Below are 50,995 nucleotides of genomic sequence, written 5' to 3'. Positions count from 1 at the left end.
ACCTGTTTGATAACTATCCTATCACCCAATGGTTTTAAAGCCATTTTAAGTACCTCCTCTATCTAAATTTATTATGTAATACTATTGTTAGCACTCATTGGTGTCGAGTGCTAATTACATTTAATATATTATAAAATGCTCCGCTAATAATCAAATGCCTTATACGGGTGAAAATAGCCGTATAAGACTAAAAATATGATATAGCTCATGATATCTCCTTATATCTCGAATTATCAGCTATTTTCTCTTATATAGTAAAAAAGGTACTGCTGGGCTATACCGGCCAATCGGCCAAAACGCTGATACGCCCACTTTTTTATATCCTTAAGCGAGGCGTTGGGCAGATAAAGCTGCTCCACAACGCGTTTTATCCATACGTCTACGGGAAAAGCCTCTCCTTTGCCCATGCCGAAAAGTAAAACGCAATCGGCCACTTTAGGCCCCACACCCGGCAATTTCATAAGAGCGCGATGCGCCTCATCGTATTCCATCCCCTCGATAGCCTTGAGATCAATTTCACCGGCGGCTATGATCCTTGCAGTTTCCACTATATACGGAGCCCTGTAGCCGCAACGGCACTCGTATATATTATCCGGCGTATGCACAGCAAGTTCATTTGGAGACGGAAAATCATAATAAAGGCTCCCTTTATACTCCAGGGGTTTTCCATACCTCATCGACAATTGTTCTATTATGCCTTTTATACGCGGAATGCGGTTATTAGCCGATATAATAAATGATATTAGACATTCCCACGGATCCTGGCGCAACAGTCTCATACCATAACCGAATCCCATTGCCTTGTCCAGAATAGGATCACCGGCTAAGCTATGCTTTATGCCTTCATAATCGGTATCCAGATCAAAATATCGGCGCCACACTCGCTCAAATTCTTCCATTGTGCACGGATGAAGCACCACGTTTTGCCCATGCTGGCATATTTCCAACACATGCCCCATGGCTACGCCTATATAGCTTCCCTCGCCCGAAGCATTCCAACGAAAGCACTGGCCGGATTCAAATATATGTTCAAGATAAAAGTGCCGGACATTGTCCAGCACTATAGTATCATCATCAGCTCGGGTTACGGTCACTTCTTGCCCCCCAGATATTCATGTATGGCTGCCGCGGCTTTTTTGCCGGCTCCCATGGCCAATATAACTGTGGCGGCACCGGTTACGGCATCGCCGCCGGCATATACCCCAGGGCGGCTTGTGGCACCGGTTGCCTCATCGGCTATTATGCCTCCCCACGGCTGTATATCCAGCCCATGTGTGGTAGACGCTATCAAAGGATTGGGCGTTGTGCCAAGAGCCATTATGACGGCATCCACTTCCATGATGAATTCCGATCCCTTTACCGGCATCGGACGTCGGCGGCCGGATGCATCGGGTTCACCCAATTCCATCTTTATGCATTCCATACCTGTGACCCTGCCGTTTTCGCCTATTATACGAATAGGGTTGGTCAAAAGATCGAATATGATACCTTCCTCTTTGGCATGATGGACCTCTTCCGCACGGGCCGGCATCTCGGCCTCAGAACGTCTATACACTATATGGACCTCATCGGCGCCCAAACGCAATGCGCAACGGGCGGCATCCATGGCCACATTGCCACCGCCTACCACAGCTACCTTGTGCGCTTTCTTTATAGGGGTATCTGCTTTAGGAAAGAGGTATGCCTTCATCAGGTTTACGCGCGTAAGGTATTCATTGGCGGAATATACGCCGTTTAAGCTTTCTCCGGGTATATCCATAAATTTGGGTAATCCCGCTCCTGTACCTATAAATACCGCCTGGTAGCCGTCGTCGAACAGATCGTCTATAGTAAGCGTATTGCCCGCTATAACATTGGTCACAAAATTCACTCCCAAGCGCTTCAGGGATTCTATCTCTTGCTTGACCAGAGCCTTGGGCAGACGAAATTCCGGTATGCCATAGACCAATACGCCACCGAGTTCATGGAAACTTTCAAATACAGTAACGTCATAACCCAGTTTAGCCAGATCGGCTGCTGCCGTAAGCCCAGCCGGGCCGCTGCCTATGACAGCCACTTTTTTGTCTGTTTTGATTGGCTGCTCGGGAGCCGGTATACCTCTCTCCATCTGATAGTCGGCCGCGAATCTCTCCAATCGACCTATAGCCACGCTTTGGCCTTTACGATTCAGGACGCATTGGGCCTCGCACTGTTCTTCCTGGGGACATACCCTGCCACATACGGCCGGAAGATTGTTGGTCTCCTTTATCTTTTGAGCGGCATCTTCGAAACGTCCTTCAGTAATCAATTTTATAAATTGGGGTATCTGAACATGAACCGGACAGCCGTCGACGCAAAGCGGGCGCTTGCATTGTATGCACCGCTGTGCCTCCTTCATAGCCTCATCCGGTGAATATCCCAGCGCCACCTCATCAAAGTTGCGGCGCCTCTGCGCCGGGTCTTGCTCGCGCATAGGCGTGCGTTCGAGTTTTAATGGCATTGGCACTGTCCTCCTTCTTCCAACGTAAGCAATGCCAGTCTCTCCTCATCTTTATAAAAAGCCTGGCGCCTCATGGCCTCATCGAAATCCACAAGGTGACCGTCAAAGTCTGGCCCATCGACACAGGCGTGTTTCACCTCATCGCCCACTTTGACGCGACAAGCCCCGCACATCCCGGTACCATCCATCATAATAGGATTCATGCTGACTATGGTGGGTATATCATATTGTTTGGTAATGCCGGATACTACCTTCATCATAATGAGCGGCCCTATAGCTATGACTCTATCATAGGTTTGCCCGTCCTCTTCCACAAGCTTTTTTAATACATCGCTGACAAAGCCATGGTATCCGACCGATCCGTCATCGGTAGCTATATAAATATTGCGGCAAAATGGCTTTATTTCTTCAGTCAGTATAAGATAATCCTTGCTCTTGGCTCCAAGAATAACATCCACATCTATCCCCATTTCATGCATTCTGCGCACCTGAGGATACAAAGGAGCAGCCCCTACTCCTCCGCCTATAGCCAGCACGGTTTTTAAACCGTCGAATTCGGAAGGTTTCCCAAGAGGTCCTGCAAAATCCTGTATATACTGCCCTTCCTCCAAAGCCGCCAGCAATTTTGTGGTTTTACCTATTTCCTGAAATACTATAGTAATAGTACCCTTATCCCTATCATAATCCGCTATGGTTAGCGGTATGCGCTCGCCCATATCGTATACGCGCAGTATTATGAATTGGCCGGGCTGCGCTTTCCGCGCTACAAGCGGAGCCTCCACCTCCATAAGGTACACCGACGGTGCGAGTTTTTCCTTCCTCAATATTTTATACACTGCAATCTCCTTCCCAATATACTATATAGCCACGCTGCGGGCCGAAATATTGACCTGCAGCACATTTAAACCGGTCAGGTATTCCACATCTTTGTTTATGCGTCTTTGGGTCTCTTGCAATATCGCACGCATATCGAAACCATATTCCATGGCCACGTCTACATTGATGATCACGCCCTCGCCATTTATATCCACTGCGGCATTGAGTACATTCTTTATACCCGGTATATTCGTGCAATTGTATACCGCTATATCGGCTACGGCTTTATCCGATATGGTATATCGTCCTCTATAGCTATATGTTGGCCTGACGATGGTTTTTTCGGTTATATGCGGCCGTCTGCCTCTGAATATAAGGCTCTTGACGCTATCGATAAAATAACCCGAAAAGTCCTTTTTTACCTCAAAAGTCGGAACCGGTATAACGTGCTTTCCTTCTTCCGTGCGTATTCTCCTCGCCGTATATATCTCCGTAGGCGATGATATATCGCCTATATATATCATTTCCTGTATAGACGGCAATTCAAGGTTGTGCTCTATTCGTTTCACCATTTCCTCCGATGTACCCAGTATCAATATGCCGTTCGGTTTGTAGGCGTCTATAGCGGCCTTAACCTCCGCGGCATGTTCCGGGTCCATAAATACCGCCCGCCTCACAGCCGCTATCTTAGTAGGCTCCTTTTTAGCCGACGAACCAGCTATTATTTTATTGCTCTGTATGAGCAAACCGTCATCTATAATATAATCTATATTTTTTTGCCCCGCCACACTGACCGCTTTATAGCTCTTTCCGGTACCACTAGGGCCTATCAGCGCATATACCTTCATTAATTGTGCCTCCATTTTATTTTAACACCAACATGCATGTCATTACAATAGTACCCGACAAATCCATAAAATCAACGGTCAGCATCTCTATGCTTACCCACATTGGCCATTGTCTCAGCGTAATATTTCAATTTATTATAGACCATGGCGTTTATAGTACCATCGGGATAGCTGCCGTCAGCTTGCTTTTGGCCGGCCGGTATGCCAGTGAGCAGTTCTATGCCCTCGTCTATGCTGCTTATGGCATATATGTGAAACAGGCCGTTTTTTACCGCCTCTATAATATCATCTTTGAGCGTAAGATTTTTGACGTTCTGCGCAGGTATAATAACGCCCTGTCGTCCAGTCAGCCCTCTTTTACGGCAAATATCGAAGAAGCCTTCTATCTTCATTGAGATACCGCCCACCGGTTGTATCTCGCCTTTTTGATTTACAGAGCCCGTAACCGCCAACCCCTGATATATAGGCACTCCGGCCAAACTTGATAATATGGCATATAACTCGGTGCTAGAGGCGCTGTCGCCGTCAATGCCGCTGTACAACTGCTCGAAACACAGGTTGGCCGTAAGCGCCAACGGTATATCCTGCGCATATTTTTCGCCTATATAACCGCTTAATATGAGCACGCCCTTGCTGTGCGACGTACCGCTCATCTCAATCTCGCGCTCTATATTTACTATACCGCTTTCTCCCATATACGTGGTAGCCGTTATACGCGAAGGCTTGCCGAATTCATAATCGCTTACATTTAATATGGACAAACCGTTTATCTGCCCTATTCTCCAGCCATCCACATCGATCATTATGGTACCGTCAACCATTGCCTCATCGATCCGCTCGTCATAGCGGTTTGATCTGTACTCTTTTTGTTCTATGGCCTTATCCACATACCGCGCATCCACTATATTGCTACCATCTATTTCCGCCCATGTGCCAGCTTCTGCTAATATTTCTACGATATCGTTGAACCGTGTGGACAATTTGGTTTGATCCTCCACCAATCGCGAGGCATATTCTATTACTCTTGCCACGCCGCTTCGATCAAACGGTTTTATTTTCTCCCTGCTGCAAAAGGAACTGATGAATTGTGCCAGTTTATACTCGTTCTCGGGAGTGCGGTCCATCTCGTCATCGAAATCAGCCTTTATTTTAAACAGTTTGGCAAAATCCTCGTCGAACTCATAAAGCGTTTCATATATATAATTGCTGCCTATCAAAATGACTTTTACGTCTATCGGTATAGGCTGCGGCTTTATAGAAACAGCCGGCGAAAGCGAACCCCTGTCATTGCTCTCTATAGTCAGCGCCCGCATTTTAAGCACACGCTTAAGCGCCTCCCATGCCTCCCAATTAGCGAGCAAATCTTTGGCCTGCAGTATTATATAACCTCCATTGGCCTTGAGCAATGATCCCGCCTTTATCATGGAGAAATCGGTGCTGAATGAACCGAATTCATTCTCATACTCTATCTGGCCTATAAGGTTGCCCTGCGTAGGATTAAATTCCACTACAACAGGAGCTCCCATAGAGTCGGTATTATCTACCAGCACATTTACCTTGTATTTATCCGTATCGAGGCCGCTGCGTTTGTTGTATAAAAATCCTAGCGGCAAAGCTTCATCATCGCCGTCATCTTGCTCCTTAAAGTCATCTATATTGAGCAATATGTCATTCTTCACAGCCTCGAGGTAGCTTACAACCTTTGGATAATCCGCATACTTTTGCTTAAAACCGTCTATGTGCATCCCCACCGCCAACAAAGCTATGCGGTTGTCCAATTCGCTCGTTTTAGCTCTGGCTTCTTTTTCCAGATTCCTTACCTTGCGCATTATCTCCATGGCCTTCACCTGGATTTGACTGGATTTTTCATTGAGTCGGCGTTTTGTCTCCTCGTCCAGCTTATTATAATCATCCTCTTCTACGACATTGCCGTCTATTATAGGTGCAAAATATATGCTTGAACCGGAAGTTTTAACCTGAAAATCCTGCTCGGCTGCCTGCTGATCGAGTTGCATGAGCAATTCGTTTTTTTGGTCCTGAAGCTGCTTAAATATGGAATTGCTCTCTTTTTCGTATTCATCACCAGAAAAGAGCTTGGGGATCTCCTCTTCCAATATATTGATCAATTCTTCCATATCGTTGCGAAACATCCTGCCCATACCGGCCGGAAGATTCAATGCCAATGGTTTCTCGGGATCATCGAAATTATATACATAGCACCAATCATCCGGCACATCTTGTTGGCTCGCTATTTTCTCCGCATACCATTGAGCATAACTCGTTTTTCCTGTTCCGCTAAGACCGCTCATATATATATTATAGCCGCGGATTTTTATTTTAAGGCCGAATTCCATGGCTTTAACAGCCCTATCCTGCCCTATTATGCCATCCAGCGGCTCTATTTCTTCAGTAGTATCAAAGTTAAAGGCATTTGGATCACATTCTTTTTTCAACTGTCTGTACGTCAATTCTTCCATCAGTTCAACCCTCCTTCAAAAAAGTTATATGCTAGAATTATACCACAACTATAAGAGCGGTGTATATCGATTGTTATTTTTTTTATATTTATCGCTCAAGTAAGCCTTAATAGCTTGGCTAAGCCTTTTTATGCCTATATCTATTTGTTCCTCATCGGTTGATGCAAAGCTTATCTTTAAATACCTCGACTTATCGGCCCGGGGGTAAAATGCCGAACCCGGCGCAAATATAACGCCGGCATCCACGGCATATCCGTATAACTTGCGGTCACAACAGCCTTCAGGCAGTAAAAGCCATATATGCAGGCCGCCGGACGGCACATAATACTTTATCTGTTTAGGCATATATCGATCAAGGGCTTGCAGCATATGCTCGTAACGTCTTTTATATTCGCCGTATATAATATTTATATGCTCGTACCACAGGCCCCGATTTAGATAAAGTTCCAACACGCGCTGCATAAGGCCTGACGTGGATATATCCGATGCGTGTTTCGCATCCAATACCCTATGATAAATATCATCGCGGCGTGGTAGCACCATAAAACCGAGGCGCAGCCCAGGCATAAGAATTTTAGAAAAGCTTTTTATATATATGACGCGCTGATCATCATCCATCGACTTTAGCAGCGGCTGCTTATTTCCGGAGAAGTTAAGCTCGCTCAAGTAATCATCCTCTACTATAAGAATATCATAGCGCCGTGCTATATTCAGGAGCTGTTTGCGTTTCTGCAGAGAATACGATACACCTGTAGGATTATGAAAATCGGTCATCACATATATAAGGCGCGGGTTGTCCTCCCTGACACGTCTTTCCAATATCCTGATGTCCAGTCCGTCCTCATTCATAGGTACTTCGGCTATACGCACGTTGCGCGAACGAAACGCAGCTATGGCACCTGTATAACTTGGACTTTCCATAACAACAGTATCGCCAAAGTCCAACAACGCTTTGGACAATATATCTATGCCCTGCTGAGCCCCCGAAATAACCTGTATATCATCCTGATGCGCTTCTATATCGACAGTAGCAGCGTATTCAACCAGAGCGGCACGCAACGGTGGATATCCACGGCTATCCTGATACTCGAATGCCATGCCCCCATCGCGCTCCAGCACTTCATTTATCAGCGCCTTGAAATGTTCCACAGGAAACAATTGGGGTGATGGTGTAAAGTTGGCAAAGTCGATTACATCATGGCTCGGCAGCGTATATTCATGCATAGATGCTATAGCGGTATCGGACGATACATAGGTACCGCTGCCGGTTTTTGAAAAAACCATGCCGTCGGTTTCAAGCCTTTTATATGCTTTCACTACGGTAACTGAATTTACGCCGAGCATACCCGCCAACTCCCGTATAGGCGGCAGTTTATGCCCCGGCTGAAGTTTACCGTCCTTTATCATATATTTTAACTGCTCATATAATTGCATGTACAAAGGCTTGCCGCATGACCGTTCGAGTTCTATATCTCCTATAAAATCCGGCATATCACCCCACCCTTTTCTATAAAATATGTTAAACTGCGATTTGAAATAGGACACACTGGAAGTCAGCCGTCGGATGTCAGAGGTCGGATAAGCTGCTCCTTCGAGAAATAGTGGTTAAAGCCGGAAGCAGGCCTTAGAATGTTTCGTTGTACGCTCTGCAAGCGAAGCGAACGTCAGGCGTAGGCTGGGCATGGACGCCCAGCCAGCCAGCACTGAGCATGGATGCGAATTGCTGGCGTTAGCCTGACGAAACGGAGCGAGCAGTTAAGCGTACTAGAAACATTCTCGAGACTGCGAAGGCTTTATACCACTATGTATCGCTGGAAATGCCCGAAGCGAGCTATAGTTTCACTGCACTCGACACATATGATCTGGAGACTAATCAGTTACCAATCTTGGATCTATTTCAAATCGCACATGCCAAAATCCAATATTGACATATGCATGACTTTGTGTCATAATAACACTAAAAATCATACATAATGCAATACAATTGTATCGATACATTATACTACACTATTATGATTTTGTAAAGTCAAAGAAAGGATGATATAAAACCTATGGATAAAGAACGCTATGAATTAAACAAAAACCTCGCCCAAATGCTGAAAGGCGGCGTAATAATGGATGTCACCAACGCCGAGCAGGCACAAATAGCCGAGAAGGCCGGCGCAGTAGCCGTCATGGCTTTGGAAAGGGTACCGGCTGATATACGCAAACAGGGTGGTGTAGCGCGTATGTCCGACCCGAAGATAATAAAGGAGATAAAGCGCGCGGTGAGCATTCCCGTGATGGCTAAGGCCAGAATAGGGCATTTCGTAGAGGCACAGATACTTGAGGCGCTGGGTATCGATTATATCGACGAAAGCGAGGTGTTGACCCCCGCCGATGAGATGTATCATATCAACAAATGGGATTTCAAGATACCTTTCGTATGCGGTGCGCGCAATCTCGGCGAAGCCTTAAGGCGTATCGGCGAAGGGGCCTCCATGATAAGGACTAAGGGCGAAGCCGGCACAGGCAATGTGGTAGAAGCCGTACGCCATATGCGCACGGTCATGGACGAGATAAGAAAACTCCAAAACATGCCCAAAGAAGAGCTGATGTCGGCCGCCAAAGAGATGCAGGCCCCATACGATCTCGTGGTATATGTAGCCGAGCATGGCAGATTGCCGGTGGTCAATTTCGCAGCCGGCGGTGTAGCCACGCCCGCCGACGCGGCACTTATGATGCAGCTCGGAGCCGATGGCGTATTCGTAGGATCCGGCATATTCAAATCGGCTGATCCGGCTAAACGCGCTGAAGCCATTGTCAAAGCGGTAACCTATTATAATGATCCGAAGGTTCTTGCCGAGGTTTCGGAAGATCTGGGCGAGGCTATGCCCGGTCTGGAGATAAGCCAGATAGAGGCCGCACAGCGCATGGCCGAAAGAGGCTGGTAACCATATGCTGCGTATAGGTATACTGGGCCTGCAGGGTTCGGTCATAGAACATACTGTAATGCTCAAACGCCTCGAAGATGTAAAACCGGTACAGGTTAAAACAGCGGACGACCTGGATGTTATAGACGGCTTGATTCTGCCGGGTGGCGAGAGCACGACTATAGGGCGGCTCATCACCGATTATAAACTTAAAGATAGAATTATAGAGCGGGCTCGTGCCGGCATGCCTGTATGGGGTACATGCGCCGGCATGATCCTGTTGGCCAAACATATAATCAACGATGACAATGTCCATCTGGGCCTCATGAATATACATGTTAGGCGCAACGCTTACGGCAGTCAATTGGACAGTTTCAAAACTGTCATGCTTATTCCCGCAGTAGCCGAATACCCGATACCGTTGGTATTTATAAGAGCCCCTTATGTTGAGAAGGCCGATGACGGCGTCGAGGTATTGGCCGAGCTCGACGGCAAGATCATAGCTGTACGGCAAGGCCATCTCCTTGCTACGTCGTTTCATCCCGAACTGACCGACGATCTCAGCTTTCACCGGTATTTTGCCGACATAGTAGCAAAATCTACAGTATAATCATGGACCGAAACTATGGAAACGCTTTATCAAGCCACGCATGGCGCGCATGTTTAAAAAAGCCCATGATGCCGGCAAATATGTAGCCATCCACTCCTGCGGCGACATACATGAGCTTTTTCCCGATCTCATAGAAATAGGGCTGGATGTATACAATACATCCAGCCGAAAACAAGGAACTATCAGGCCCGGCCCTGCTTGTATAAGCTTATCCTTCGTATATGTGCTCATAATATTATATATCATATAAGGCGGCAAAGCCACAGAAGTAACCAGTTTAGAGAATAGATTCGAAGTATCAGTATTAAACCAGCCTTTTCGCGTTAGTACATAACCGACAGCTATCATTATAATGATAGGCAGTATGCTTTGTATAGAATCTAGTATTATCAAATCGCCATCCTCTTCTATTGTTTATCAATAGTGAATATAATGCTATCCTCTGTTATCTCAGTCTTAGTTCCCATATTTTGTGATAATTCAGCAATCTTATTCAATATCTCGTCCTTTTTTGAGCCGGAGGCTATAACAGGATGACCTTTCTCCCGCATATAGACAGGATATGCCTTGGCTGCTGTCCATTTATCATTGGTAAAGTCCATCTCCAATATCATAGATTGCTTATTATTCTCCTTCAATTGATCGAATATGAGATTGCCCAAACTATAAACTATAGGCTTGCCGTTGTATATTTCCACGCCCTGCAGTACATGCGGATGATGCCCAAATATAGCATCTGCCCCGGCATCTATAATGCTGTGGGCCATTTCCTTCTGTTGAGGGGTAGTGTCATTGCTATCCTCTACACCCCAATGCAGAGATACGATTACTATATCGGCCTGCGGCCTTGCCGCTTTTACATCCTCCAGTATCATGTCCATATCGGTAGGCGCGACCCCGGGCCTATCATCGGCGGCGGCAAAGACCTTTTTATATGCATTGCTAAAATATATGTCCGCCATATCGCTATAGGCTAAAAATGCGACTTTTAACCCGTTTTTTTCTATTATGACAGGGCTTCTGGCTTCCGTTATATTTTTGCCGGCCCCTACCCCGTATATGTCCGCCTCATCCAACAAGCGCAATGTATCCAGCAAGGCCGGATCATCGTAATCTAGTATATGGTTATTGGCCAGCGATACTATATCTATACCGGCATATTTTAAGCCATCCAGTACAATCGGATCGGCACGAAATGTTATGCCTTTCCCAGGTAGTTTTTTGCCCGTCGTAGATATAGGACTTTCCATATTGGCAAATGTTATATCGCCGGCTGCCAGTTTATCCTTCACCTCTTCAAACGGGTATTTATAGCCATGCTCTGCCATCTGTATGCCGGCGGCCCTGTTGGCTGACAACATTATATCCCCTGCCACAACAAGTTTCATGTCCTTATCCGGAGGCGGCGGCAAAGGTTCCGGCTCTGGTTGAACGGGCTGCGGTTCAGGTTGCGGCTGCGGCTCGGATTGAGCTTCGGGTCGCTGCGGCGTCGGAGACAGCCACGAACAGCCGGCTGTTATTATAATCATGCTGACGGCTAATACTATGCAAAGTATACGTTTAGGCGGCATATTCTTCTCCTTGCAATCGTTCTGCCATTATTATACCGCATAATTACACTAATTCCAACAGCTCGTCCATATTTTCGGCTGCTTATATTCACCAGATGCATACCGCAGGCTCTGTATGGCCGAGCATACAGAGCCTGTAACCTAGACCGCTATATTATTATATATGATGAGCTTGCTGCCTGCAGTCACGTCGGCTTCATCATCCAATTCATTAAGCGTTTTCAGCCTCTCAATAGTGGTGCTGTAGCGTTTGGCCACAGACCACAGCGTATCGCCCGGCTGTACAAAGTAAATTATTATTCCGGCAGGCTTCTCCGGCGGTTCTTCTGAAACCTGTGCATCCACTATAACCTTTAGCGGCGTTGATCCCCATACAGCTGCATCCAGAACAATCCGGCCGTTTATTTCCACCGAATCGGCTGATATAAGGCTGTAAGCCATGTCTTTCACTAATGTGTCTAGCTTTATCACGCTGTCAGATTTTACACCGTCCATGGTCATAGACGCTTTAAACGGTATCTCCTGAGTAAAACTATTCACAAGTTGTTGGGAATAAGCCGCAGAATACAGGCCTTCTATTTTAACGAACCCTTCTAAATTTATATTGCCGTCCTCCACGCTGCATTCAGATATCAATGCATCGCCTTTGACGGCATAAAGCATATCCGCCTCGGGACCGGCGGATATGCCCGCAATGCCCTTAAACGAGACTTCAGATCGTACGGAACCCAGATATTCCATCGGCTTTATCTCTTTGGTCTCGGTTTTGAGAGCCGCGGTTACGGCATACATGTCACTTATAAATTCCATCTCATCTTTTTCAAAGAGCGATACTTTTAAGTCCAACATGGTTTCCAGATTTATAATGCGCATTTCTCCCAGCGGATTCTCTTTTATATCCACCGATATATCGCTTACTTCCGCTTTGGGCAGACAGTCTAGGCCTACATACGCTCCAAGCACATCTATTGTATGCTCGAATTCAATGTCATCCTCTATATTTTCTATCAGATCATCCTGTTCGTCAGTAACATACAGAGCGAATATATGCAAAATGCCGTTGACATTTACCCTGTTATCCAGTACAGTAAAGTCACTTATCAAGGGCTTTATATTATAATATATCAGTTCCTTTACAGAAGGTTTATCATCCGGAAGCTCCACGCCCTGGCGAAGCAAAGCCTGCGACGAACCGCTGCCTACCACTTTTGTCAAGAACATACCCTGCTTTTGGACTTCTATATCGCTAAGGCCGCTTACGTCTGAAGCAATATCTAATTGGATTTCGTCTATAATATTGGCGTCAATGGCCACTATGGCTTGCACATCCAATTTACGGCCATTTAGCAAAGTATAATCGATATACTGAAGCTTAACGCTCAAATCGCAGCTCGCCTTTGGCTTGGCACCGGGCACATCCATATATTGGTTAAACGATATGCTCCCCTCCATATTTTGCGGTAATCCGTTTTCCCCTTCGGGCACATATATTATATCGAAATCTATGGCCCCTTCGATCATCACCTTATCCTGAATAACTTCGCTGCTGCTTATGTTTACCGTTCCGTCTATCCATAGCACCCTCGCTATATCCGGTCTCATATCGGATACTATTATATCCCCTTCCACCACCGATTCGGTCGATGCTGCAGCTATTAACTGGCCAGTTTTTATAGTACTGCGCAAAAATTCCAGCGGCATATTATTTCTCCTCCAATCCACATTTTCCTATTAATATAGATATAACATCCTGTCCTAGAATATGTTAGATTGGAGAAAATTTTTTATTCATCTATTATCTCATCTATACCCGCACCCGGTGCCACCATAGGATAGGCATTTTCATTGTTGTCTATATCGCATTCTATAAGCGTGGGCCGGTCGGTGATAGACAAAGCATGCCTCAACGCATCTTCCACTTCTTCATTCATGGTTATTCTTAGAGCCTCCGCTCCATGCGCCTGCGCAAGTTTAACGAAGTCGGTGTCAACGCCCAGTGTCGTATGCGAAAAACGTCCTTGATAGAACAGCCGCTGCCACTGCCTGACCATACCCAAGGCATGGTTATTTAAAATCACTTCTACAACGGGTAACTTATACTTAACAGCCGTCGATAATTCATTTGAATTCATCTTAAAGCTTCCATCGCCAGCCACGTTTATAACACGCCTATCTGGCCTGGCAAGCTGCGCTCCTATAGCGGCAGGCAAACCGTACCCCATTGTACCCAAGCCACCTGATGAGATAAAGCTTCGAGGCTCTGCATAGTTGAAATACTGAGCGGCCCATATCTGATTTTGGCCCACCTCAGTGGTCACTATGCCGAAACCTTGCGTTAATTCATATATCTTCTGAACAACATATTGGGGTTTTATCCGTCCCGGGCCAAAATCTGTTTTTAGCTTATACTGCTCTCTCCATTGCTGCACCTGTTTATTCCATCCATTGAAAGCTTTTTCGGGCACCATATCCAATAATTCCTTCAATATTGTCTTAACATCCCCGTTTATCGGCACATCCACTCTTATATTTTTCCCAAGCTCAGCCGGATCTATATCTATATGGATTATCTTAGCATTTGGCGCAAAACGCTGCACATTGCTTATAACCCTATCGCTGAATCTCGCCCCTATAGCTATCAGCACATCGCTGTTGGATACTGTATAATTTGCATAACGGCTGCCATGCATGCCAACAAGGCCTAGGAAAAGCGGATGGTTGGCAGGAAATCCGCCAAGACCCATAAGGGAAGAAACCACCGGAATCTTCAGTTTCTCAGCAAACGCCTTTAATTCTTCATGAGCACGCGATATTATAACACCGCCGCCAGCATATATAACCGGACTGTTGGCCTCTGACAGGAGGCGTGCAGCCTGATTTATGTTCGCTTTCAGCTCATCTTCATCCATACATGTCTTGCTGTATATATTACAACTCTCGTATCCCGTAGCTACCGCCACGGGTTCATAATCCAGAAGAGCGGTCTGTATATCTTTAGGAACATCTATAAGCACCGGGCCGGGCCGTCCCGAACGGGCTATATTAAAAGCCTCCCTTACTATGTCCGGTAAACGCTGCGCATCTTTCACTATATAATTATGTTTCGTAATCGGCATGGTGATGCCTGTTATATCTACCTCTTGGAAAGAATCCTTGCCCAGTAGCGACAATGCCACCTGACCTGTAAATATTACCATTGGCACTGAATCCATATATGCATTGGCAATACCGGTAACGGTATTGGTAGCGCCTGGCCCGGAAGTGGCAAATACCACCCCTACCTTGCCGCTGGCTCTGGCATAGCCGTCAGCCGCATGCGTGGCCGCCTGTTCGTGGCATGGCAATATATGCGTTATATTGGAACCGTAAAGCGCATCATACAACGGCAAAACAGCGCCTCCCGGGTAGCCAAATATCAGATCGACACCCTGTTCTTCCAAACACTTTATGATAACTTCTGCTCCGGTTATTTTCATTAAAGCCGGTCATTCCATTCGAATGACCTTCCTCCTTTCCCAAACTTTAATATAAATAAAACCCTCCGTCCTTATAGGGACGAAAGGTTATATTTCGCGTTACCACCCAATTTCGCTGCTGCCTCGCGGCAACAACCTCCGCAGGTACATATAAATATACCTCGCGCTTATAACGGGCGCTTCCGTCTGAACCTACTCTATATTTATATTTCAGTCCAGCAACTCCAGGGCTACTTTCGCTATCACTGCGCTGCCGGTTCTCAACTTCCGCCCGGCTCTCTGTAAGCTCTCATATGACAGCTACTCTCCCTTTCATGGCCTTTAACGAATTATGTATACAATTTTGATGATACAACTATACCACAACTTCATGGTTATGGCAAGAAAAATTTTTGGTTATATTATTTTTCAGCGCCTACCACAATAAAAGAACCTTTGCCAAAACCGTATTCTACCGGTTCTTTATCTTTTATCTCGCCAAGTCTTTTAAAGATGGTCTGTGAAAAATTGAAATTTTTAAAGCCGGCTCTATAAAGCATGTCAACTATCTCACTCGTCGTATAAAAGGTGGCCTCCTTGTAAAACAAGCTCTTCTCTTTATTAATCTGGTATATTTTCCCTAAAGTGCTCTCTCTATCAATGAAGCCTATCAAAATTATTCCTCCGCTTCTTAGTACTCTGAAACACTCTTTAAATGATTTGATCACATCATCTACGAAGCAGACAGTTGTAACCATTAGCACAAGGTCAAAGGCATCGTCGGTGAAAGGAAGGCTTTCCGCCACACCTTCCGTCACATTAAGGCCCTGTCCTAACGCTATCTTTCTCATCTGCTCCGAAGGCTCAACCCCGTATTTTATGTCAAGGGGTTTTGCAAATTTTCCTGTGCCGATACCTACCTCTAATCCCCTTTCAAACTTTGGCATCAGTAGTTTCACGGCATCCAGTTCCGATAGATAGGCATATTTATTCTCTTGAAACCACTCCTCATACCTGTCAAAATGTTTTTCAAAAGCGGATATCTTTGCCATAATTATCCTTCCTCAAACTTTAAATTTCCAAACTGGCGCCCGCGCATATTTGAATCAAGCTATGTCAACAACCGATTTTACGCGGTAAATCATAGCTTGTTGCAACGGCCTATCGATTATCGAAATACTATAGCTATAATAGTACATTTAATGAAAGAAGGCAAGCCGCCTTTGGTACTGCTGGGCAATAAGTCCTTCATAAAAAAGAAAGGACAGGCTGTTTCTCCTGTCCCTGCAAGCCTTAACTGATGCTCACCTTATTCGATATCAGCATCTCCAAATCATCCTTCACGCGGTCAATGTCGTATTCATATTTTACAATATTACCATCCTCTATAAACACAACACATGGACTCTTTTCGCACTTAAGCCTCTTTAGCGGCATATCGGACTTATAGATATCTATTCGGCAGAGTTTTACGCTGCCTTCAAACTGTTTTTCCAGATTCTCAAGATTTATGAGGCACTCTCTGTCATAGCTTTCCACTGCGTTATATACATATGCCATTACCGGTATCTGCTGACCAAAGACTTCTTTTTCAAAATAATCGGTCTCTTCAATATATTTTTCCGCCATAACAGCCGCAGTTGCACCATCCCCTACAGATGTCGAGACCTGCCTTAAAAATTTATCCCTTACATCACCTACGGCATAAATCCCTTCAACATTTGTTTCCATAATCTCATTTGTCTTTATATAACCCTTATCGTTCATATCGATTATTCCCTTGAAGATTTCCGTATTGGGAAGATAGCCTATGAAAAGAAAGCATCCATCAACCTTTACAGGTATCAGTTCTCCTGTCTTTAGATCTTTGAGCACAACCCTTTCAAGGCGTTCTTCTCCCTCGAAAGAATCTACTACCGTATTCCAGTAAAATTTCATTTTTTCATTCTTCAATGCTTTCTCTTGGGCTACCTTGTTTGCATCCATTACCCCTTCTTCATGTATAACCGATACGCTTACCTGTCTGGCGAACTTTGTAAGGAAGATGCCCTCCTCTATAGCTGCATCACCGCTGCCTATGACCATAACATCTTTGTCTGTATAGTATGCCGCATCACATGTGGCGCAAAATGAAATACCTTTGTCATACAGATACTTTTCCTCGTTCTTGGCACCTGTTAGACGCGGTTTGCCTCCTGTAGCGATTATTACCGCCTTGGCATAATAATCTGTCCGAAAGGTAGATACAACCTTATACCTCTCTTCAAATCTTAATCCTTTGACATCAGTCAATTTTATGTCCACACCGAATTTTTTGACCTGCTTATCGAAGAGTTTCATAAGATCATTCCCGCTTATAGATTCAGGAAATCCCGGATAGTTTTCTATCTCGCTGGTGTATGTGGCCAGACCGCCTACGAGTGATTTCTCGATAAGCAGGGTTTTCAGCCTTGCCCTGCCACAGTATATAGCAGAAGTCATACCGGCCGGGCCGCCTCCGATAATTACTACATCATAAAATTCTTTCTTTTTCTCCATTATTACACCTCTACAAAAAAATATTAAAAAGGAAAGGCGGATATACCGCCTTTAAGTCATAAAATAGCGGACAAGCAATTTGCTCCCTATCCATGCTCCTAAGAATATAAAAATAGCATATACCCATCCATGCACAGACATTGAGGCTATCCCGCTAAAGAAGGCACCTATGTTACATCCGAATGCGATTCTTGCACCATATCCCATGAGCAAACCGCCCAACGCCGCCGCAATAAACTGCTTATATGACTTCAACTTTTTGATTTTAAACTGTGACGCCAAAAGCGTAGCCAGTAGCGCACCTACAATTATTCCGATATTCTGGACAGAGCCTGTGTTAGTAAACACTGACTGACCAAGGGCTTTGGAGTTTGCTTCCAACTGGAAGAAGTTCCAGCCAGAAACATCTGCCCCAAATAGCTGTAATATCCAGGCGCCCCAATATGCGAATGTTGTTGTAACACCCCACCCTTTGCCCGATATTGCAACCATCGCAGTATTGAGTGTTGCCAGAAGAATTGCGCCGGTCCAGTATGACCATGCATCCTTAAATATTCTTTTATACCAAGGTGAGTTTATAAGATTCATATTATCACACCCCTCTAAGATATTATTTAGTTTTCTCTATATATATCTCCCACTCTCCATCATCCACCTCCTCGATCTCTACATTATAACCGACTTTCCTGGCCCACTCCGGGACATTTTTCATGGCGCAGCTATGATCTATCTCCACTATTAAAGTATCACCGACTTTGAGCTGTTCCATCTTTTTTTGCGTCTTGATGAGAGGTACGGGACAAGCTTCTCCAAGACAATCCAATCTGTATTCTGCCATAAATTTATTCCTCCTCAGAACCTAATTTTTTATTTTCATACCACTCAGCTATAAGAAATAGTATAGCTAATACTATAAGCTGGCCAAAAAGTGCCGGTGCCCACCCTAACAGATCGGGCAAAAATATAGTAGGCGCTTTAGAAAAGAAGGTATCAGCCCACCAGCCATAATCATGAGCACCCCACATCGAGCCGATTATAAAGAATAGCAATGCTATACATTGCTGCACGAAACCCTCGCCAACTCTCATTAGAGTACCAGATGCGCATCCTCCTGCTATAACCATCCCAATGCCAAACATGGTGGCACCTATGGCTGTGAAAATACCTGCAGGAGCGATATTGCCTGGTACAGGGAGCTCTTTGGACACTGCGCTGTATTGAACCGCAGCAAATCCTATGGTTGCCAGCATCAAGGCTACAATTACAGCTCTTGTAAGCGATGTGCTGCCCGTCAACACAGGGTCTCTCAATGAAGCCGTAAAACAAAACCTTGATTTTTGAAGCACAAACCCAAAGGAAATGCCAAAAATCCAATAGATACTTAGCATTGACGAAATGCCTGCCAGCACGATACCTACTGCTATAACAATAATTAGCAATACTATACCTGCCGGTACTTGGTTCTTTTTCTTCCTTTTGGGCCTTTTTACTTCATCCATTTTCTCACTCTCCCTTTTGTCATTTCAGAGCTTAACTGCTCTTTGACATAATTATATCATACAAATTCGCATTATTGTTATAAATTTAACGAATGCTGCATAAGCATATCTTATCTCAAGATGGCTGCGTTTAGCAAAATATACATATATTGTTTATTTTTGATGGCATTATAAGGCTATTATTGCGAAAATATCTAAATGTTATTTTTCATCTCTGGTTATTATTGTAAAATTACAGGGCTGTTGGCAATAAAATTAAGCTTTTATTTAAACACAAAATGGTGTATAATACTTTTAGTATTGACATTTATTTATCATGTATTGGGGGTATAGGTATGGAACTTGCAAGCTTACGGGCTTTTTATCAAACTGTATACTATAAAAGTATATCTATTGCTGCAAAAGAACTTTATCTTTCTCAACCTGCTATAAGTATGCAGATAAAATCTCTGGAGCAGGAACTTAATACAAAATTGTTGGAACGCAGCAATAAGGGTGTAAAACCCACTGAGGCCGGAAATATAGTGTATGAATACGCTCAGAAGATACTGGAGCTTTATGAGCACATGAATAAAGACCTCGAGTCATTAACCAACACACAAAGGAATATATTCATGCTATCCTGCCAATCTTTTGGCCACTATTCTCTTCCGTGCAGCCTCTATGAATTTAAGAAGAAATTTAAGGGAGTTGATTTTGATATAGAATATATCTCTACAGATAATGTAATAAGAAACATTGAGAAAGGCATGTGTGATATAGGTTTTATAGAAGGGGAATACGCCAATGAAGATATAGAGTGCATAACGCTGGGTGCTTCACGGATGTACTTTGTGGCTAACCCAGAAATTGTAAATAGCAATATACTCACTAAAGAAGAAATAAGCCGATATAGCCTTTTTATAATAGATAAAAAATGTTATCTTCGCCAAATCATTGAAGACGTATTTTCCTCTCATGCCATTGATGTCCATTCTTTTAATATCTATATGGAATCGTCTTCATTTGAGGCGATTAAATCATCTGTACTGGCAGGCGAGGGAATATCTGTAGTACCGTATCTATCAATTAAAAAAGAACTCTACAACAAGAGCCTGATAATTCTCGAGGTTGAGGATATGGTATTTAAATACCATTATTCGCTGATACACAGTAAAAAAATTACCGATCCGCTGAAGTTGAACTTTATTAACTTCATTAAAGGGTATGGCAAAAAAAGCTTTTGTTAGGTGAAAAATATGAGATATGATATTGATTGTCTTGGTGAAATGTGCCCTGTACCCGTGCTCAAGCTAAAGGAAATCATGGGAAAACTTAAAAAGGGTGATTCGGTAAAACTCGTTATAGACCATAGCTGTGTTTTAAGCAGCATATCCGATTATTTGAAACATGGAGGACTGAAAGTCAAGATAGACGAACCCCTAAATGGCGTGTGGGAAATATACATTGAAAAGATGTGATGAGCTCAAAGTCCGCCATGTGAACCGCATCACATCTCCGGCGTGTCCAACGCCACCACTGCTGAGCAGGTAATACCTACTCTACACAGATGCTTTTAAGATACAGCACCTTGAATATTTTATGCAGCAAAGGATTACTTGCTGCAACCACCGAATATTCAGTTTTGAGTGAATAAATATCAGCTCTTTGCCATGACCTTTTCACAGATTATTGACAGGAAAATTTTCCTACCACACTGTGTAGCCGCCGTCGATAACCATAGTATGACCTGTCATAAAGCTGGAAGCATCCGAAGCCAAATATACTACAGCTCCCCCTAATTCTTCAGGAAGGCCGGCCCTTTGCATGGGCGTTAATCCCAGCCAGTACTGTTTTGCCATATCTGTTTTTAGATTTTCTTCGGTCATGGACGTCCTCATATAACCCGGCGCTATAGCATTGACACGTATATTGTACTTGGCCCATTCCGCCGCCAACGATTTAGTCAACATAATGACTCCGGCTTTGGATACATTATATGAAACCTGGGGCTGCGGATTGTTTACTATAATACCCGACATTGATGCAATATTTATTATAACGCCGCCATTTTGACGTATCATCATGCGCCCGGCTATTTGTGAACATGTAAATACCGCATTAAGGTTTAAGTTTATAACGTCATGCCAGTCTTCTTCGCTCATCTCTTCTGCCGGTACATTTCGAACAATACCAGCATTATTAACAAATATATCCAGTCTGCCCCAACGCTTGCTCACGTTATCGATCATCTGTTGCACCTGTACTCGATCGGTCACATCAACTTTAATAGGCACGATATCGGTACCAAACCGCTGCAACTCCCGAGCTGCAGCATCGGCATTTTCCATATTTATATCGGCTATCACCACATCGGCACCGGCTTGAGCCAATGCTTCTGCCATAGCTCTGCCCAAGCCTTGGGCAGCTCCAGTAACTATAGCCTTCTTGCCATTGAGCTTAAAGGAAGCTAATATGTCCATTTTGTCCTCCTTATATTTTTAATATAAAATCACGAATTCTCTCAGATAATTTCCAGCTCCACCACGGTATCTATTTCGTCCGGCAGCGAAGCCCCTGCAAGGTCTATAAAGGCATCGTCCGGATATTCGGCGGCGTTCCATGGCCTAAGCACTTTAACCTCCGACCTATCCGACAACAGGCGGGCCTTCTTTATCTTACCGCCTAGGCCTCGCAAATTTATAGGGCCTACTGTTTTATCGTATATATGCGCATAAACGAGCTCACCCTTTTGTGTGTAACGCCCCCATTCCGGCTTAGGCAGCGCAGCCGCACCGCACCCGTAAATACTGTCGCTGTTTTTATCCATCCATTTGCCGACTTGTTCCAATATGCAAATAGATTCTTCCGGTATCTCGCCTTTGGCATCCGGCCCTACGTTGAGCAAAAGATTACCGTTTTTGCTTACACATTCCACTAGTGCCCTTACAATCTGCTTAGGCGATTTATAATTTTTATCGGCAGAGCAATAACCCCAATGATCATTCAGGGTTATGCATGCCTCCCACGGTATCGGTTTGCCGTCCTCATCGGTAATGCCTTCAGGTGGTATAATCTGCTCGGGCGAAGCAAAGTCACCGGCGTATATCTCAGGATCCCTAGCTTTTATGTTTCCGCCTAAGCGGTTATCTATGATGATGTGTGGTTGCAGCTGACGCACCATATTTACCAATTCCGCAGCTTTCCATGTTTCGCCTTTCATATTATCATAGGAAAAATCAAACCATATAACATCTATTTTGCCGTAGTTGGTGAGCAGCTCCTTTACTTGGTTATGCATATAGTCTATATATTTTGACAGATCGCGTTGTTGCCCCTTGTATGTTTCATTGTCCCTCATGGGGTGATGTGCATCGCCATAGGCAGGATAATCGGGATGATGCCAGTCAAGCAACGAATAATAAAATCCAACCTTAAGCCCTTCATTGCGAAAAGCCTCTGTGTATTCTTCCACAAGGTCTCTTTTAGCAGGCGTATTTGTGGCCTTATAATCGGTAAACTTGCTGTCAAAAAGGCAGAAACCGTCATGATGCTTGCTCGTCATAACCACATATTTTTGTCCCGCTGTTTTGGCTATCCGAGCCCATTTCACAGGATCGTAGTTTATGGGATTGAATTCTTCAAAGTATTGCTGATAATCCTCATCGCTTATCTTCTCCTGGCTTTTTATCCATTCGCCTCTGGCCGGTATCGCATATATACCCCAATGTATAAACATGCCAAACCGCGCCTCGGTAAACCATTTAATGCGCTCTTCATTGTTCAATGCCATAATAAAACCTCCTCATCTAGTTGCTATTAAGCCATCTGCAAGGCCACCATCTGATACCCATTTATTTCCGGCACAATAAACTCAACCCTACCGTTTCTTATTTCAAAATCCAATGCCTCCCCTTCAGGTACGCACATAACAGCTTTTACTTCGCCATCCATCTTCACCGATACCTTTACGTTATAAAGAGGTATGACATCCTCTATTATGTCAATATCCTGGCTGCGACGCTCCGGTATATAGTGCAGGAGATGCAATACCAGTCTATTATAATCGGCCTGCTCGTTTAATGTAACTATCATGGTACTGGGGCCGCTGTGGCATACGAGGGGATCCGGCAACAGCATATTCAGAGCGTTTAAGAAAAGCTGCTTGCACCAACGCGGAGCATTCTTATCATACTGTGTGAAGATCGGATGCGCAAAATATACAGCGCGGCCGCGTTTCAATATGCCTGGATATCCTATCTCTCCTGATGATGGCGTATGCCTGTGAGAACAGAAATGCTCCCATGTACGGTTGAAATAGGGTACAGCCACTTCCGCCAATATCTCCGTATCATCCTCGGGTTCTACCTCTAGCCCTCGCATATACATGACATGCTCGGTCTCCGGCAGACCTTTACCTATTTCACCTTTAGGCATTATGAAATCGGGGCTATAAGATGCCTGACCTTTTAATTTAACGCCCAAAGCCTTTAGAGTAAAAGTACTTTTGGTTTTGTCAAGACCCGATTCAAAGGATGCTATAACAGCACCCCCATCAGCTATGTATCGTTCCAGCTTAGCCGCGAATTCATCGGATACGGGAATATTATCGGGCAATATCAGTACTTTATATGGCGAGAGAGAGCTATATGAATCAATGATATCAAACTGATGACCTGCTTCTTGCAACATGCGCGTTACGCCCATGATGGCCGGTGTAAGGCGTATATCGTTGGTCTCCTCAAATCCCTCGGGCGTGAATACGCCTATATCGGTTATAGCTTTAGCTCCGGCACACCATGGTTCTTTTTCTTCCACCTGTGAGTATACCGAACCTATAAGATCATAAACGGGTTGTGACAATCTACCGTTCGGTTCAAGCTGGTCGCCTATACTGCATTTGGCATTTAAGGCCAGCATATGAAAGCATTCGAATTCCAAGGCGGCTTTATTCTTAAATGAATGGAAATCTCCCCATGATGTATGGAATTTGCCGGTCATGCCCAAACAATCCAAGCCAAGATTTCTAGCATATCGCACAGCGATGGGAAAATGCATGTAACCCCAGCCTCCGCTAGGCAGGCTCTCCAGCTCAAAATGAGTATAAGCATCAACGACAGGTCTATGGGCTGGGCCCACGTGGCCTTTATTATAGAATATGGTGCAATCCTTATTAAACTGCCTTATAAAGGCTGTCATATCCTGCTTAAATTCGTTTATAAGCATCTGGCCATAGATTTGTCGATCTTCCAATTTAGACGGATCCAAACCTTCTTCCTTCATCCCGGCACGACAGTATCTACAAGCACATGGCGTAGGCTGCACTATATCAAAAAACAAGCCATCCACCGGAAACATCTCCAATACCTCTCGAGTCATGGCTTTTAAGAAATCCCTGTAAGGCGAATTGACACACAGCTTTCTGTAAAAGCCGGGCTCAAATAAGGCATTGCCTAAAGGCTTGCCTTCACCATCCAACGCCAACCATTCCGGATGCTCTTCAGCGGTGTACTGATCCCATTGCGCTGTTATGTAGATAGGCACACGTATATTATGTCTGTGACAAGCCTCTATCTGCTCTTTAAGCAGATTTTTGTTTGCCAAATGGGGATGGACCCTCTCCGGAAAGGCTTTGGAATCGTAATACAGCATACCGTGATGGCATCTGGCAAAACACGTTATAGAATCCACATACGCTCTCTCCAACGTAGACGCAAATTCCTCGGCATCGAATTTTGCGCCTATTTCTTCGATATCCGGGCTGGTATGAAAATCTAGATGAACTTGCCTGAAACGCAAATCGACTTTGCTCATAAAACATCATCTCCTTTACGATTGCTTTTACCTTCTTCTTACTCGCAGGATACTTTTGAAAGGCTTGCTTAGTATATACTAAGCAAGCCGCGTATCTCCACACCGGTTAATCATATAATAATTCAGCTATACCCGGATCATCTATATTTTCATGAGTATAAAATTTAGCCCCGGTATCAATAAATTCATCGACTTTTTCTCCGTTTATAACTTTATAAGCAATCTCAACAGGTTTATAACCTATCGTATACGGATCTTGTGTAACCGAACCATAGAAATATTGCTTTCTAACAGCATTCTTCTGTGGAGCACCGGCATCAAAACCAACCACTATTAAGTCTTTATACTTCCCTTTCTCGCGATCGAGTTCTGTACCATCCGACGTTGCAGCGAGAATGCCAGTCACAGAAGCTTCATTTGATGCAAAATATCCTATGAGATTTTTTGTATTAGAAAGCATGGTTTGAGCCGCCGCTTGCGCATCCGTATAGCTAGTAGACGGAGGGACCGTAACTTTTATAGAAACCACAGCTGGCTTCGAAGCAGGTTTAGCAAATACCTGATGTCCTACCACTTCTACAGCTCCTGGAAATAGCTCTTCTGTCTTTGCTTTCATAGTATCTATAAAACCATTGGTACGCTCAATTATTGCCGCTGCTGTAACATCCTGTGATTGCACCGCAATAGCTACCGGATTATCCTCAGTTGCCGCTTTAAGCCTCTCATTAAATTGCGGATTGTTAAACATCTCTTCGGCCGCCATTTTGGTTGCTTCATAATTGTTTGTTGCAATTGTAGAAATAATTGTACCTTCCGGAGCATTAGGCACCCCCGAGTTAAATCCTATGACAGGTATTCCTTCCTCTTTTGCTTTAAGAAGCTGCTGCGTAATCGCCTGACTATCAAGTGCAGAAATAATAATAGCATCCGGATTCTTGGACAACGCATTGTTTAACATATCCACTTGAACACTTATATCCGATTCTGTAGGTGGCCCCTCAAAAGTTATTTCTACATTGTATTTTGCTGCGGCATCTTGCGCACCTTTATAAACCGTTTGCCAAAATTGATGTTGGAACCCCGGAGCCACTATAGCTATATAAGGCTTTTCACTATTTCCTGTTTCGGCATTTTGTGCTGTATCGCCTGAAGACGCTTCCGGAGTTGCCTCTTCCTCAGTCCCTCCACTACATCCAACCAAAGCCACAGTCATCAGCATTACTGCCAAAAAAATTACCCAAAATCTTTTCATTTGAATCTCCCTTTCTTTCTTTTTTATTTTATCAGTGCTCAAAAGCACTAATCGCCTTTATATTACTTTGAAAAAGCTAAATATTCAGGCGAACTGCCACCATGCGTTTTATACATAGATGATAAGGATAATCCCATTTATCCCGCTGATATTCCTTATCAAAACTGCGGCTATCCTCATTTAAAGGCATCAAGCACAGGTGCTGGTTTGACTACAAGGGTACTGATAAGCCTTGTAAATGTACTGATTCGCCTTATGACAAGACTGTTTACTTTAAGCATGGGGATGATTTAAGGCTTTATCCGCTGGACAAGCGATAGTCAGGCTTTCACGAGAAATATAAAAGGCGTACAGCAACCGAAATGAATAACAAGAGGTTTTTTAACGATTATGATATTGAAACGTACAAAATCGGAAACTCTAAAATGAAGTTCGCTTTACCAGCTAGGGCTGCGATAAATGTTCATCTGGGATGCTTGGCTTAAGTATACATGCTTCAATATCATCGATCTGCTGGAGAAAATATCTACGACAGCATAGGCGGTATAATGACATAAAGCTGTAAGACTTAATGTGCTTCCTAAAATCCGCCTATAGAAGCCAGATTAACTTTGCTGTGCCTTTATGCGATTTTCAATGTGCAATAATCCTAATTTATGTCATATTATGCTATGCTCTAGTCCCTTGTTAGACTCTATTACGAAGCTATATGGATTATGTTGGATATGCATTGAATTTCCAGTCAGTTTTCGATAGCCTGCTGTAAATATTCGCCGTGAATACCGCAAATCCTCTACGTTACTGCCGATTACCCAACACCACAATATGTAATAATTACTCCAGAATATTTTTGATCTTTCTTCTTATCGTTTCGGCCTCGTTGGGTTTTAACAGACCCGCTTTCACGTGAAAAATAATCTTTTGGCCAGCCTGCAGGATCTTTATATTGCCTTTTTCTTTTTCGGCAATATAGCCGCCGTTCTCCGCCGTACCGGGTAGTACGAGCCCCAAAGCGTCTTCGTTCCTGGTTCTGGCTATCCATCTTATGCCGTGATCCAATTCAGCCGGTCTATGGCTCACATAATCAGCATAGCCATCGGGATGTATTTGCATACTGTAGGATTTACCTTCTGCATCGCATAAATAATTTATGCTGAATACCACCTCCGGGTCAAATACCAATCCCGGTTTTAAAACATGATGCATTTCAGGATTCTTCTGGAGCGCATATAAGAAATTCTTAAACTCTTCCAATCCCGCCGACGGCTTGATGTGAGAAGGAATGTTTATATGCACTCTGACATCATCGGGATTACATTTAGCGCTGTAAACAAGCTCTCCGTAATCCACGGGACGAAAGTTTATATGCATCATATACATTAACTCCATATCGGTGTTTTTCAGATTGGTTATAGCCATGGAGGCCGATAGAACCGCGGAATCCTCGTAGAGTTTAATAAATGGTTCCGCCAAGTAATTATGATTAAACGCCACGATATGATGATATTGCCCCCCGACACCGATATATCGTCCTTTATCATCCTCACCGATCTTTAAATACGCTGTTTCATAAGGTGCATTGGGTAACTCTCCATGCAACGGGTGGCTGTCTTTGGCCGATGGAACCCCCATAGCCGTAGCTCCGCAATGAAGTATAAAACCTCCGTATGTGCGAAGGTAATCCGTCGTCGGATATGGCTGGGGCAACATAGACTTCATAGTCAATTCCTTACCGTCAAAGCGACAGCTCCAAACCTGCTGACCCTGGTAAGGAAGTACGATTATCTCCCCTCGGCGATTGGTCAGTCGCAAAGCATGCACACCGGTATCAAAGATGAAGGCGCCCGCCGTCATATCCCCGTTTTGGACTATTGTTCTCTCTTTGGCCGCAAAATAATCTTTTTGCAAATACACTAAAGATTCACATGACAATCTCATCATACCTCCTCTTTCCTTTACCCCCGCTCATTTTCTAATCTTTTACCGCATCAAAAAGGGCTTCGATATTAGCCGGATCAACATCGGGGAGAATGGCCTCGTGGCTGGGTGATATAATAAGGCCTGTGGGAAATATCTGTTTCAATTCCAACACTTTGGCTCTAACCTCGTCCGGCTTGCCCAATACCAGCAGATTTTGCGCGTCTACGCCGCCGCAAAAGGCAACCTTATCCCCAAAATCCTTTTTAAGCCTGTACGGGTCCATTCCATGTGCCAGTGCTTGAATAGGATGTATGGCATCCACGCCCATCTCTATAAGGTCCGGTATGATGTCGGCTATCGCCCCGCACGAATGATGTATCACCTTAAGACCGTAGCTTTTGGCTTGTTGTATTAATTTACGCGTGCCCGGCCATACGAATTCCCTTATGGCGGCGGGCGACAGCATCAAGCCGGTCTGGCTGCCGAAATCATTGCCTATGAGCACAGCATGCAGTTTTCCTTTAGTGGCATCATAAAATATTTCATTGGCCTCAATATAAAAATCCGTAATTCTGTTTATTACCGCTCTGAACATCTCCGGCTCCAACTTCATCTTCATCAGCGCCGTCGACATGCCGAAAGCAGCGCAGGCATCCTGGAAATGCGCGGACCATATGACACCCAAAATAGGATATCCTTCGGGCGCTCGATCCACAATCCTTTTACACTCCTCCGGATCGACGTGTTTCGACGGATTTGGCCAATCAAAATCATCTATGCGCGACGGATCGGAGTAATCCTCAAAAAACCCCGGCGCCGTAAGCGTCCTGTCGGGAAGCTTTTCTTTGGCGAAATCCAATGCTGTATATATTGCATCGCTTGTGGGAGAATGATAAGGCATTTCTACTGCATAAATATCGTCGTCGATAACGCGTTTTAACTGGTCCATGTTATCCACCTGGAAGTACTCGAATAAATTATCGCAGGCCTCAGGCACAGGCAGCCCAAGCCACGAGGCGGGCCTATCCGTTTCTCTTCTCTCTATGGTAGCATAAAAACGCTCTATATGATCCATTGACATCCCCTCCTATAAAGTAACGAGTACTTTCGAAAACTCTGAAAGCGCTTAAAATCTATGTTAAAGGCTAGACTGTTTATCTCTTGCCTCCAGCATTAACCACATATACCCATTCTTATCCTCAGTTAATTGTTACCTCTAACTGGTTTCGTATCTCGTCTATATGCTTTGTCCAAAAATTTTCTTTATATCTTTACTTATAATATCCCATTTACGGCAACGTCCTGCCTTGACTTTTCTAAAATCGTTCCATAATCGAAAATGGTAATCCTATTTTTTAAGCCAGTTACACAATTATGTGGTTTTCAATACGTAATAACTTTAATTTATGTTATATTATACTATTCTTTAATCCTTTTACTCGCAAGATACTTTTGAAAGGCTTGCTTAGTATATACTAAGCAAGCCGCGTATCTCCATACCGGTTAATCATATAATAATTCAGCTATATCCGGATCATCTATATTTTCATGAGTATAAAATTTAGCTCCAGTATCAATAAATTCATCGCCTTTTTCTCCGTTTATCGCTTTATAAGCGACCTCAACGGCTTTATAGCCTATTGTATACGGATCTTGTGTAACCGAACCATAGAAATATTGCTTTTTAACGGCATTCTTCTGTGGAGCACCAGCGTCAAAGCCAACCACTATCAAGTCCTTATACCTCCCCTTCTCGCGATCAAGTTCTGTACCATCCGACGTTGCAGCGAGAATGCCAGTCACAGAGGCTTCATTTGATACAAAATATCCTATGAGATTTTTTGTATTAGAAAGCATGGTTTGAGCCGCCGCCTGCGCATCCGTATAGCTAGTAGACGGAGGAACCGTAACTTTTATAGAAACCACAGCTGGCTTCGAAGCAGGTTTAGCAAATACCTGATGTCCTACCACTTCTACAGCTCCTGGAAATAGCTCTTCTGCCTTTGCTTTCATAGTATCTATAAAACCATTGGTACGATCAACTATCGATGCTGATGTAGCATCCTGTGATTGTACTGCAATAGCTACCGGATTATCCTCAGTTGCCGCTTTAAGCCTCTCATTAAATTGCGGATTGTTAAACATCTCTTCGGCCGCCATTTTGGCCGCTTCATAATTGTTTGTTGCAACTGTAGAAACAATTGTACCTTCCGGAGCATTAGGTACCCCCGAGTCAAATCCTACGACAGGTATTCCTTCCTCTTTTGCTTTAAGAAGCTGCTGCGTAACCGATTGAGTGTCAAGTGCGGCAAGGCAAATAGCAGCCGGATTCTTGGATAACGCATTGTTTAACATATCTACTTGAGCGCTTATATCCGATTCTGTCGGTGGTCCCTCAAAAGTTATCTCTACATTGTATTCTGCTGCAGCATCTTGTGATCCCTTATAAACCGTTTGCCAAAATTGATGTTGAAATCCTTTAGACACTATAGCTATATAAGGTTTTTCATCATTCCCTGTTTCGGCATTTTGTGCTGTATCGCCTGTAGGCGTTTCCGGAGTTGCCTCTTCCTCAGTCCCTCCACTACATCCAACCAAAGCCACAGCCAACAACATTACCGCCAAAAAAATTGCCCAAAATCTCTTCATCTGAATCTCCCTTTCTTTCTTTTTTATTTTATTAGTGCTCAAAAGCACTAATTAACTTTATATTACTTTGAATCGGAAACTTCTGTCGCTCTTTTATTTCTGTAAATATCAAACAAAACTGCAGCGATAACTACAATTCCTGTAAAAAGCGTTTGGTAATGAGCTTGTAAATTCATTGACATCAATCCTTGTTTTAATACACTCATTATATAAACGCCTATCAGAGTTCCGGTTATACTGCCAATACCCCCAGATAAAGATGTTCCGCCTATTACGGCTGCTGCAATAGCTAATAATTCGAAGCCGTTACCCGTAGCCGGTACTATAGAAGTATATGCAGCAGCATACATTATCCCGCCAATGCCACTAAATAATCCAGAAATAATATAGGCTATCGTCTTCCATTTAATCACATTTACACCTGATAGTCTGGTAGCCTCCTCATTGGAACCCACAGCAAAAATATAACGGCCGACTTTGGTTTTGGTTAAGATTATATGTGCAATTATAGCAGCTAACAATAACCATATTATGCCTATGGGAAACCCATTGTCAGTTTTATAGAACACATGCTTAAACCATCCCTCTGGGCTGGTTACATCAGGATATCTGATTGTTACTACCTTTGAAACTATGGCCCCCATCCCTTGTGCTATCATCATACTGCCCAGCGTAGCGACAAAAGGTGGTAATTTAAATCTTGCAACCAAAACACCGTTTAGGAAGCCAAATAAAGTCCCCACTATGACGCCTATCAAAAGCGATAATCCCATTGATAAACCCCAATTATTATGCGCTACACCGCCTATCAATGCCGAGCATATAAGGACTGTACCCAAAGAAAGGTCTATACCACCGGTTATTATAACAAATGTGACACCTATAGCCATAAATCCTATATAATATGAGGAATCAAGGATATTAACGAACGCGTCATATGAAAAAAAGTTGTTTCCAAATAATGCAAAAAATATGTAAAGTGCAACCAATGCACCCAATGCCATATATTGGAATATGTTTACTTTTTTGCTGTTATCTCTCACGTTAATTTCTCCTCCTTTTTACTTTATTGAAGTAGCGCATTTCATTATAACCTCTTGATCAGCTTCCGCTATATCCAAAATCCCAGTATTAACCCCTTCGCACATTACAAGTATTCTATCGCTTAACCTAAGAATCTCCGGTAATTCGGAAGATATCACTATTATAGACTTGCCCTCCTTGGTTAAATCGATTATTAACTTATATATCTCGCTTTTTGCTCCCACATCTATACCTCTGGTAGGTTCATCAAAAATTAGAATATCGCTGTTTTTTATAAGCCACTTGGCCATTACTGCTTTTTGTTGGTTACCCCCAGATAAATTCATGACCAGTTGTTCAATTGAAGGAGTTTTTATATTAAGCTTTTTTACATAATCATTTGTTACCTCCATTTCTTTCTTTGAATCTATAAAACCTTTATCAACATAATTATCCAGAGAAGCCAAAGTGACATTCTCCCGCACAGATAGACCAAGCGCTAATCCGAAACGTTTTCTATCCTCTGAAAGATAACCTATGCCATTAGCCACAGCATCCTGCGGAGAATTAATCTCTACTTTTACACCTTTTACAAAGATCTCTCCACCTTCTTTAGGGTCAGCTCCGAATATTAACCTAGCAGTCTCGGTACGCCCTGATCCCAACAAGCCTGCAAAGCCCAGTATTTCTCCTTTTCTGAGTTCAAATGACACATTCTTAACATCCTTAGAGCACAGATTTTCCACTTTAAGTACGATAGGAGCATCTTCTGGCACAGCGCTTTGCTCTTTAGGCTGTTCGTAAATAACGCGACCAACCATGAGTCGTATTATTTCATCTTTATTAGTCTCGCTAGTATTAAGAGTTGCCACATATTGGCCATCACGCATTACAGTTACTCTATCACTTATATCGAACACTTCTTCTATGCGATGGGATATATAAATAACACCACAATTTTTTGATTTTAGATCCTTTATAAATTGGAAGAGTTCATCGATCTCACTCTCTGTCAAGGCAGCAGTAGGCTCATCCATTATTATAACATCAGAATTGTAAGAAAGAGCCTTTGCTATTTCCACCATTTGTTGTTTAGCTACGGTTAAATCCCTTACTTTTGTTTCAGGATTGATATCGATATTAAGGGTTTCCAACAACTTTTGCGTTTCACGATTAATAGCTTTTTGGTCGATAAAAATGCCTTTCACAAATTCTTTGCCGATAAATATATTTTCTGCAACAGTTAAATGCGGTATTAAATTGAGTTCTTGATGAATCATTCCTATTCCAGCGTCCTGCGCTTCTTTAGGAGCTGAAAAATCAACTTCTTTTCCTTTGTACAAAATCTTTCCGCTATCCTTTTTATAAATACCGGCCAATATTTTCATAAGTGTAGATTTGCCAGCACCATTTTCCCCCACTAACGCATGAACTTCGCCGGCATTGAGATCAAAATGGCAGCCACTTAGTGCATGTACACCAGGAAACGATTTGTTGATATCCTCCATCAATACTACCTGTTCCCTCATTGTTTCACCTCAACAATCATCAATAATTTAGTTAACTCACCAACTTACATCATGATTTAGCCAAAAGCACGATGAACATAACCGAAAACTCAAAGTGAATTTATTAATAAGCACGCCCCCTCCTAGCAATATAAATTTTGTCTCGCAACCCTTTTATAAAAACTTTATATCATTTCAATATAACATAAATTATTCAGTAAACGTTATCAGTGCAAATTATATTTCTTTATTAAAGCACTGTCAAACACCATAAATCGGCTTAATCGTCTTTTATCTTATGTTATCATAACTTTAGCTCCTATTATCTAATCATATCTCCTTTTTTCTTTCCTCAATCTCTCATAATGTGATCTCCCCGTTAACATCCCAAAGATCTCGCCAATCGTTTGCCCCTTCCCATAAAAATACCTGACCCTTAATGAGTCGACAGTTTTTATCGGCCGCTGCCAGTTCTTTCATTTCTTCTTCGGTAAGCGGGTCTTCTATTGTGCACCGCAAATTGGCCGCATATTTGTCTCGATGAATTGAGAACGGGATTGGAATTTGCCCACGCTGAACCGCCCATTTGATACAAATTATCGCCGGATGAACGCCGTGTGTTTTTGCTATTTTAACCACCACCGGATCTTCTATATCCACTACATCATCCGGTGTTCTGTCACGATCAGGCCGAGAAGGCGATCCTATCGGGCAAAAGCCTATAGGCTGTATGCCGTGATCAAGACAAAATTGAAACAATTCAGGTTGCTGGAAACAAGGATGTAATTCCATTTCATTAGCAGCAGGCATAATGGTACAATCCCTTAAAAGCAGTTTCAGCTTGGGTATGGTCATATTGGAAGTACCGATATGTCTTACATAGCCCGCCTTTAACAATCTTTCCATCTGATACCACGTCTCCATATACTCTTCATGAATATATGGCCTGGCGCTCGGATCGCGATAATCCGGTGGCGCTCCTTTGGGATGAAAGTTCGGAAACGGCCAATGAATGAAATACAGATCAATATAATCCAATTTCAGATCTTTAAGGGATTTGGCGCATGAAAGCAACACATCTCCCTTGCCATGCATATCGTTCCATACTTTTGATGTTATAAAAAGTTCTTCTCGCTTAACGCCCGATCTCATAATCTCCTGAAAGACATCGCCTATAAGAGCCTCGTTTCCGTATACGGATGCACAATCGAAAAGCCTAAAGCCCACCTCAGCGGCGCCTATCTTCTCCTTCAATTTTAATATTCTATAAGCATTGACAATTTACTAGTTAATCAATAGTATCTTTCCGTCTATCGGTATATGTCCCCTATATAAATCAAACGCATCGTTTACATCGCTCAGCGCGAATTTCTTATGTATCATGGTTTCGCATTTAAGGACCTTCCGCGCTAAGGCATCGGCCGTAAGCATCCATTCTTTACCCGGAAACGGTGCTGAATAGGACATCCACGAGCCTGTAAGTTTTAATTCTTTGCGCAGTATTTTCTCAAAAATCGGTGGTGATAGGGTAAGGTCAGCCGCAGGTGTACCTATAAAGCATACCGTGCCTTTATTGGCCGCTATATCAAGGCTTAGCCTTTGGGTAAACGTAACGCCGGCCGTTTCAAAAACATAATCTATACCCCCCTCCTCCGTTATTTTGCTTATTTCATCCTTAAAATCATCTTCAGAGGTATTTATACATACATCTGCCCCCATATCCTTAGATTTGGCTAACTTAGCTTCATCTACATCAAACGCCGTGATGTGCGCCGCTCCCAATATCCTCAGCCATTGTACCGTAAGTTGACCTATTGTGCCGACACCTAATACGGCTGCACCAAATCCCGGACGAAAATCGGCGTTGAAAATGCCGTGCAACGCTACCGTGGAAGGTTCAAAGAAAGCCCCTTCTTCGAAGCTTACATTATCCGGAAGTTTAATAATATTTCGAGCCGGCACTTTTACATACTGAGCCCAGCTTCCGAACACACTGGAACCTATAAATTTATAATACCTGCACTGTGAAAAATGGCCGAGCTGGCAATCTATGCACTTGTGGCACGGCAAAAGCGGTGCTGCTGTCACCCTGTCGCCTTTTTCAACATTACTTACCTTCTCACCCACGTCCGCTATCACCCCCGCCAACTCATGCCCAAGCACAATAGGGTAATAGTGAGCTGCATCGCCCAGCACTCTAGGTATATCAGAACCGCATATCCCCGTGGCTCTCACTTCAATGAGCACTTCATCCGGTGATATAATCGGCGTATCTATATCTTCATATCTTATATCATTCTTAGCATGTAAAACAGCTGCTTTCATCATATTACCTCCTTTTGAACAGCATAAAGCTTATCATAGGTTTGTTCTAGTCTATCATATATTTCTCTATATACGGCATAAAGCTTATCATATATATAAAAGTTATCCGCGTTTGGCTCATATGATTTCCTTATCCTCACCGTCTTGGATACGGCTTCACGGAAATCTTTATATACGCCTGTTCCAACACCGGCCAATATAGCGGCGCCTAACGCTGTAGCGTCGTCGGCATAAGGAACTTGTATCCTTTTTTTAGTTACATCGGCTTTTATCTGCGTCCACAAGGAGCTCTTAGCCGCTCCGCCCACGCTTATCAATTCATCGACATGTACCCCGGCTTGTTGGGCAACTTCTATATTATGGCGCAGTGAATAAGCGCATCCTTCCATCACGGCCCGCGCCGCATGCATTCTGGTTTTATCGTATGAAAGACCGAAAAATACACCTCTGGCCTTCGGATTCCATATCGGCGAACGCTCGCCGGACATATAGGGCAGAAATATCAAGCCATCGCTGCCTGGTTTTATAGCTGATGCTTTCTGATCCACGATGTTATAAACGCTGACACCTTTTTTGTCAGCTTCGCAGGTCTCCGCATAACCGAATTGATCGACGAACCACCTGAGCGCGCCCCCTCCGCCTACGGTGCCACCCTGCAACAACCATGCATCGGGTACAACGTGATAGCCAAGTATAAGGCGGGGCTCTATAACGGGTTTATCCACATATATACTCATTCCGCCGGCTTGACCGCCTTGCTCTTGTGTTTGGCCGATCGATACGACACCGGCTCCCAATGTTGATGCGGCGGCATCCAACCCTCCGGCCACCACAGGTGTCCCAGCCAAAAGGCCGGTGCTTCCGGCAGCCTCCTCAGTCACGCTTCCAACCACATCACAGCATTCGAATATATCAGCTACTTTGTCTATATCCAAACCCATTTGTCGGCATAGTTCCCGATCATAAACGCCTTCTGTTATGTTAAAAAAATGAAATCCATAACCCTGCGATTTATCTTGCGTAAAAAGACCAGTTAACTTGTATACTATAAATCCGTTGCTCTGTAAGAATTTATAAGTTCTGTTGTAGATATCCGGTTCATTCTCTTTTATCCACATCATTTTGGGCGTTATATATGCCGGATCCGGTGGATTGCCGCTCACTCCGATAAGCCTTTGTACGCCAACGGCTTGAGCCATGCGTTCAGCTTGTTGCTGTGCCCTACGGTCAAACCATATTATAGCCGGCCTCAACGCCTTGCCATCGCATGAAACGGGTAAGGCCGACCAGCTCTGTCCGTCTACACCTACGCCTACCACGTCTGCCGGACGCACCTTCCCCTGTTTCCATATACATTGCAGCGCATGGCATACCCCTTGCCACCAATCATCCGCATATTGTTCGGCCCAGCCGGACCGCGGATAATGCACATCATATGAGCACAATGCGGACGCCGCTACCTTGCCGTCTATATCAAACGCCACGACTTTGCAAGCTGATGTACCTATATCTATGCCAAGAATATATGGTCCCATATAAGCTCCTTTACATCACAAAATATTAGAATATCCTATCATAGCTTTTTTATCGACTGCCCATCAATGAAATTGGCTTTAAGGCGTATTACCTGTGGAAAATTGTCATGACTCCCTCTCATACGCTGATAGAGCATCTCGGCCGCTTTCTGGCCTATTTCGGCCATAGGCTGCACAACCACTGACAGCGAAGGCCTTATAATCTTAGAGAGTTCCAGTTGGTCAAATCCTATAAGCGAAAGTTGATCAGGTATTTGTATACCGGCCTCATTTACGGCCATTATAGCCCCTATAGTCATCTCGTAATTGGCTACAAATACTGCGGTAGGCGGACATTCCAGCCGCATAAGCTCATTTATGAGCTTATAACCCGTATCCTCAGTATAATCGCCGTATCTTATCAGGCTCTCGTCCATAGGCAAGTTATAATCGACAAATACGCGTCTATAACCCTCCTGGCGTTCTCTGGCGGTATATATATGCTTCGGACCGGTTATCATGCCTATACGCCTGTGGCCCAGCGTTATCAGACGCTCTACCGCCTGATAAACGGCATTCACATTATCCACAAGCACCGCATCCAATTTGGCGTTCTCGACCAAACGATCCATCAATACAGCCGGTATCTCGTCGCCCAATACCTCGGTTATATGGGTACCGTCGCTGCCGGTTGGCATTATCACCACGCCATCCACATATTTGTCCTTCACGAATTGGAGTTTAGCTTTTTCTTTTTGCACATCGCTTTGGCTATCGCACACTATAACGCTATAACCGTACTGATCCAAATGGCGTTCTATACCTTCGATAATGCTCATGCTGAATACATTAGCCAAAGCAGGTACTACTACCGCCACCGTCATGGATTTACTGGTCTTAAGGCTCCTAGCCACGGGATTGAGCTTAAAATCCAGGCGCCTTACGGCCTCCTCTATCTTGCGTTTATTTACCTCGCTGACTTCATAACCATTCAGATACCTTGAAACGGTACCTACTGACACCTGTGCCAATGCTGCCACATCTTTTATAGTCGCTGCCATTGCATCCCTCCTCGATGAAACGATTCAATTTATATCAGTATTATACTAGACCCTTTCTTATATTGTCAAATATTATTTCATTTCTTTTATGGACTGCCATCCTTCACGGGCCATGGATATCAGCAGAGGATTATCCTCCCTGTCTTTATGATTTACAACACGGCTGAACCATTGTACCGCTTGCGCAGCATTGCCCAAACGTCGGCATAATTCACCTATAATGTAAAGTAAGTTCATCTCATTTGAATTATCATCGGTTTGGCGCTCATAAGCAGCAATATATTCGTCCAGCGCCGCCTGCAAAAAGCGCCTTTCTTCTTGTTCGTCATTGCTGAATCGGTACAGCCATGCTATCCGCAGGCACAAGGTTGCTAATTCCGACGGTTTATCGTGTTTCAATTGAGCGCACAAAAGTGCCAGTTTATAGCATTCCAACGCCTGCTCCAATGTACGCTCACCGCCGTAATCGCGCGATGTCCAACTTGATGTCATATTCTGAAGCACGGCCTTTTTGCCCTCGACATCTATTTTGTCGAAATGATCGGCTAAAGCCGCATATCCGCAATGCGGGCATACATAGACATCGTAAAGCATCGGATTGACACCTTTATAGTGTACGCAAAAATCGCTATCTCTCGTTTCCACTTTTATCGATGACGTTCTGACACGTGTGGAGGTAAAATTTCTGCCGCACACAGGGCATTTTATTTCCTTTGTGTATAAAGCTTCTTTATCCATTAAATCACTCCCGATTTCTAATTATACACCTTATGAATCGTCGCGGCAAATTCATTTAGACCGCATTGCGGGCATAATGCAATTATGATAAAATAAACATAGGATACGGAAGGAGCGAATTAGATTGACCGTTCTCGAAGCCAAGGGCATAAGCAAAGCCTTCGGTTCAAAGGATATATTGAAAGATATGAGCTTTCGCGTGGAGCAAGGCGATAAAATAGGCATAGTAGGCCCTAACGGTGCCGGTAAAACCACGCTTATAAAAATAATAACAGGTATAGAGCATGCCGATACCGGCGAGATATACATGTCCGGCCAATGTTCGATAGGCTATTTATCCCAAGATGCCGGCCTCGATGTAAAAAACACCGTTTGGAATGAAATGCTCTCAGCGTTCAGCGAGGTAATAGCCATAGAGACACGCATGCACGAATTAGAACAGCTTATGGCGGATGGTCAGACGGATAAAGGCACGATGTCAGAATACGCCCGCCTATCCGACCAATTCGCTCATTTGGACGGTTACAGCTATGAAAGCTATACAAGGGGCGTACTCATCGGATTGGGTTTCTCGCCGAACGAATTCGAACAAGCCGTGACCACTTTGAGCGGCGGTCAGAAGACGCGCATAGCGCTCGGTAAATTGCTGCTGCAAAAGCCGCAGCTATTATTGCTGGACGAGCCGACCAACCATTTGGATATTGATGCCACCCAGTGGTTGGAGGGTTTCTTGCAGAATTATGCGGGCACTATAATGGTTGTATCGCACGATCGCTATTTCATGGACGCCGTATGTAATAAAATATTCGATATAGAGAATACCACGATGACGGTCTATGATGGCAACTATTCGCGGTATGCCGCCTTAAAGCGCCAAACGATGGAACAACAAGCTAAAGACTATGACCTCCAGCAGAGAGAGATAAAGCGTCAGCAGGAGATTATAGACAGATTTCGCTCATATAATCGTGAAAAAAGCATACGCGCCGCCGAAAGCCGCCAAAAAGCGTTGGACCGTATGGAACGTATAGATAAGCCCGTCGAACAGCAGAGCATAAGCTTTGCTTTCAAGGCGCGCCAACGCGGCGCCAATGATGCATTGAAGGTGGAATCGCTGAGTAAATCATTTGAAGATAAATGCGTTCTGAGCGATGTAACCTTCGAATTAAAGCGCAGCCAGAGGGCTGCCGTTATAGGCCCCAATGGCATAGGTAAGTCCACGCTGCTCAAAATCATAGCAGAGCAATTGGAGGCTTCATCCGGCAGAATACGCATGGGACAGAATACGTTTTTAGGATATTATGATCAGGAGCACGCCGGCCTCAATCCTGACAAAACCGTTCTCGAAGAGCTCTGGGACGCTTACCCCCTTCTCATCCAGACCGATGTGCGCAAGATATTGGCCGTATTCCTTTTTAAGGGCGACGACGTATTTAAGAGAATAAACGATTTGAGCGGCGGCGAACGCGCCCGCCTAGCGTTGGCCAAATTAATGCCGGCAGGGTATAATATGCTGCTGCTGGACGAACCGACCAACCATCTTGACATATCGGCGCGTGAGGCGCTGGAGGACGCTCTAAAAGATTATGATGGAACATTGTTGACGGTATCCCATGACAGATATTTTATAAACAAGATAGCCGATATAATACTCGAACTTACGCCTAGCGGGATAACTGCATATGATGGCAATTATGACGATTATCAGCAGCAAAGGCATCTACAGGATGAATCGCTTCAAGCTCCGACTACACCGGCCAAAAGAAGGGCTAAACCCCAGGCCGAAAATAGAGCGCAGCCTGTAATATCTCAAGATATAGAATCTGAAATAGTAACCATAGAGGGCCGCATAGCGGAATTGGAAGCGGCCATGTGCGATCCGGACATATATACCGACGGTCAAAAAATGCGTCAATTGACGGATGAACATGCCAAGCTGAAAACTGAATTGGAAGAATTATACGAAAAATGGGCATAGGTTCAAACCTATGCCCTGCTGTACAACATATTATAGCGGTCCGCATGTTTTTGCTCATCGGTCACAATGATATATAACCAATCCTTCATATACCAGAACGGAGCTTCTATCAATATGATCCTGTATTCTTCCACAGCAGATGTCTCCCCCATTATGGCGCTGGCCAAGCCCTCCTTATAGTTTTTGGGCGGCGATACATCAGGCTCAGGCACGTTTATATAAGAACCGGTGAGGTAGGTATACATGTCGCTGAACATCTTGTAATGTTTAAACTCGTCTTCGCGTATGTGCTTTATAATATCTTTATCTTCAGCCGGCGCCATATCGACGAGCATAGCATAAAAAGCCGCATCATGCTGTTCGGCCGCCATGGCTTCCCTTATGCGCCGGACCAAATCGGGTTTATCGGCATACATAGTAGTATCATCTCCACACATAGATTCTTATATATACTATGCCATGCCACCCTAAACCGTGCCGCCTTATATCGCGTCAGAGCGTAATCGTTCTATCATGCTTTTCACCTGCGGTATAAGGGATATTACAAAGCAAATAGCAGTATCCGTGCCTATAACCATACCGTTAACCAATATCGAGTACCATATGGGGTTCATGCCCTCCGGCGCATAACTTGCAAAGAATATTACACCGGACAGAAAGCTGGCCATAAATCTGCCAAAACCGCCGAGCAATACGCCGAGGCTTATATTATGTCGGGAGTACCCTGCCAGACCCAGTGCCCCGAAAGCTATTATATAGTCCAGCAATACCTGCACAGGATGCACTATAAATGGATCCTGTATCAGTTGCAAAAGGCCATAAGCAGCGCCTGCCGCAATACCGGCTGCCGGACCGAAGATATAGGCATATACGAACATTGGCAACATACTTGCCAATGTTATCGAACCACCCTGCGGCCAATGATAAAAACGTATATATGACAATATAAAGGCTATGGCTATGCATAAGCCTCCGTACACGACAGATTTGGTATTAAAGTGGGCTTTGGGGCCTATTACAACTAAAAAGCCGACTACTGCCAATATCGCTATCACCACTGCTATAGCGGTGGGCGTAATCTCGGTCAAGTCCTCAAATATACTTATGATGTAATCCATATGCTCACCTCCTCTCCATTTGTAGTATTCGCCTGACTATGCCCGGAAAGGAGGTTAAAAAAGACCGCATGCCTAGGCATGCGGTCTTAAGCTCTTAACAAACCGCTTCCCTACGCTAGTATTATCTAGACAGGTTCCAAGGGTTAAGCGAGAGGCACTCGCTTTCTCAGCTATTCAGCTCCCCTAGCGGACACAGATCAAACATATTTAATTTTACACCTGCTATTATAGCACTGCCATGGCTTGTATTACAAGCCCAGCAACAAAATTTTTATATCTCGGCTATAAGTTCTATCTCTACCGGCACACCGGCCGGCAATTCGGATACGCCTATGGCCGCGCGCGCATGACGTCCGGTTTCTCCAAATATATCGGCCATCAGCTCCGAAGCTCCATTGACTATTTTAGCCTGTTGTTCAAAACCCGGCGCTGATCTGACATAACCTGTTATCTTTACAATGCGCTTTACATTATCAAGATTCTCTACAGCGCTCTTTAATGCCGCTAAAGCATTTATCGCAGCCAGCCGCGCCGCCTGATAACCTTCATCCACCGATATGTTGCCGCCTACGCTGCCCTTGTATTGTGCCACGCCGTTTATTATAGGCAATTGTCCGGACACGAATACCATATTGCCGCATATAATGGCCGGTATGTACGCGCCCATAGGTGCAGCCGTCTGCGGTAGTTCCAATCCCAATGCCTTTATCCTTTCTTCTACGATAGACAATAGCATCACCTGTATATATAAAAATAATGGCGGCAAGAGCTGCCGCCTAATGAGATAAAAGTCAATTAAGATGTTCTTATTAGGATAGAAAGGCGAAATGTTACAGTACAAAAATGTTACAGAACATGAGCCTTATCCAGCTCCATCACATTTATCCGGGCGTTTCCCCAGCCGCTGGCGGGTCGAGGCAGAAGAACGCCCGGCAAATGATTGACATAAGTTATTATAGCACATGTTTTATAATATATCAACATAAATTTTTTGTGCAATATGTATAATTTTTATCTGATTTTTTCACCTAAAGATCCATGATTTCTTTATATCGACAGCTTTATAAGGGCATAGCTCCTGACAGCAAAAACATCTTATGCAAATATTTAAATCGACATAAGGGCGCTTATCCACCATCTTTATAGCTCTAGGCGGGCAGTTATCGGCACAATCACCGCACCCTTTACACGCATCATGATCAAATACCGGCCTTGCCATGGTCATGTTACGCAAAAAACCGACCATAAACCGCGGCACCTTGCCGTCCAGAAAGCTTACGCCGCGGCGCGGCGGCATCTCGAAATCCTTTATCCTTACATCGTTTATAGGTGTGCCCGCAACCTTTATGTCGGCCAAGCTCGCAGGCAAGCCGCGTTTTTTGGCTTGGCGTATCGTCGGTACATCCTCAAGCGGTATGCCGACTATGGAGGCCGCCGCCACATCGGCGGCAAATGTACTGGCGCTGCCCACTATGACGCCTATACTGCGCGGTCTGCCCGCTGACGGACCATTGCCGTCCATACCCACTATGCCATCTATTATAGCTAATGCCGGTTTTACAGCCATATTTATATCTATGAGCATATCGGCAAAATCATCAAGATCAGGCATTTTAAGATGATATTCAGCCTTTCTCATGCCCGGTACCACGCCGAACATATTTTTCACAGCGCCTGTAAATACTGCCATGCCATGCGTCTTGAGCTTACCTACATCGATTATTACGTCGGCGTCGGCTATAGCCTTGACTATTGACAAACGTTTTAATATCTTGCCGTCGGAGCTGGGCATCTCTGTTTCGGCCACATTGTAGTTGAGCTCGGCGCCTGTATTTTCCGCCGCCTGTTCTATACCGCATGTCCGATATATGCCTCTAAGCGTTCGCTCATTGAACATACCGCCCGGGCTGTCGCCTATCACAGGTATGCCGCCCGCTTTTTGGACTGCTCTGACCACCGCCTCCACAACGGCCGGGTGAGTGGTAACCGCCTCTTCCGGCCGTTTCCTCATCAAAAGATTTATCTTTATAAAAACCCTCTGCCCGGGTTTTATATACCCTTCTATACCGCCTAAGGCGTTCAAACATTTATTCAGCGCTTCCTCGACTTTATCTTTATCATAATCGCCGCATCTTTCTACGGCTACCGGTACAGGCATATCTTATCCTCCATTTATGAATACATTTTGTCCACGACATATTCTATAAGCCGGTCTGGCACCAGGCGCTTCAAAAACGCTATGAGCTTATAATCGGCACCCACTACCGTCCTTATAGGCGGGTTTTGGCTCGCGATTATTTTAGCCATGGCTTTAACAACTATCTCCGGCCCCGGACCGTTCATCTCCGAGCGCTCCATGGCCTCCACAGCTTTTTGGCATCGCTCTTTGTAGGGCGTAGTGCCTTTAGACGCTTCGGTCCACACCCTGCCGGATGTAAAGCCCGTTCTCACATCGCCCGGTTCTATGAGCGCAACCTTTATCCCAAACGGTTTAACCTCTATGCGCATAGCTTGGGATAAGGCTTCCAGAGCGTATTTGCTGGCGCTGTACATGGACTGATACGGTATGGCTATGAAACCGGCCACCGACCCTATATTGATTATAAGGCCGTTGCCATTTGCTCTCATGTATGGCAGCACCGCTCTGCATACGCGCAATACGCCAAAGAAATTGGTATCGAACTCGTCTGCCGCCTCTTGAGGCGTTGTATCTTCGACAGCCCCAGCCAGAGCATACCCCGCACAATTTATGACTATATCGACGCCGCCTTCTTCCTGCGCCATAGAATCTACAACCGATTTTACCGTTTCATCATCGCGCACGTCCATGCGCATCATTTTTATAAAGCCGCCGCTTTCATCATCGGCCTCAATGCTGCCGTCACCATGGCGTGAAGCCCCGTATACATGATAGCCCTCATTCCTTAAATATTCCGCGCATGCTTTGCCCATACCAGATGAAGCACCCGTTACGAGCACCGATTTGCCGTACAACATATGCGCCTCCTCACCACTCAATCATTGAAAATATTCTACCTGTTTCTGCACCCGACAGTCCTATCGAGCTATCAGCATTGTAACCGCCAGCACGGCGAACACTCCGCCTACAACCTTGCTCAAAACTTTTTCATTAACCCTGTTGGCAAACCTCGCAGCGAAACGCCCTCCTATTAGCGTGCCTATTGCTACATATTCCATCCTGCAAAATCCTCCGTCAGTATGTATTATAAGTCATAACATCGTTTATTAAGAATTATAGCATCCTATTGATACTATTACAACAATACTGCTCAGAAGCAGTACCCCATAACCAATATTTTGTTAACATTAAAGGCCCATGAAGCACCTGCGATGATATAAATCAGATTGCATATGCCAATACAGCATGGTAAAATATGATATAATAAATTATTTTTGGAGGTATCATATGATAATCACAACGACACCAAACATCGATGGCAAGAGAATTAAGGAGTACAAAGGCATTGTGAGCGGCGAAACCATCCTTGGCGCCAATGTGTTCCGCGATTTCATGGCAGGGCTCAGCGACTTTTTCGGCGGACGGTCAGCAGCTTATGAAAATGAACTTATAAAAGCACGCAATATAGCGCTCGGTGAGATGCAGCGCCAGGCTGAAGCTTATGGTGCCAATGCAATAGTAGGTATTGATCTGGATTATGAAGTGGTAGGTCAGGGCGGTTCCATGCTCATGGTAACAGCCAGCGGTACGGCCGTATATGTAGAATAAGCCGTGCACCCAGCTTCGACTTATGCCTCCGAGCGGTATCTGCATAGTTAGCTCCTATCAGGCTGCCCCGCGGCACACGAAAGGGCTCACTTACCGTTGCTTCCTTCCAGACCTGGCGGGGTTCATGAGGTTTCGTTGCGCAGGACCCAATGATCTACACCACTTGTGCAGGCCAGTCCTCACAGGCATAGAGCCTAAGCATGGGAATTCGATCCTGCTAGAGCGGATTGCAGGTTACAGGGCACCGCTACCTCCCCATCTAGCACGGCCATGGCGGAGAGAGTGAGATTCGAACTCACGGAGCGGTTACCCGCTCACTCGCTTTCGAGGCGAGCGCCATCGTCCACTCGGCCATCTCTCCATAAATGCGCGCGGGGTCAGCAGTTGTCTGATCCCGCATTTGTGGCGGAGAGAGAGGGATTCGAACCCTCGGTGCAGGTTTTAGCCCACACACTCGATTTCCAGTCGAGCGCCTTCGTCCACTCAGCCATCTCTCCATTTTAGGACTACTTGATAATTATCAGATTATTCAGTTGTCGTTGCGCCGGCTTTCGAAGAACTTCTTCAGTATCTCCTCACAACGTTGTTCTTCAATACCGGCTATAATCTCTATATTACGGTCGAAACGCCTATCCCGCGGCAGATTGTATAATGTGCCGGCACAGCCCCATTTCAAATCAGGCGCGCCATATATAAGCCGTTCTATGCGGCACAGCATCATGGCACCCGCGCACATAGCACACGGCTCAAGCGTGGCATAAAGCTCGCAACCGCCGAGGCGCCAATCATTTGTGGCCGCCATAGCTTGGCGCATGGCCAGCATCTCGGCATGAGCCGTAGCATCATGCAACGCTTCGACTTGGTTGTGACCTCTGCCTATTATCTCATCGCCTTTAACCACTACGGCGCCTATTGGCACTTCGCCTTTGGCCGCCCCGAGTTCAGCCTCTTTTATAGCTTCCGCCATAAATTTATAAAGCCTATCAATTTTATATGACATTCGTTTCAACTCACAAAGGATATTGTAACATGTATCACGCACTTTGGCAAGAGGGGAAAAATAACTACCGCACAGAGATATTGGAATCGCGCAATAGCTTTCTAACCGCTTCGAGCTGTTCATCGGTTGGGACGGCCACATCCTTCAACGGATAGTCCACACAAAGCTGTTCCCACTTATATACGCCCATGGTATGATACGGCAATACTTCCACTAATTCCACATTGGAAAGCCCTGATATGAATCGGCCCAGCGCGCGTATATCATCCGGATCGTCTGTATAACCGGGTACCAGCACATAACGTATCCATGTCGGTATATGCAGCTCACTCAGATGTTGCGCGAACGCCAGAGTCTTATCATTGGACACGCCGGTTAACTCGGTATGTTTTATGGGATCGATCTCTTTTATATCCAGCAGTACCAGATCGGTATACGGTAAAAACGCATCGGCTCTCTCTATATCTACAAATCCGGATGTATCCAAAGCCGTATGAATACCATCGGCCTTGCACCTGCGGAACAGCTCGGCCACAAATCGCCATTGTAGCGTAGGCTCGCCACCGGTTAAAGTGACGCCTCCGCCAGAATACTTCATAAAATTCTTGTATTTTTTTATATCCTGCATCAGCTCGTCTACGCTCATAATGCGACCGTGGGACATATCCCACGTATCGCGATTATGGCAGTATTTGCAGCGCAGCGGACAGCCCTGCATGAAAACCACATAGCGTATGCCAGGGCCGTCCACTGTACCCATGGTCTCTATAGAGTGGATCCTTCCCTTTACATTCACTCTATTTCACCTCATGGAACGTACGGTTTATAACGTCGAGTTGCTGTTCACGGGTCAGCTTGATGAAATTCACCGCATAACCGGACACCCTTATAGTAAGCTGCGGGTATTTCTCAGGATGATCCATGGCGTCTAAAAGAGTTTCCCGGTCAAAGACATTGACGTTTATATGATGACCGTTTTGAGCAAAATAAGCCGACAGCAACGCCACGAGGTTGCTCACGCGCTCTTCCTCATCCTTGCCCAGCGCTTTGGGCACTATGGAGAATGTATAAGATATGCCGTCCTGGGCATATTCATACGGCAGCTTGGCAACCGAGCTCATCGAGGCTACCGCGCCTTTTTTATCACGGCCATGCATCGGGTTGGCTCCCGGAGCGAAAGGCTCTCCCTTTTTACGGCCGTCCGGCGTATTGCCGGTCTTTTTCCCATACACCACGTTGGACGTGATGGTCAGTATAGACTGTGTATGCACAGACTGGCGATATGTGGGTTGCTTTTGCAGTTTGCCCATAAACCGTTGCACTATATCCACAGCTATATCGTCCACGCGATCGTCATTATTGCCAAAGGTTGGAAATTCACCGTCTATCTCGAAATCCACCGCTATACCGTCGTCGTTGCGTATAGGCTTTACCTTAGCATATTTTATAGCTGATAACGAATCGGCCACCACCGAAAGGCCGGCTATGCCGAATGCCATAGTCCGCAGTATATCCTTATCGTGCAGCGCCATCTCTATCGCTTCATAGCTGTATTTATCATGCATATAATGTATTACATTCAAAGCGCCGACATATACCCTTGCCAGCCAATCCAGCATGGTGTCGAAACGCTCCATCACCTCGTCGTAATCGAGATACTCAGATGTTATAGGTGCAAAGCGCGGCGTCACCTGCTGTCCGGACAATTCGTCGCGCCCGCCGTTTATAGCATATAGCAGCGCTTTGGCCAAATTAGCTCTGGCGCCGAAGAACTGCATCTGTTTACCTACGCGCATAGCCGATACACAGCATGCTATGGCGTAATCGTCCCCCCAGTACCGGCGCATGAGATCATCGTTCTCATATTGTATAGCGCTTGTGTGTATGGATAACCCTGCACAATAGCGCTTGAAAGGCTCGGGCAGACGGTTAGACCATAGAACGGTAAGATTCGGTTCGGGTGCCGGCCCCAGATTCTCTAACGTATGCAGCATGCGGAAAGACGTCTTTGTAACCAGCGTACGACCGTCCAAACCCATACCGCCTATAGACTCGGTCACCCATACCGGATCACCGCTGAAGAGCTCGTTATAGCTGGGAGTACGCAAGAACCTCACTATGCGCAGTTTCATCACAAAGTGATCTATCAATTCCTGTGCTTCGCGTTCAGTTAAAATACCCGCTTTTACATCATGGTCGATATATATATCCAAAAAAGTCGATACGCGGCCAAGGCTCATAGCCGCGCCGTTTTGTTCCTTTATGGCTGCGAGGTATCCGAAATACAACCACTGCACGGCCTGGCGCGCATCGTGGGCAGGACCGGATATATCAAACCCATAGGATGAGGCCATCACCTTCAGCTCGTTCAATGCCCGGATTTGATCGTTTATCTCCTCTCGGGCACGTATGACCTCCTCGCTTATATCGTTTACTTCAAGTTGTATAAGCTGTTGCTTTTTATCTTCTATTAGCCTGTCCACACCATAGAGCGCTATTCGCCTGTAGTCGCCTATAATGCGGCCACGTCCGTAAGCATCGGGTAAACCGGTTATAATACCGGCATGGCGCGCCTTTCTCATCTCTGTGGTATAGGCGTCATACACGCCTTGATTATGGGTCTTTCTATATTGAGTGAATATCCTTTCCACCTCGGGATCCAATTCGTAACCGTAAGCTTCACATGCCTGTTTTACCATGCGTATACCGCCGAACGGCATTATAGCCCTTTTCAGCGGCTCATCGGTCTGAAGCCCCACTATTTTCTCCAAATCCTTATCTATATAACCGGGCTTATGCGATGTGATGGTCGATACTGTCTTAGTATCTATGTCCAATACGCCGCCCTTGTCAGTTTCTTTTTTTAACAGCTCGCTTATCTTATCCCAGAGCTTTTGCGTAGCGGCCGTAGGACCGGCCAGAAATGATTCATCGCCTTCATATGGCGTATAATTCAGTTGTATAAAATCCCTTACATCTATATCGCGGCACCATTTGCCTTCTATAAAATCCATCTGACATCAACCTTTCTTAATAAATACAAGTGATTTACTCGTATTTATTATACCACCGAATCGACGTATAATCCAGTTTTCGGCCAAAGTCTTAAAGTTGATTAAATTCGTACAATTTATACAATTCTTTATCCATCATAAACCGAATATCGGGCTTCAAGGCGTCTGAATGCCGCGACCACCACCGATGTAAAGCGCTTGTTTATCCTTCTTTCAAACCGGTAAAGGTTATACCTTCTATAAAATACCTCTGTGCCAAGAAGAACAACGCGATAGTAGGCAGTGCTATAATAACCGATATAGCCATAAGATAGTTCCATTGAGGAGCTTCGTTAACTCCTCCCATGAAGAAATACATCCCTAGCGTCATGGTGTACTTATTCATATCGGTCAAGTATATTAACGGGCCAAGGAAATCATTCCAATAACCCTTAAATGCAAAAACAGCTACAGCCAATAAGGCAGGTTTTATCTGAGGCAACATAATTCTATAGAACGTATCCAAAGGAGACGCCCCGTCTATCTCGGCAGCATCATCAAGCTCAGTCGGAATAGTCAAAAAAAACTGCCTCAACAAAAAGATATAAAATGGCCCCCATGCTGTCCAAGCCCTTAATATAAGTGGGTCAAACTCGCCTACAAGCCCCAGCTTGTTCCATATTATATATGTAGGAATAAGCGTGACATGAAATGGCAACATCATGGTACTGAGCAGCACAAAAAATATGATATCCCTGCCTGGAAAGTTAAATCTTGCAAATCCATACGCCACAAGCGTTTCACTCGCCAGTTCCGCTATCATCCCTAAAATAACTATAAAAACGGTATTTGCCAAATACTTATTAAATGGCATAGCATTCCACGCTTTGGAAAAATTCTCCCAATGGGCCGGCTCTGGTATTAACTCCGGAGGCCAAGCAAATATGTCGGCATCGGCTTTTAATGCTGTCGATATCATCCAGAAAAACGGTATAAGCACTATTACCGCTACAACAGTGATAAGCACGTACACCAAAATATTAGCTACGGTCTTGTGTAATCGCATATAAACCTCCTATCTCAATATTTTAATTATATTTCGCCCTCATCCTCAGAATTTCTTCAGATTTCTCCGTTTTTCATCGATTCTGAAAGTGAGAGTGTTTGCCC

General features: G+C 44.7%; 45 protein-coding genes, 2 tRNA genes, 1 other RNA gene, 1 pseudogene, 1 riboswitch and 1 other annotated feature. Of the genes and pseudogenes, 7 read left to right on the top strand and 42 right to left on the bottom strand.

Annotated elements, in window-relative coordinates; translation table 11 throughout:
* Positions 1 to 233: 233 nt before the first annotated feature.
* The 6 genes from JG770_RS04075 to JG770_RS04050 all read right to left on the bottom strand — a co-directional run bounded on the left by JG770_RS04075 (position 234) and on the right by JG770_RS04050 (position 8,111).
* On the bottom strand, positions 234 to 1,094 hold the full coding sequence (locus JG770_RS04075; protein ID WP_291955553.1) for a DNA glycosylase: 861 nt from the start codon (positions 1,092 to 1,094) through the stop codon (positions 234 to 236).
* Positions 1,091 to 2,479, bottom strand: a complete 1,389-nt coding sequence (gene gltA, locus JG770_RS04070) for an NADPH-dependent glutamate synthase (RefSeq protein WP_291955550.1) — start codon at positions 2,477 to 2,479, stop codon at positions 1,091 to 1,093. Before gltA ends, JG770_RS04075 begins: the two co-directional genes overlap by 4 nt.
* Positions 2,470 to 3,315, bottom strand: a complete 846-nt coding sequence (locus tag JG770_RS04065; RefSeq protein ID WP_291955547.1) for a sulfide/dihydroorotate dehydrogenase-like FAD/NAD-binding protein — start codon at positions 3,313 to 3,315, stop codon at positions 2,470 to 2,472. Before JG770_RS04065 ends, gltA begins: the two co-directional genes overlap by 10 nt.
* A 21-nt stretch (positions 3,316 to 3,336) precedes the next feature.
* Complete coding sequence (locus JG770_RS04060; RefSeq protein WP_291955544.1) at positions 3,337 to 4,143, bottom strand: Asp23/Gls24 family envelope stress response protein; 807 nt, start codon at positions 4,141 to 4,143, stop codon at positions 3,337 to 3,339.
* Positions 4,144 to 4,214: 71 nt separating this feature from the next.
* Positions 4,215 to 6,620: an ATP-binding protein gene (locus JG770_RS04055; protein WP_291955542.1), complete on the bottom strand. Its 2,406-nt coding sequence runs from the start codon at positions 6,618 to 6,620 to the stop codon at positions 4,215 to 4,217.
* Positions 6,621 to 6,668: 48 nt separating this feature from the next.
* On the bottom strand, positions 6,669 to 8,111 hold the full coding sequence (locus JG770_RS04050) for a PLP-dependent aminotransferase family protein (protein WP_291955540.1): 1,443 nt from the start codon (positions 8,109 to 8,111) through the stop codon (positions 6,669 to 6,671).
* Between the two features lie 560 nt (positions 8,112 to 8,671).
* Here JG770_RS04050 and pdxS point away from each other — a divergent pair.
* Genes pdxS through JG770_RS04035 form a run of 3 tightly spaced genes read left to right on the top strand, consistent with a single transcriptional unit; the run spans position 8,672 to position 10,392 of the window.
* The gene (gene pdxS / locus JG770_RS04045) at positions 8,672 to 9,553 is read left to right on the top strand and encodes a pyridoxal 5'-phosphate synthase lyase subunit PdxS (protein WP_291955538.1); all 882 of its coding nucleotides are present in this window, start codon (positions 8,672 to 8,674) and stop codon (positions 9,551 to 9,553) included.
* Between the two features lie 7 nt (positions 9,554 to 9,560).
* Complete coding sequence (gene pdxT, locus JG770_RS04040; RefSeq protein ID WP_291955558.1) at positions 9,561 to 10,142, top strand: pyridoxal 5'-phosphate synthase glutaminase subunit PdxT; 582 nt, start codon at positions 9,561 to 9,563, stop codon at positions 10,140 to 10,142.
* Positions 10,143 to 10,182: 40 nt separating this feature from the next.
* Positions 10,183 to 10,392: a hypothetical protein gene (locus tag JG770_RS04035; RefSeq protein WP_363320914.1), complete on the top strand. Its 210-nt coding sequence runs from the start codon at positions 10,183 to 10,185 to the stop codon at positions 10,390 to 10,392.
* Here the strand turns inward: JG770_RS04035 and JG770_RS04030 are convergent.
* The 9 genes and pseudogenes from JG770_RS04030 to JG770_RS03990 form a co-directional block, all read right to left on the bottom strand.
* Positions 10,353 to 10,535: pseudogene (locus JG770_RS04030) on the bottom strand (AEC family transporter); the annotation flags it as partial. The gene JG770_RS04035 and the pseudogene JG770_RS04030 sit on opposite strands and share 40 nt — an antisense overlap.
* 14 nt (positions 10,536 to 10,549) lie before the next feature.
* Positions 10,550 to 11,713 (bottom strand): CapA family protein, encoded by a 1,164-nt coding sequence (locus tag JG770_RS04025; RefSeq protein ID WP_291955536.1) that lies wholly within the window; start codon positions 11,711 to 11,713, stop codon positions 10,550 to 10,552.
* A gap of 141 nt (positions 11,714 to 11,854) precedes the next feature.
* Positions 11,855 to 13,414: an SPOCS domain-containing protein gene (locus JG770_RS04020; RefSeq protein WP_291955534.1), complete on the bottom strand. Its 1,560-nt coding sequence runs from the start codon at positions 13,412 to 13,414 to the stop codon at positions 11,855 to 11,857.
* 83 nt (positions 13,415 to 13,497) lie between these two features.
* On the bottom strand, positions 13,498 to 15,189 hold the full coding sequence (gene ilvB / locus JG770_RS04015) for a biosynthetic-type acetolactate synthase large subunit (protein ID WP_291955532.1): 1,692 nt from the start codon (positions 15,187 to 15,189) through the stop codon (positions 13,498 to 13,500).
* Positions 15,190 to 15,261: 72 nt separating this feature from the next.
* Positions 15,262 to 15,514: a binding site (T-box leader), on the bottom strand.
* Between the two features lie 76 nt (positions 15,515 to 15,590).
* Positions 15,591 to 16,220: a class I SAM-dependent methyltransferase gene (locus tag JG770_RS04010; protein WP_291955530.1), complete on the bottom strand. Its 630-nt coding sequence runs from the start codon at positions 16,218 to 16,220 to the stop codon at positions 15,591 to 15,593.
* Positions 16,221 to 16,461: 241 nt separating this feature from the next.
* Complete coding sequence (locus JG770_RS04005) at positions 16,462 to 17,706, bottom strand: FAD-dependent oxidoreductase (RefSeq protein ID WP_291955529.1); 1,245 nt, start codon at positions 17,704 to 17,706, stop codon at positions 16,462 to 16,464.
* A 51-nt stretch (positions 17,707 to 17,757) separates the two neighbouring features.
* Positions 17,758 to 18,294: a YeeE/YedE thiosulfate transporter family protein gene (locus JG770_RS04000; RefSeq protein WP_291955527.1), complete on the bottom strand. Its 537-nt coding sequence runs from the start codon at positions 18,292 to 18,294 to the stop codon at positions 17,758 to 17,760.
* Positions 18,295 to 18,316: 22 nt separating this feature from the next.
* Complete coding sequence (locus JG770_RS03995; RefSeq protein WP_149545720.1) at positions 18,317 to 18,544, bottom strand: sulfurtransferase TusA family protein; 228 nt, start codon at positions 18,542 to 18,544, stop codon at positions 18,317 to 18,319.
* A 4-nt stretch (positions 18,545 to 18,548) separates the two neighbouring features.
* On the bottom strand, positions 18,549 to 19,205 hold the full coding sequence (locus tag JG770_RS03990; RefSeq protein ID WP_291955520.1) for a YeeE/YedE thiosulfate transporter family protein: 657 nt from the start codon (positions 19,203 to 19,205) through the stop codon (positions 18,549 to 18,551).
* Positions 19,206 to 19,540: 335 nt separating this feature from the next.
* On the opposite strand from JG770_RS03990, the gene JG770_RS03985 reads away from it, so the two are divergent.
* Both JG770_RS03985 and JG770_RS03980 read left to right on the top strand, forming a co-directional pair.
* Positions 19,541 to 20,434, top strand: coding sequence for a LysR family transcriptional regulator (locus JG770_RS03985; RefSeq protein ID WP_291955517.1), 894 nt, complete (start codon positions 19,541 to 19,543; stop codon positions 20,432 to 20,434).
* 9 nt (positions 20,435 to 20,443) lie between these two features.
* The gene (locus tag JG770_RS03980) at positions 20,444 to 20,665 is read left to right on the top strand and encodes a sulfurtransferase TusA family protein (RefSeq protein ID WP_291955514.1); all 222 of its coding nucleotides are present in this window, start codon (positions 20,444 to 20,446) and stop codon (positions 20,663 to 20,665) included.
* Positions 20,666 to 20,893: 228 nt separating this feature from the next.
* Here the strand turns inward: JG770_RS03980 and JG770_RS03975 are convergent, their stop codons facing one another.
* The 14 genes from JG770_RS03975 to JG770_RS03910 all read right to left on the bottom strand — a co-directional run bounded on the left by JG770_RS03975 (position 20,894) and on the right by JG770_RS03910 (position 38,988).
* Positions 20,894 to 21,667, bottom strand: a complete 774-nt coding sequence (locus JG770_RS03975; RefSeq protein ID WP_291955511.1) for a glucose 1-dehydrogenase — start codon at positions 21,665 to 21,667, stop codon at positions 20,894 to 20,896.
* 41 nt (positions 21,668 to 21,708) lie between these two features.
* A complete protein-coding gene (locus JG770_RS03970; protein WP_291955509.1) occupies positions 21,709 to 22,977 on the bottom strand; it encodes an alpha-L-fucosidase in 1,269 nt (422 codons plus the stop codon).
* Between the two features lie 26 nt (positions 22,978 to 23,003).
* Complete coding sequence (locus tag JG770_RS03965) at positions 23,004 to 24,998, bottom strand: beta-galactosidase trimerization domain-containing protein (RefSeq protein ID WP_291955507.1); 1,995 nt, start codon at positions 24,996 to 24,998, stop codon at positions 23,004 to 23,006.
* 106 nt (positions 24,999 to 25,104) lie between these two features.
* Entirely contained in the window at positions 25,105 to 26,292 is a 1,188-nt protein-coding gene (locus JG770_RS03960; RefSeq protein WP_291955505.1) for a substrate-binding domain-containing protein, read from the bottom strand.
* Positions 26,293 to 27,084: 792 nt separating this feature from the next.
* Entirely contained in the window at positions 27,085 to 28,191 is a 1,107-nt protein-coding gene (locus JG770_RS03955) for a DUF4432 family protein (protein ID WP_291955503.1), read from the bottom strand.
* Between the two features lie 31 nt (positions 28,192 to 28,222).
* Positions 28,223 to 29,245 (bottom strand): uroporphyrinogen decarboxylase family protein, encoded by a 1,023-nt coding sequence (locus tag JG770_RS03950; RefSeq protein ID WP_291955500.1) that lies wholly within the window; start codon positions 29,243 to 29,245, stop codon positions 28,223 to 28,225.
* A gap of 428 nt (positions 29,246 to 29,673) precedes the next feature.
* The gene (locus JG770_RS03945) at positions 29,674 to 30,819 is read right to left on the bottom strand and encodes an ABC transporter substrate-binding protein (protein WP_291955498.1); all 1,146 of its coding nucleotides are present in this window, start codon (positions 30,817 to 30,819) and stop codon (positions 29,674 to 29,676) included.
* Positions 30,820 to 30,881: 62 nt separating this feature from the next.
* On the bottom strand, positions 30,882 to 31,823 hold the full coding sequence (locus JG770_RS03940) for an ABC transporter permease (protein WP_363320913.1): 942 nt from the start codon (positions 31,821 to 31,823) through the stop codon (positions 30,882 to 30,884).
* Between the two features lie 57 nt (positions 31,824 to 31,880).
* Positions 31,881 to 33,371, bottom strand: coding sequence for a sugar ABC transporter ATP-binding protein (locus tag JG770_RS03935; protein ID WP_291955494.1), 1,491 nt, complete (start codon positions 33,369 to 33,371; stop codon positions 31,881 to 31,883).
* A gap of 339 nt (positions 33,372 to 33,710) precedes the next feature.
* Complete coding sequence (locus tag JG770_RS03930; RefSeq protein ID WP_363320912.1) at positions 33,711 to 34,631, bottom strand: aldo/keto reductase; 921 nt, start codon at positions 34,629 to 34,631, stop codon at positions 33,711 to 33,713.
* A gap of 3 nt (positions 34,632 to 34,634) precedes the next feature.
* On the bottom strand, positions 34,635 to 35,675 hold the full coding sequence (locus JG770_RS03925) for a galactitol-1-phosphate 5-dehydrogenase (protein ID WP_363320911.1): 1,041 nt from the start codon (positions 35,673 to 35,675) through the stop codon (positions 34,635 to 34,637).
* Positions 35,675 to 37,210, bottom strand: a complete 1,536-nt coding sequence (locus tag JG770_RS03920; RefSeq protein ID WP_291955487.1) for an FGGY-family carbohydrate kinase — start codon at positions 37,208 to 37,210, stop codon at positions 35,675 to 35,677. Before JG770_RS03920 ends, JG770_RS03925 begins: the two co-directional genes overlap by 1 nt.
* Positions 37,211 to 37,248: 38 nt before the next feature.
* Entirely contained in the window at positions 37,249 to 38,250 is a 1,002-nt protein-coding gene (locus JG770_RS03915) for a LacI family DNA-binding transcriptional regulator (RefSeq protein WP_291955485.1), read from the bottom strand.
* 72 nt (positions 38,251 to 38,322) lie between these two features.
* A complete protein-coding gene (locus JG770_RS03910) occupies positions 38,323 to 38,988 on the bottom strand; it encodes a DUF2225 domain-containing protein (protein ID WP_291955483.1) in 666 nt (221 codons plus the stop codon).
* A gap of 124 nt (positions 38,989 to 39,112) precedes the next feature.
* Here JG770_RS03910 and abc-f point away from each other — a divergent pair, with 124 nt between their 5' ends.
* The gene (gene abc-f / locus JG770_RS03905; protein ID WP_291955481.1) at positions 39,113 to 40,966 is read left to right on the top strand and encodes a ribosomal protection-like ABC-F family protein; all 1,854 of its coding nucleotides are present in this window, start codon (positions 39,113 to 39,115) and stop codon (positions 40,964 to 40,966) included.
* 8 nt (positions 40,967 to 40,974) lie between these two features.
* Here the strand turns inward: abc-f and JG770_RS03900 are convergent, their stop codons facing one another.
* The 6 genes from JG770_RS03900 to JG770_RS03875 all read right to left on the bottom strand — a co-directional run bounded on the left by JG770_RS03900 (position 40,975) and on the right by JG770_RS03875 (position 45,282).
* Positions 40,975 to 41,382, bottom strand: a complete 408-nt coding sequence (locus JG770_RS03900) for a ferritin-like domain-containing protein (protein WP_291955478.1) — start codon at positions 41,380 to 41,382, stop codon at positions 40,975 to 40,977.
* A 66-nt stretch (positions 41,383 to 41,448) separates the two neighbouring features.
* Positions 41,449 to 42,084: an energy-coupled thiamine transporter ThiT gene (gene thiT / locus JG770_RS03895; protein WP_291955475.1), complete on the bottom strand. Its 636-nt coding sequence runs from the start codon at positions 42,082 to 42,084 to the stop codon at positions 41,449 to 41,451.
* Positions 42,085 to 42,174: 90 nt separating this feature from the next.
* Positions 42,175 to 42,279, bottom strand: a riboswitch (TPP riboswitch).
* 76 nt (positions 42,280 to 42,355) lie between these two features.
* The gene (locus JG770_RS03890; protein ID WP_291955473.1) at positions 42,356 to 42,850 is read right to left on the bottom strand and encodes a RidA family protein; all 495 of its coding nucleotides are present in this window, start codon (positions 42,848 to 42,850) and stop codon (positions 42,356 to 42,358) included.
* A 258-nt stretch (positions 42,851 to 43,108) separates the two neighbouring features.
* Entirely contained in the window at positions 43,109 to 44,242 is a 1,134-nt protein-coding gene (locus JG770_RS03885) for a DUF362 domain-containing protein (protein WP_291955469.1), read from the bottom strand.
* Positions 44,243 to 44,256: 14 nt separating this feature from the next.
* Positions 44,257 to 45,081 carry an SDR family oxidoreductase gene (locus JG770_RS03880; RefSeq protein WP_291955466.1) on the bottom strand — a complete coding sequence of 275 codons (825 nt, stop codon included), beginning with the start codon at positions 45,079 to 45,081 and terminating at the stop codon, positions 44,257 to 44,259.
* A 60-nt stretch (positions 45,082 to 45,141) separates the two neighbouring features.
* Positions 45,142 to 45,282, bottom strand: coding sequence for a hypothetical protein (locus JG770_RS03875; protein WP_291955463.1), 141 nt, complete (start codon positions 45,280 to 45,282; stop codon positions 45,142 to 45,144).
* 229 nt (positions 45,283 to 45,511) lie between these two features.
* Between JG770_RS03875 and JG770_RS03870 the strand changes: the two genes are divergently transcribed.
* Entirely contained in the window at positions 45,512 to 45,832 is a 321-nt protein-coding gene (locus JG770_RS03870; protein WP_291955460.1) for a heavy metal-binding domain-containing protein, read from the top strand.
* A 1-nt stretch (position 45,833) separates the two neighbouring features.
* Here JG770_RS03870 and ffs read toward each other — a convergent pair.
* The 7 genes from ffs to JG770_RS03835 all read right to left on the bottom strand — a co-directional run bounded on the left by ffs (position 45,834) and on the right by JG770_RS03835 (position 50,891).
* An RNA gene (gene ffs / locus JG770_RS03865) (signal recognition particle sRNA large type) lies at positions 45,834 to 46,100 on the bottom strand.
* Between the two features lie 3 nt (positions 46,101 to 46,103).
* Positions 46,104 to 46,193: transfer RNA gene (locus tag JG770_RS03860), tRNA-Ser, on the bottom strand.
* A 42-nt stretch (positions 46,194 to 46,235) separates the two neighbouring features.
* A tRNA-Ser gene (locus JG770_RS03855) sits at positions 46,236 to 46,329 on the bottom strand.
* Between the two features lie 32 nt (positions 46,330 to 46,361).
* Complete coding sequence (locus JG770_RS03850; RefSeq protein ID WP_291955457.1) at positions 46,362 to 46,832, bottom strand: nucleoside deaminase; 471 nt, start codon at positions 46,830 to 46,832, stop codon at positions 46,362 to 46,364.
* A gap of 64 nt (positions 46,833 to 46,896) precedes the next feature.
* Positions 46,897 to 47,628: a pyruvate formate-lyase-activating protein gene (gene pflA / locus JG770_RS03845; protein WP_291955453.1), complete on the bottom strand. Its 732-nt coding sequence runs from the start codon at positions 47,626 to 47,628 to the stop codon at positions 46,897 to 46,899.
* A gap of 1 nt (position 47,629) precedes the next feature.
* The gene (gene pflB / locus JG770_RS03840) at positions 47,630 to 49,846 is read right to left on the bottom strand and encodes a formate C-acetyltransferase (protein ID WP_291955450.1); all 2,217 of its coding nucleotides are present in this window, start codon (positions 49,844 to 49,846) and stop codon (positions 47,630 to 47,632) included.
* A 202-nt stretch (positions 49,847 to 50,048) separates the two neighbouring features.
* On the bottom strand, positions 50,049 to 50,891 hold the full coding sequence (locus tag JG770_RS03835) for a carbohydrate ABC transporter permease (protein ID WP_291955447.1): 843 nt from the start codon (positions 50,889 to 50,891) through the stop codon (positions 50,049 to 50,051).
* Between the last annotated feature and the right edge of the window lie 104 nt (positions 50,892 to 50,995).

The organism is Mahella sp., assembly GCF_020054945.1.
In the GTDB taxonomy this organism is placed as follows: Bacteria; Bacillota; Clostridia; order Mahellales; family Mahellaceae; genus Mahella.
The sequence above is the reverse complement of the archived record's forward strand: the minus strand, read 5'-3'. Positions and strand labels throughout refer to the sequence as shown.

Excerpts from the sequence above, each read along its gene's own strand:
- gltA (WP_291955550.1), bottom strand. The coding sequence starts at position 2,479 with ATGCCATTAAAACTCGAACGCACGCCTATGCGCGAGCAAGACCCGGCG.
- JG770_RS04060 (WP_291955544.1), bottom strand. The coding sequence starts at position 4,143 with ATGAAGGTATATGCGCTGATAGGCCCTAGTGGTACCGGAAAGAGCTAT.
- JG770_RS04055 (WP_291955542.1), bottom strand. The coding sequence starts at position 6,620 with ATGGAAGAATTGACGTACAGACAGTTGAAAAAAGAATGTGATCCAAAT.
- JG770_RS04050 (WP_291955540.1), bottom strand. The coding sequence starts at position 8,111 with ATGCCGGATTTTATAGGAGATATAGAACTCGAACGGTCATGCGGCAAG.
- pdxS (WP_291955538.1), top strand. The coding sequence starts at position 8,672 with ATGGATAAAGAACGCTATGAATTAAACAAAAACCTCGCCCAAATGCTG.
- JG770_RS04035 (WP_363320914.1), top strand. The coding sequence starts at position 10,183 with ATGGCGCGCATGTTTAAAAAAGCCCATGATGCCGGCAAATATGTAGCC.
- JG770_RS04025 (WP_291955536.1), bottom strand. The coding sequence starts at position 11,713 with ATGCCGCCTAAACGTATACTTTGCATAGTATTAGCCGTCAGCATGATT.
- JG770_RS04020 (WP_291955534.1), bottom strand. The coding sequence starts at position 13,414 with ATGCCGCTGGAATTTTTGCGCAGTACTATAAAAACTGGCCAGTTAATA.
- ilvB (WP_291955532.1), bottom strand. The coding sequence starts at position 15,189 with ATGAAAATAACCGGAGCAGAAGTTATCATAAAGTGTTTGGAAGAACAG.
- JG770_RS04010 (WP_291955530.1), bottom strand. The coding sequence starts at position 16,220 with ATGGCAAAGATATCCGCTTTTGAAAAACATTTTGACAGGTATGAGGAG.
- JG770_RS04005 (WP_291955529.1), bottom strand. The coding sequence starts at position 17,706 with ATGGAGAAAAAGAAAGAATTTTATGATGTAGTAATTATCGGAGGCGGC.
- JG770_RS04000 (WP_291955527.1), bottom strand. The coding sequence starts at position 18,294 with ATGAATCTTATAAACTCACCTTGGTATAAAAGAATATTTAAGGATGCA.
- JG770_RS03995 (WP_149545720.1), bottom strand. The coding sequence starts at position 18,544 with ATGGCAGAATACAGATTGGATTGTCTTGGAGAAGCTTGTCCCGTACCT.
- JG770_RS03990 (WP_291955520.1), bottom strand. The coding sequence starts at position 19,205 with ATGGATGAAGTAAAAAGGCCCAAAAGGAAGAAAAAGAACCAAGTACCG.
- JG770_RS03985 (WP_291955517.1), top strand. The coding sequence starts at position 19,541 with ATGGAACTTGCAAGCTTACGGGCTTTTTATCAAACTGTATACTATAAA.
- JG770_RS03980 (WP_291955514.1), top strand. The coding sequence starts at position 20,444 with ATGAGATATGATATTGATTGTCTTGGTGAAATGTGCCCTGTACCCGTG.
- JG770_RS03975 (WP_291955511.1), bottom strand. The coding sequence starts at position 21,667 with ATGGACATATTAGCTTCCTTTAAGCTCAATGGCAAGAAGGCTATAGTT.
- JG770_RS03970 (WP_291955509.1), bottom strand. The coding sequence starts at position 22,977 with ATGGCATTGAACAATGAAGAGCGCATTAAATGGTTTACCGAGGCGCGG.
- JG770_RS03965 (WP_291955507.1), bottom strand. The coding sequence starts at position 24,998 with ATGAGCAAAGTCGATTTGCGTTTCAGGCAAGTTCATCTAGATTTTCAT.
- JG770_RS03955 (WP_291955503.1), bottom strand. The coding sequence starts at position 28,191 with ATGATGAGATTGTCATGTGAATCTTTAGTGTATTTGCAAAAAGATTAT.
- JG770_RS03950 (WP_291955500.1), bottom strand. The coding sequence starts at position 29,245 with ATGGATCATATAGAGCGTTTTTATGCTACCATAGAGAGAAGAGAAACG.
- JG770_RS03945 (WP_291955498.1), bottom strand. The coding sequence starts at position 30,819 with ATGAAGAGATTTTGGGCAATTTTTTTGGCGGTAATGTTGTTGGCTGTG.
- JG770_RS03940 (WP_363320913.1), bottom strand. The coding sequence starts at position 31,823 with ATGGCATTGGGTGCATTGGTTGCACTTTACATATTTTTTGCATTATTT.
- JG770_RS03935 (WP_291955494.1), bottom strand. The coding sequence starts at position 33,371 with ATGAGGGAACAGGTAGTATTGATGGAGGATATCAACAAATCGTTTCCT.
- JG770_RS03925 (WP_363320911.1), bottom strand. The coding sequence starts at position 35,675 with ATGAAAGCAGCTGTTTTACATGCTAAGAATGATATAAGATATGAAGAT.
- JG770_RS03920 (WP_291955487.1), bottom strand. The coding sequence starts at position 37,210 with ATGGGACCATATATTCTTGGCATAGATATAGGTACATCAGCTTGCAAA.
- JG770_RS03915 (WP_291955485.1), bottom strand. The coding sequence starts at position 38,250 with ATGGCAGCGACTATAAAAGATGTGGCAGCATTGGCACAGGTGTCAGTA.
- JG770_RS03910 (WP_291955483.1), bottom strand. The coding sequence starts at position 38,988 with ATGGATAAAGAAGCTTTATACACAAAGGAAATAAAATGCCCTGTGTGC.
- JG770_RS03900 (WP_291955478.1), bottom strand. The coding sequence starts at position 41,382 with ATGTATGCCGATAAACCCGATTTGGTCCGGCGCATAAGGGAAGCCATG.
- thiT (WP_291955475.1), bottom strand. The coding sequence starts at position 42,084 with ATGGATTACATCATAAGTATATTTGAGGACTTGACCGAGATTACGCCC.
- JG770_RS03885 (WP_291955469.1), bottom strand. The coding sequence starts at position 44,242 with ATGCCTGTACCGGTAGCCGTAGAAAGATGCGGCGATTATGATAAAGAT.
- JG770_RS03880 (WP_291955466.1), bottom strand. The coding sequence starts at position 45,081 with ATGTTGTACGGCAAATCGGTGCTCGTAACGGGTGCTTCATCTGGTATG.
- JG770_RS03875 (WP_291955463.1), bottom strand. The coding sequence starts at position 45,282 with ATGGAATATGTAGCAATAGGCACGCTAATAGGAGGGCGTTTCGCTGCG.
- JG770_RS03870 (WP_291955460.1), top strand. The coding sequence starts at position 45,512 with ATGATAATCACAACGACACCAAACATCGATGGCAAGAGAATTAAGGAG.
- JG770_RS03850 (WP_291955457.1), bottom strand. The coding sequence starts at position 46,832 with ATGTCATATAAAATTGATAGGCTTTATAAATTTATGGCGGAAGCTATA.
- pflB (WP_291955450.1), bottom strand. The coding sequence starts at position 49,846 with ATGGATTTTATAGAAGGCAAATGGTGCCGCGATATAGATGTAAGGGAT.
- JG770_RS03835 (WP_291955447.1), bottom strand. The coding sequence starts at position 50,891 with ATGCGATTACACAAGACCGTAGCTAATATTTTGGTGTACGTGCTTATC.